Source organism: Streptomyces sp. NPDC006552 (assembly GCF_040611655.1).
In the GTDB taxonomy this organism is placed as follows: Bacteria; Actinomycetota; Actinomycetes; order Streptomycetales; family Streptomycetaceae; genus Streptomyces.
Window position 1 is genome coordinate 1 of record NZ_JBEXOS010000063.1, and the last position, 49,590, is coordinate 49,590.

Sequence of the window (49,590 nt, forward strand, 5' to 3'; positions counted from 1 at the left end):
CGGCGCCGGCGCCGACGTGCGGTGGCGCGACGACGCCCCCGAGGGGCTCCTCCACTTCGAGCGGCCCGGCTTCGCCTGCACCGTCAACACCACCGGCAGCCCCGCCCGCCTTCCCGCGCCCGGCCGGGTGCTGCTCTCCTCCGGTCCGGTCGCGGTCGAGGACGGCTCCGTCGAACTGCCCGCCGACACCACCGTGTGGTGGGAGACGGCCTGAGGCGCCGGCGCGCGCTGAGGGGGGCCGGTCCGGGACCGGCCCCCTCAGCCCGGTCACCCGGCCCGGAACGCGCGGCGTCGCGCCAATGTGGTGTACATGTCGCATGTGTTCGCTAACCTGACGCCACTGCACGAAGATCCGATCAGGGACGGCTGAGCGCCGGGGGCTGAGGGGCCTGTGGGGGACGATCTCGGATTCGACACGCTGCTCGGGCACGACGGCCTGGTCGCCAGGCTCGTCGGACGGACGCGGACCGGACGCAACAGGGAACCGCTGTTCGGCCCCGACCTGCCCGTGGTGCTGCTCGTCGGCGGGCCCGGCATGGGCAAGGGACGGCTGCTCGCCTGCGTCCAGCGACACTTCAAGCCGCGGGTCCCCGTCGCGTACGTGGACTGCGCCGCCGCGGACCTGCGCGTCCCGCCCGACGCACCCCTGCGCACCCGTTCGGAGATGACCGAGGTCCTGCGCAAAGTGGCCCTCGACTACCACGACTGGGACGGCGACGGCGGGCCGGTCCCGGTCCCGCGGCTGTACGCCGGCCTCGCCGCCGTGACCGCGAGCGACGCCCGGGCCGCCGCGAACGACCTCGTGCGCGAGGTGCGCCGGCTCGACGAACTGCTGCCCCCGGCGGCGTTCTGGCGCGGAGTGCTGCGCGGCACGGTGCGGAACTACGCCGGCTTCCTCGCGGGCCTGGTCACCGCCCCGGTGCTCGGCCCGTTCGTCAACGCCCTGATCGACGGGCTGCTGGCCCGCGCCTCCGCCGACGGCCGGAAGACCCTCACCGAGTTCTACGGGACGTACCCCGGCGCCGGCGGCCAGCCCAGATCGGGGCTGCGCGGCCTCGCCGCCGACTTCCAGCGGGGCGGGGAGTCCCGGCGGGTCGCGGAGGGCTTTCTGTTCCGGGCCCTGCGCGCCGACATCGAGGCCGCGCACCGCTCGGTGCGCGGCCGGGTCGCTCGCTCCGGCCGCCCCGTGCTCCTGATCGACCACGCCGACACGGAACTCGGCCGCCACCTGCTCGGACCGGTCCTGGAGGACCGGGAGCGGCAACGCCACGACCGCCTCGTCATCCTGGCGACGGCCCGGCGCGAGGACGGCGGCCGCTTCCTCTACCACGCCGGCCGCGAACCGGCCGCCCCCGCGGTGTGGAACGCCGCCACCGGCGGCCTCCCGCAGTGGGAGCGCCCCGCGGGCACCGACCCCGAGGGGGCGCCGCTGTGGCGCGGCGTGCTGCTGGTGCGGATGCCCCGGCTGACCCGCGACGAACAGCGCACCGCGAACGAGGAGAGGCACGGCGGCCTCGTCGGCCTCGGCCACGCCGCCCGCTCCCGGATCAACACCGGCATCCACCGGCTCAGCGCCGGCCGGCCGCTGGTCGTGACCCGGCTCGGCGAGGCCACCGCGGCCCTGCCCGCGCAGGAGTGGGAGGTGTGCACCGACTGGTCCCTCCTGGACGGCCGGCTGCCCGCCACCGAACACACCCAGGACCGGCCGGTGGCCGACGTGCTCCTGGACGAACTCGTCGTCCGGCAGCACCCGGAGGAACTGCCGCCCGCCCACCGCGGGCACTGGCTCGACCTGCTCAGCCACCTCTCGGTCGCCCACGACGCCGAGTGCGCCCAGGCCGTGCTCCGGGTCGCGCAGGAGGGCCGCGCGCACCCGCTGACGGCGTACCGCGCCGCCGAACTCCTGGAGGACAGCGGCTGGCCGCCCTGCCCCCGGCACTTCATCGGCGACCTCGGACTGCGCCGGCTGCTGATGCGCCGCCTGTACCGCCTGCGGCCGGACGGCGGCGCCTGGCACACCGCCCACGCCGTCCTGCAAGGCCACTACCGCGACCTCGGCGACGACCACCCGGACGCCCGGTTCGGCACCGCCGCCGCCCACCGCATGCACCATCTGCTCGCCTCCGACGGCACCGAACACGTCACGCGCTACCTCTCGGACGCCTTCCTGACCCGCCCCGCGCGCGCGTGGTGCGAGGAGCTGCTCGCCATCGCCGACGCGCCGCTGCTCGGCCGGGACGACCGGCGCCTGGACCACGCGCACGGCGAGATCCACGTGCCGGGCGACGCTCAGCGCCGCAGGATCCACCGGCTGCTGAACGCGGCCTGGCTGAGCGGCGAGCGGACCTGGCCGCTCGCCGACACCGTGCCCGGCGTGCTCCGGGACGAACTGGGCGGCCTCAGTGAACGGCTGGCCCACCTCGCGGACGAGGCCCTGGCGGGCCTGGGCCCCTACGGGGTGGACGCCGACAAGGCGGCCGAGGGCGCTGAACAGCTCGCCCGGGTGGCCCGTGAATGGGGCGACCGGGCCGACGCACGGCAGCCGCTGAAGCGCTGCGCGTGCACCCAGCACATCGGATTCGGCTGACCGGACCGGACCGGACGCGACGAGGAGGGGTGGGCCAAGGTGTGGGACTCGTTGTACGTCGTCTTCTGGGCGACGCTGTGGAGGCGGAGCCTGACAGTGTGCGGGATCGCCCTGGTGACCGTCGCCGCCGTCCTGCTCTGGCCCGGTCCGAAGGGGCCGGAGAGCTGCGCCACGGGGGTCGAGAAGAGCGCGGGTGAATGCATCGGCGCCAACGGCACCGGCTACGACTTCGGCACCGACGAGATCACCGCCGTGGCCCGGGCGATCGGCAAGGAGAACGAGACGTTCGTCGGGGACAAACCCCATGTGACCGTTGCCATGGTGCTGCCCCTGCACCCCGGACTGGACGCCGAGCGCGCGCAGCTGCGCAGCGAGATCCAGGGCGCCTACCTCGCCCAGTACCGTGCGAACCGCACCGAACAGGCGCCGCTGCTGCGGCTGGTCCTCGCCAACCCCGGTCGCGACTACGGGCAACAGGCCAAGGTCGTCGACCAGTTGGAGGCCATGGCGCACGACAAGCGGGAGAACCTGCGGGCCGTCACCGGCTTCAACCTGAGCCTGAAGGAGACCAAGACGGCCATCACCCGCCTGACGAAGGAGCTGGGCATCCCGGTCCTCGCCAGCCGCATCAGCGGCGACGACCCGGCCAACCCCGAACCCGGCCAGGACCAGCAGCCCTACCCCGGCCTGGCCCGCATCATCCCGACCAACACCGACCAGGCCGCGGCCCTGGCCGACTTCCACGGCGGCCTCAAGGACGCGGAGACCGTCCTCGTCAAGGACACCCGGCCGGGCGACATCTACAACGCCTCCCTGGCCCGCGCGTTCAGCCACAAGGAGGAGGGCCCGCCCGGCCCGAAGGACCAGCCCTTCCGCTCGCCCGCCATCACCGAACTCGGCGACACCGGCAACGACTTCAGGGAGATCAGCCTCAACCTCTGCGTCTCCGGCGCGCACTACGTGTACTTCGCCGGCCGCCCGGTGCACCTGCGCCTGTTCGCCCTGAAGCTCGCCGAGACCTCCTGCCACGGGAAGAAGTACACGATCGTCAGCGGTTCCGGCTCCGCCACCCTCAACCGCTACCTGTCGGACGAGGACTGGCGGACCCTGCGCGGCGGCAGCGGCGCCGGTGAGCCCACCGTGACCGTCCAGTACACGGCCCCCGGCCACCCCGGTGCCTGGGACGCGGCGCTGCGCGCGTGGGACCGCAAGCACCACGACCCCAGAACGCGCCCCGCCTACCTCACGGAACCCCAGAGCGAACTGACCGACCTGCGCCGGCTGATCCAGCGCAGGTCCGCGGGCGAGATCGGCCCCGTGCGGCTCGACGACTCCCGCACCATGCTGGTCCACGACGGCGTCAGCACCATCGCCGCGGCCGTCTTCCTCGCCAATGCGCAGACCGAGGGGACCATCCCGCCGCTGCGCCGGATCACCGCGCAGTGGCCGCGCCTGGAGGCCCGCCACCGCGTCGTGGGGACCAGCGGCTGGATCTGCCTCACCAACGCGGGCAACGCCTATGACAAGCCCGTCGCCGTGGTGGAGCTCGACCCCCGCACCCGCCAGGTCGACTTCGTCGGCCTCGGCTGGCCCAGGGGCCACGCACAGCCGGTCGAATGCGTGGTGCCGAGCGGCGAGGGCTGAACCGCCCGGGGCGGCCGGGGTCCGGAACGCACCGGGTGGCAGGATCGGAGCGTCCACGATCCAGGGGGGCGGAGTGAACCGAGGACGCCGACGGCAGGGAGCACGGCGCGCCGGGAAGGCACGAAGACGCCTGACGCACCTGCTGCTGCCGTGCGCGGTGCTCGCCGCCGTGCTCTGCGCGAGCGGCGGCGCGTACGCCTACTGGCAGCACACCAGGGAACTCGCCGTCGCCCGCTGCGTACGGGCGGGGGAGCGGCCCGGCGACGGCGCGGGCGGGGCGCTGACCGGCGCCGCGCCGGGGGTGCTGCCGGTGGTCGGGCCCGGCACCTTCGCCGTGGCGCGCGGCGGCGGCGCCGTGGCCGGCACGGGGCACCGGCTGCGGCGCTACAAGGTGCTGGTCGAGGACGGCATCGGGATCCGGGCCGACGACGCCGCGCGGGAGATAGCGGGCATCCTGGGCGACCCGCGCGGCTGGAGCCACGACGGCGCCGACTCCTTCCAGCTCGTCGGCTCGGGCCCCCGGGACTTCGTCGTCAAGATCGCGACCCCGCACACGGTGGACTGCCTCTGCGGCTCCGCGGGCCTGGACACCGGCGGCGAGGTCAACTGCAGCGTCGGGCAGTCGGTCGTCGTCAACCTGCGGCGCTGGGTGGCCGGCTCACCGGAGTTCGACGGGCCGATCGGGGAGTACCGCGCCCTGATCGTCAACCACGAGGTGGGCCACCGCATCGGACACGGGCACGAGACGTGCCCGGGAGCCGGCCGGCCCGCTCCCGCGATGATGCAGCAGATCAAGGGCCTGCACGGCTGCACCGCCAACGCCTGGCCCTACGACCGCGCGGGCAGCTACCTCGGCGGCCCGCACGTGGCCTGACCCCGGGCCGCCCACCTGGTCCGTTGGCCCTCCACCGGCCGTCCGGAGACCGCGTCCACCGGGCCAATGGCTCAGCCTTTCCGTCCCCAGTTGAACCACCAGCCTCACAGGTGTTGTGATGGCCGGGTCGATGGCGTCGCGGATCCCCTGGGATCTCCGTGGCGCCTTACTCATGTCGGGACTCATACCGCGACGCCGGTCGCGGTGCACCTGAGGTGCGGGAGGGGTGGGACACCGTGCTGAAGAGGGCCTTCGTGGCGCCGGACCCGGGCCGGGCGCGACTGCGGTTCGCGAGCCGGGCGGTCCTCGGGATCGCGGGCGCCGTGGCGGTGTGCGGCGTGGCCGGACACGGGCTGACGGCCGCCGTCACGGGCGGCCTGGCCGCGCTGCTCGCCCTGTTCACCGTGACCGACGCGACGGTCCGCGGCCAAGCGGTGACGACGGCGCTGCTGCCGGTCGCCGGCCTCCCGGTGCTGGCGCTCGCGGCCTTGCTGCACGCCGAGCCCCTCGCCCGCGACCTGGTCTTCCTCGCCGTCGTCGGAGCGGGCGTGTATGCGCGGCGCTGGGGGCCGCGCGGCCATGCGCTGGGCGTGTTCGCCTTCATGACCTACTTCGCCGCACAGTTCCTGCACACCACCCCCGGACAGCTGCCGCAGCTGTACGCGGCGGTGCTGCTGTCGCTCGCCACCGCCGCCGCCGTGCGGTTCGGGGCGTGGTGCTACGAGCGCGGCGCCCCGCCGCCCGCCGCCGTGCCCCAGCCCGCCGCCGCCCGGGGCCTCGCCCGCATCACGACCCGGCAGGCCGTGCAGGCGACCGCGGGCGCGGGCTTCGCGCTCGCCGCCGGACAGCTCCTGTCCGACCAGCGCTGGTACTGGGCGGTCGGCGCCACCTGGTGGGTCTTCGTCAACACCACCTCGCGCGGGGAGACCCTGGTCCGCGGCTTCCGGCGGCTCCTGGGCACCCTGCTCGGCATCGTGCTCGGCTTCCTGGTCGCCGTGCCGCTGCACGACGAGCCCGTCGCCGCCGCCCTGGTGATCGCGGCCGGTGTCTTCGGCATCTTCTACACCGCCGCCGTCTCCTACACCTGGATGATGCTCTCCGTCACCCTCATGGCGAGCATGCTGTACGGGCTCCTGGGCGTCCTCGATCCCGCGCTGCTGGCCCTGCGGGTGGCGGAGACGGCCGTCGGAGCGCTGGGCGCCGTCCTCGCCGTGCTCCTCGTCCTGCCCGTCACCACGCACTCCGTCACCGACGCCTGGGTCGAACGCGCCCTGCGGTGCGTGCACGCCTGCACCGCCGAGGCCGCCGCCCGGCTCGCGGGGGACGCCGGCGCCGACCCCGCCCCGCGCGTCGCCGAACTGGAGGCCCTGCTCGGCCGCGTACGCCTGTCCCTGGCCCCGCTCGTGCACCCGCTCACTCCGCTGCGGGCCCGCAAGGGCCGGGCCCGGCAGGTGCTCGCCCTGCTCGACGACTGCGCGCGCGAGGTGCGCGGGCTCGCCTCGGTCGCCGCAGACCCGGAGGCTTCGCACGACGCCCGGCTCGCCGCCGCCTGCTGGCGCGTGGAGAGCGCCGTCGAAGCGCTGACCGCCCCCGCCCCGTACTCGCGCGTGGACGCCGCGCCCCGCACGGCCGAGGCCGAACCCGTCCTGGCCCACCTGCACGCCCTGGAACAGGCCCTCGTCGAGCTCGCCGTACCGCTGCGCGGAGACCGGCGCGCGAGCCTCGGCGCGTAGCTCCTCCCCGGGTGGCCCGCCCTGACACGGTCCGGTGCGGACCCACTGCTACGGTCGGCGCGCGGGCACCGGCCCGCAGGCCGAAAGGGGAAGCAGTGACCGGCAGACAGTCAGGGCGCGCCTACATCGGATCGTTCACCGCGGCGGGCGGACCCGGCATCACCACGGCGTCCGTGGACGCCGTGGACGGTTCGCTGACGCTCCTCGCCGCCACGGACACCACACCCGACCCCTCGTACCTGGCGCTCGCGGGTGACCTGCTCTACGCGGTCAGCGAGACCGCGGAGGGATCGGTCACCGCCTTCCGCACGGACACCACACCCGTGACGCCGGCCGGCAAGCCCGCCCCCGTCGACGGCGAGGGGCCCACGCATCTGTCCCGGTGGGGCGGGCACGTGCTCACCGCCAACTACGGCTCCGGCAGCGTCACCGCGCTCCCGCTGCGCGCCGACGGCACCTTGGACCCGGTCGGCCGCGACGTGCTGCGGCACACCGGCTCGGGCCCGCACCCGCAGCGACAGCAGGGCCCGCACGCCCACCAGGTCCTGCCGGATCCGAGCGGCGCCTGGCTGGTCAGTGTCGACCTCGGCACCGACTCGGTCCGCGTCTGCTCCCTCACCGACGGCCGGCTCACCGTCCACCACGAGACCGCCCTGCGCCCCGGTTCGGGCCCGCGCCACCTGGCCTTCCACCCGTCCGGCAGCCACGCGTACGTCCTGAACGAACTCGCCCCCACCCTCACGGTCTGCGCGTGGGACGCCACGGCCGGGCTGCTCAAGCCGCTCACGGAGCTGCCGGTCCTGGCCGACGCCCCGCGCGGGGACGCCTTCCCCTCGGAGGTAGTCGTCGCCCCCGACGGCCGCTTCCTGTGGACCGCGACCCGCGGCGAGGACGTCATCTCCCACTTCGCCCTGGACGCCACCGGCGGCCGCCCGACCCTCGTCTCGACGACCCCCTGCGGCGGCCACTGGCCCCGCGACCTGGCCCTGCACCCCTCGGGCCGGCACCTCTACGCGGCGAACGAGCGCTCCGGCGACATCACCTGGTTCTCCCTGGACCCGCAGTCAGGCACCCCCACGAGAACCGCCTCCCTGCGCACCCCGGCCCCGTCCTGCATCGTCTTCAGCTAACGCCTCCCAGCACTCCCACCCGGCCCGCCGAATCTCCTGTCCCGCCCGCCGATGCTTCCCACCCCGCGGGCGACACTCTCAGCCCGCCGGGCGACACTCCCAGCCCGTTCGCTGACACTTCCCATCCCGCGCTGGCCAAGCTTCCCAGCCACGTCCGCCGAAACTCCCAGCCCGTCCGCCGAAACTCCCAGCCACGTCCGCCGAAACTCCCAGCCCGTCCGGCGATTGAGGACAATCTTTCAGGGCGCGCTGACAACCAGGGCCGAACGACAGCGGGCCCGGGACACCAAGTCCCGGGCCCGCCGCAGCACGGCTCAACCGCCGGAGGCAACCGGCTGGGGCGTGATCCCCAGCGCCGCCGTGTACTTCCCCAGCGCCAGCTTCCCCATCGCCGGATACGCCCCGAGCGGCTCCGCGGCAGCGCACCCCGCGTCCTTGGCGGCGGCCTCCCACACGCTCGGGTCCAGCTCGGGCCCGATGAGGTACGGCGCGAGCGCCAGCTGCTGGGAGCCGGAGCCCCGCAGCTGCTCCGCGGTCGCGGCGATGGCCCCCTCCTCGTCCAGCGCGGCGGCGATCACCGGCACAGCGAGCCGCGCGGCGAGCAGCATCCCGGTGATCCCGGCGGCCTGCGCGGCCTCCTCGCCGCCCACCGAGGCGAGGATGATGCCGTCCGCGGCGGTCGCCACGGTGAAGAGGCGGGCCCGGTCGGCACGGGCCAGACCGGCCTCCGACAGCCGCACGTGCAGCGCCTCCGCCAGCAGCGGGTGCGGGCCGAGGACGTCCGTCAGCTCCGCGGCGACGCGGCTGTCGGCGAGGGACTGGCGGATCTGGCGCAGCAGCGCGCTGTCCGGGCCCGCGAGCAGCGGCACGACGACCGCGACGGGGCCCTGGGGCGCCGTGGCCTCGACTCCCGCGGCGACGGCCCGCTCGAAGCGGTCGGTGCGCTCCTTCGCGGCGTGCGCGAGCACGGAGGCGAGGGAGGGGAACTCGGCGGAGACCGGGAAGTCGGTCGTCTCCCCGTCGACGAAGCCGACGCGCGCGTCCAGGCCGGGCAGCTCGGACCTGGCGATGCTCACGACCTCGTCGGCGAGCATGCGCGTCGCGGCGCTGGGCGTGCCGGGCACGGCCAGCACGAGGGCCGGTGCGCCCTCGGGAGCGGCCACGGGTTCCGGACGACGGTGGCGTCCGGGCTGGCGAGGTCGCGGCATTCGTACAGGCAGGCCGGAAGCGGGCCCGTTGGGGGAGCTCATGCGGCCGCATGCTACTGGCTCGCCGCGCCCCGCTGCTCGGTCAGGGGCCAGCTGAGCGGTATCCGTCCGCGATTGTCCGTTCAGTCACGGATGGCACAAGTGTCCTGGTCCGCAGGGGTGCGGGGCCCTACGGGACGTACAGCAGCCGCCCCTCGCACGGTAGCCGCAGGCCGCCCGAGGCGAGTGCCCCGGCGAGGACGAGGGAGCCGTGGAGCGGGTCGCCCGCGGCGGTGCGCGCGGTGGCACCGGGGAGCAGTGCGGCCAGTTCCTCGCGGAGCGGAGCGAGCAGCGGCTCGCCGATCTTGAACAGACCGCCCGTGAGAGCGACGTCCCCGCCGCCCGCCGGGCAGACCGCTGCCGCCGCCTCGGCGATGTGCCGCGCCCCGGCGCGCAGGATCCCGGCGGCGACCGGGTCGTGCGCCGCGCAGCCGGCCACATCCGGGGCGAACGAGGCCAGCGCGGCGGGCCGGTCGGTACGCGGGTAGATCCGGCCGGGCAGTTCACCCGCGGGCCCGAACCGCTCCTCGGCGCGGGCGAGCAGCGCCGCGCTGCCCCCGCGCCGCCCGTCGAAGGCCCGCATCGCCGCGTCGAGACCGGCCCGGCCGAGCCACGCGCCGCCCCCGCTGTCGCCGAGCAGATGCCCCCAGCCGTCGGCCCGGCGCCAGGTGGCGAGGTCGGTGCCGAGGGCGATCAGGCCGGTGCCCGCGGCGACGACCGCACCGGGCCGCTGGCCCAGCGCGCCCGCGTACGCGGTGACGGCGTCCCCGGCCAACGCGAGCCGGGACACCCCCAGTTCACGCCGGAGGGCCTCTGGCAGCGCGGCCCGCAGACCGTCGCCGAGGGTCGCCATCCCGGCGGCGCCGACCGCGACGGCGGCGGGCGCCGATACGCCCGCCGCGTCCAGCAACTCCCGCGCCATCGGCAGCAGTTGCTCCAGCAGATGCGCCGGGTCGATGCCGGCGGTCACGGTGCGGACCGGCTCACGGGAGGCGGTGCGCGCGGCCTCGCCCAGGCGGTCGGCGGGTGCGAGCGCGACCCGCAGCCCGGAGCCGCCCGAGTCGACGCCGAGCACCCAGCTCGCCGCGTCCGCCGCCGTCCCGGCAGCCGGCCGCTCGTTCACCGGACGCACCCGACACCCCTTCTTCCCGTCTGCTCCTGCCCTTGCCGTCTCGTGCGCAGGGCGGACGAGGAGGAAGACTAGCGCCGTCCGGCCCCCGCGCGTCCAGGGGCGGTCCCCGTCGGGGGGACGGCCGCCGCGGGGCAGTAGAGTGACGCGTCGTGGCAGCACGACCTCTGAACGAACTTGTCGAAGCGGGCTGGGCGAAGGCCCTGGAGCCCGTGGCCGAACGCATCGCGACCATGGGGGACTTCCTGCGGTCCGAGATCGCCGCCGGCCGTACCTACCTGCCGGCCGGGGCGAACGTACTGCGCGCTTTCCAGCAGCCCTTCGACGACGTCCGGGTGCTGATCGTCGGTCAGGACCCGTATCCCACACCGGGAATGGCGATCGGACTGAGCTTCGCGGTCGCGCCCGAGGTGCGCTCGCTCCCCGGCAGCCTGGAGAACATCTTCCGGGAGATGCACGCCGACCTCGGCCTGCCCCGCCCCTCCAACGGCGACCTCACACCCTGGACGCGCCAGGGCGTGCTGCTGCTCAACCGGGCGCTGACGACGGCCCCGCGCTCGCCCGGCGCCCACCGCGGCAAGGGCTGGGAAGAGGTCACCGAGCAGGCGATCCGCGCCCTGGTCGCCCGGGGCCGGCCGCTCGTCTCGGTGCTGTGGGGCCGGGACGCGCGCAATCTGCGTCCCCTGCTCGGCGAACTGCCCGCGATCGAGTCCGCGCACCCCTCGCCGATGTCGGCGGACCGCGGCTTCTTCGGCTCCCGCCCCTTCAGCCGCACCAACGACCTGCTGACCGGTCTGGGCGCCGAACCCGTCGACTGGCGCCTGCCCTAGAGGAGACGCGGCCTCACCCCACGGCGGCGGCGCGCACGCACAGCACGTCCGGCAGGTGGGACGCCACCTGCCGCCAGCTGTCGCCGTCGTCGTGCGAGGCGTACACCTCGCCGTTGCGGTTGCCGAAGTACACACCCGCCGGGTCCGCGTCGTCCGTGCACAGCGCGTCCCGCAGGACCGTGCCGTAGTGAGCGCCCGCAGGCAGCCCCGCGGTGAGCGGCTCCCAGCTCCGTCCGGCGTCCTGGGTGCGATAGACCCGGCAGCGGCGGCCGGCCGGGACCCGGTCCGAGTCCGCGGTGATCGGGAAGACGTACGCCGTGCCGCCGCGGTGCGGATGCGCGGCGACACCGAAGCCGAACGTCGAGGGCAGTCCCGCGCCGATGTCGGTCCACCTGCCGCCCGCGTCGTCGCTGCGGTACACCCCCCAGTGGTTCTGCAGGTACAGCCGGTCCGGGTCGGCCGCGTCCCGCGCCACCTTGTGCACGCACTGCCCGAACTCCGGATCCGGATCGGGCAGGAACACGGCGGAGACCCCGGAGTTCGCCGGGGCCCAGCTCGCGCCGCCGTCCGCCGAGCGGAACACCCCGGCCGTGGAGACCGCCACCGTCAGGGCGCGCGGGTCCCGCGCGTCGGTGAGGACCGTGTGCAGCCCCTCACCGCCGCCGCCCGGCACCCACCGGGAGCGCGTCGGATGCTCCCACAGCGGGCGGCACAGTTCGAACGACTCGCCCCGGTCCGCCGAGCGGTACAGCGCCGCGGGCTCGGTGCCCGCGTACACCACGTCCGGCTCGGCCGCCGCCGGGTGCAGCTGCCAGACCCGCTCCAGGGAGGCCCCGGTGTCCTTGGGGAATCTGACGGCGGGCGAGGCCGGCTCGGTCCAGGTGCGGCCGAGGTCGTCCGAGTGGAAGACGGACGGCCCCCAGTGCGCGCTGTCCCCGCCGACGAGCAGCCGGGGCGTCGGCGCCCGGGTGTCGAGCGCGACGGAGTAGACCGCCTGCGCGTTGAAGTACGGACTCTCGTCGAATTCCCAGGGCCCGTGGGCCCGCCTGCGCCCCAGGAAGAGCCCTTTGCGGGTACCCACCGCCAGCAGTACGTCCGTCATGCCGCACACCTCCGAAACGCCGTTGTCTCCAGGTGTCCGTCAGTCTGCACCCCGCCTCTGACAATGGCCGCTTCATGCGGTTGTGTCGCAGCTCAGGCCGGCACCGCGACCCCCAGCGGGAAGTGGCACGCCACCTGGTGGTCCGGGGCGCCGGGGCGCGAGACCGGCGGCTCGGCCGTCGCGCAGACCTCCTGGGCGATCGGGCACCGGGTGCGGAACCGGCAGCCGGACGGAGGCCGTGCCGCCGACGGGGTCTCGCCCGCCAGCGGTGTGCCGCCGGCGTCCGCCTCGGGGTCCGGGACGTTCACCGTGTCGAGCAGCCCGCGCGTGTACGGGTGCAGCGGCGCGGCGTAGACCCGCTCCGCGGGGCCCGCCTCGACCAGCTTGCCGAGGTACATGACCCCGACCGTGTCGGCGAGGTAGCGGACCACGGCCAGGTCGTGCGAGATGAACAGATAGGTCAGGCCGCGTTCGCGTTGCAGCTCCCGCATCAGGTTGAGGATCTGAGCCTGCACCGACACGTCGAGCGCGGAGACCGGCTCGTCCGCCACCACCAGGTCCGGGGAGAGGGCCAGCGCCCGGGCCAGACCGAGACGCTGGCGCTGGCCGCCGGAGAACTCGTGCGGATAGCGCTGCACCGCCCCGCGCGGCAGCCCGACGGCGTCCAGCAGCTCACCGATCAGCCGCTCCTGCTCCTCGCGGCTGCCGACGCCCTGGATGACGAGCGGCTCGCGCAGGATCGCGCCGACCCGCATGCGCGGGTCCATCGCCGCCGTCGAGTCCTGGAACATCAGCTGGACGCGCCTGCGGTGCGCGCGGCGCTCGGCCCGGGAGAGCCCCGCGCGGTCGCGCCCCTCGAAGCGGACGGTCCCGGCGGTCGGCTCCTCGAGGCCCGCCACGATCCGGCCGAGCGTCGTCTTGCCGCAGCCGGACTCGCCGACCACGCCGAACGTCTCCCCCCTGCGCACCGTGAGGGACACCCCGCCGACCGCGCTGACCGTCCCCCTGGAGCGCGTGAACGGACCGCCCTTGAGCGGGAACTCCTTGACCAGGCCGGCCACTTCGACCAGGACGTCGTCGCCGGCCGTGCGCGGGGCGGGCAGCGGCGCGGGCGCCACCACCTCGTCCGGCGCCGCCGCGGGCACCTCGGGCACGGGGTGGAAGCACGCGAACCGGTGCCCCGCGCCCCGCACCTCGTCCTCGGCGAGCGCCGGCTCGCGCGTGCGGCACTCGTCCGTCGCGAACAGGCAGCGCGGCGCGAAACGGCACCCCGTCGGGCGCACCGTCAGGCTCGGCGGCAGGCCCGCGATGGTGTGCAGTTCGGTGGCGTGGTCGGCGGCCCGCTCGGGCAGCGCCGCGAACAGCGCCTCCGTGTAGCGGTGCCGGGGCCGTGCGAACAGGTCGCGTACGCCGGACTCCTCGGCGACCTTGCCCGCGTACATCACCGCCACCCGGTCGACGCGGCTGGCGATGACGCCGAGGTCGTGTGTGACCAGGATCATCGCCATGCCGAGCCGGGCGCGCAGGTCGTCGACGAGTTCCAGGATCTGGGCCTGCGTGGTCACGTCCAGGGCGGTCGTCGGTTCGTCCGCGATCAGCAGCTTCGGCTCGCAGACCAGCGCCATGGCGATGGCGACGCGCTGGCGCATGCCGCCGGACAGCTGGTGCGGGTAGGCCGTCATCCGCTCGGCCGGCTGCGGCATGCCGACCAGGCGCAGGGTCTCCTCGGCCCGCGCCCACGCCTGTTTCTTCGTGACGTCCCGGTGCAGCAGGAGCGGTTCGGCGACCTGGGCGCCGATCGTCATCGTCGGGTTCAGGGACGTCAGGGGGTCCTGGAAGACCATGCCGATGGTGTTGCCGCGGACGTCCTGGAGGACGGGGGCGGGCGCGGCGGCCAGATCGTGCCCGTCGAAGAGGATCCGGCCGCCGGTCACGGCGCCGCCGGGCGGCAGCAGGCCCAGCACGCTCAGCGCCGTCATCGTCTTGCCGCAGCCGGACTCGCCGACGATGCCGAGTGCCTCGCCGGGCGCGAGCTCCAGTGAGATGCCGTCGAGGGCGTGGACGGTGCGCTCGCGCGTGGCGATGTCGACCCGCAGGTCGTCGATCCTGAGCAGAGGCTCGGTCATGTCAGCTTCCCTAGATCCCGTGCGAATCCTGTGGTCCGGTGCGGTCGCAGACCGGCTCTCACCTGCGCAGCCGCACTTCGAAGGCGTCCCGCAGCCCGTCGCCGACGAAGTTGAACGCGGCGACGACGAGGACGATCGCGAATCCCGGCGGGAAGATCAGCCACCAGTAGCCGTTCTGCGTGTAGGTGATGCCGGCGGAGAGCATCGAGCCCCAGTCGGCGGACGGCGGCGGGATGGACAGGCCGAGGAAGGCGAGATAGCTGACGTAGAGGATGGCGTCGGCGATCTGGAACGTGCAGTTGACGATGACGGTGCCGATCGCGTTGGGCACGATGTGCGTGAAGACCGCGCGCGTGCCGCCCCCGCCCATCATCCGCATCGCCTGGACGTACTCCCGGTCGCGCAGCGACAGCGCCTCGCCGCGCACCAGGCGGGCGGGGGAGAGCCAGGCGACGCCCGCGATGATCAGGATGAGGACGCCCTTGCTGGGCGTGATGATCGCGGCGACCACGACGAGCAGGAACATCGCGGGGATGGCGAGCGCGGCGTCCGTGACGCGCATCATCGCGGCGTCGGCCCAGCCGCCGAAGTACCCGGCGACGGCGCCGTACACGGTCCCGAAGAGCGTGGCGAGCAGCCCGGCCGCGAGACCGATCTCCAGCGAGGTCCGCCCCGCGATCATCAGCCGGCCGACCATGTCGTACCCGAGGTCGGTGGTGCCGAGGAGGTGCCCCGCGCTGCCCGGCGCGAGGTTGGCCTGCGCCAGGTCGGTGTGGACCTGCTCGGTGGGGTGCACCAGCGGGCCCAGGTAGCAGAAGGCGAGCAGGAGGACGAGCAGGACGACACCGCTCAGTGCCAGTCTGTTGCCGGTGAACACGCGCAGGGTGCGGCGGGCGAGGGAGGGCGTGGCCTGCGCGGCCTCCTCCGGCCCCGGCGTCGGGGAAGTCACCGCGGTACTCATGCCACGCTCCGGATCCGGGGGTCGAGGACGGCGTACAGGATGTCGGTGAGCAGCGAGCCGAGGACGGTCGCGACGCCGACGACGAGGGTCACGCCGAGCAGGACGGGGAAGTCCGAGCCCTGCGCCGCGTTCCAGAACAGCAGCCCCATCCCCGGGTAGTTGAACATCGACTCGACGACGAGGGCGCCGCTGAACAGGGTCGGCAGGTAGAGGCCGAGGAGGGTGGCGAGCGGGATCAGCGCGTTGCGCAGCACGTGCCTGACCATGATCCGGCGGTTCGACTGGCCCTTCGCCATCGCCGTGCGCACGTAGTCCTCGGTGAGGTTGTCCAGGACCGCGGAGCGCATGTAGCGGCTGAACATGGCGACGATGCCGAACGCCATCGTCACGACCGGCAGGACCAACCCTGAGAAGTCGCCCAGCAGTTGACCGATGGTCTCGCCCTGTGGCGCCTCCGCCGGGAAGACCGGCAGCACCTGCGCGAACAGGATGATCATGATGAGGCCGAGGAAGAACACCGGTGTCGCGTACAGCAGGAAAGCGAGACCCGTCAGGGCGTAGTCGGACGCCTTGCCGCGCCGCACCGCCTGGAGCAGCCCGAGCGGGACCGCGATGACGACCGCGAGCACCGTCGACAGGACGGTGAGGAGCAGCGTCTTGGGCAGCCGCTGCTTCAGCAGGTCGAAGACGGGCGAGTTCAGCTTGTACGAGTCGCCGAGGTCGCCGGTGCACAGCCGCTTCAGGTACATGAAGTACTGCGTCGGCAGCGAACGGTCGTACCCCTGCTGGTGGTTGAAGTGCGTGATCTGCTGCGGGGTGCCCTTCGGGCCGAGGATGGCGCGGGCCGGTCCGCCCGGCAGCAGGTGCAGCAGGGTGAAGACGATGACCGAGACGAGGAACAGGACGACGAGCGCCTGGAGGAAGCGTTTGACCAGAAAGCCGGTCACTTCGCGGCCCCCTTCTCTGCGTGGTTGCCGTGCTTGCCGTTCTTGACGAAGTACCAGTGCTGCGGCGCGAACGTGACCGTCGGGTTCTGTTCGATGCCCCGCAGGTCGTTGCGGACGACGGAGACCTGGTAGGCGGGGTTGGGCATCCACATCACCGGGAGCTGCTCGGCGAGATACTCGCCGTACGCGTGGATCGCCGTCATGTCGGGCGCGTACTGCACGGCCCGGATGAGCCGGTCGGCCTTCTTGTCGCTGTAGTTGCCGAAGTTGGCGGACGCGCCGGTCGAGAAGAGCTGCTCGCCGCTCGGGTTGAGCGGGTAGTACCAGCTGCCGGCGGTGCCGAAGAACGACATGTCCCAGTCGCAGCCGGAGTCCTTCGCCGTGCAGGGCACCGAATTACCGAGCACCGAGTTGAGCGGCTGCTGACGCACGGTCAGGTCGATGCCCGCCTTGCTGAGCGAGGACTTCAGCTCCTGCATCATGTTGGTCGTCTCGGTCGAGCCGGACTGCGAGAGCAGGGTCAGCTCCAGCGGGTCGTTCCTCTCGATGCCCCGGCCGCACGCGTCGGCGCCGGTGCCGGGCCGCACGCAGCGTGCCGTCCCGTCGACCGTCTTCCAGCCGTGCGCGGACAGCAGCGCTCTGGCTTTGCCGACGGAGAACGGGTACTGGTTGTGCTCCATCTCCTTCGACAGGTACTGGCTCTTGGGCGTGACCGGCACCGGGCCCAGGGTCGGCGTCGCGCTGCCCTGCCAGATGACCTTGCTCATCGCGTCCTGGTCGACGAGGTGCTGCATCGCCTGCCGGACATACAGCCGGCTCATCGCCGGGCCCGCGTGCCGGGAGTTGAAGTTGTAGACGATGTAGGTCGCCGCCCAGCCCTCCCACGGGTCGACGCGGTACCCCTTGGCCTGGAACTTCTCCTTCTGCGCCAGCACCGACGGCGGGATGTAGCCGTAGTCGACGCCGCCGGAGCGCAGCACGTTGTACTCCGAGTCGGCGGTGGTGAACGGCTTGAAGACGACCTTGTCGAGGTGCGGGCGCTCGGACTGCGGTCCGGTGTACTTCTCGTTCGGGACGATCGTCACCTGCCCGGTGTCCCGCCAGCCCGCCAGCTTCCAGGGCCCGTTGACGGTCTTCCACAGCGGGTCGCTGCCGTAGGAGCCGAGGCTCTTCGCGTGCCGCTGGAGCCGGGCGAAGACCGCCTTGGCGCCCTGCGTCGTCCGGTCGAAGTCGCCGGTCCTCCCGCCGTCCTCGGTGGCGTCCCAGGCGTGCTGCGGCAGTGCGCGCAGCAGGTACAGCTGGTTCGCGGTGAACCAGTCCGGGTTGTAGGCGCGGTCGAGGCGGAGGCGGACCGTGTGGTCGTCGACGACCTCGAACTTCTTCACGTTGTCCGGCATCGTGCCGACCGAGTAGTTGCCCCACTCGGCCTTGTTCGCCTTGACGAGGTTGAACCAGAACTCCAGGTCGCGGGCGGTCACTTCCGTCCCGTCGGACCACCTGACCCCGGAGCGCAGCGGCACGGTGACGGTCCTGTTCCCGTCGCTGTACGCCGGCTTCAGGCCGAGGGTGCCGGGCCCGGTGGTGGTCAGCTCGCCCTTCTCCTGCACCGCGTCATAGACCGGCAGGTACAGAAGTGTCTGGATCGCGTAGTTGTAGGAGCCGCCGTATCCGGGGGCGCCGATCGGGAAGATCCAGTTGGGCGTGGCCGCGGGCGGCAGCGCCATGGTGGCCGTGCCGCCCTCGACCGGGGTGCCGCCGGTGGGTCCCATCGCGATCCGGCCGCCCTCGTGCGTGCAGCCGGTGAGCGCCACCAGCGACGCCGCGAGGGCGAGCGCGGCGGACGCCGTTGACCTGAGGGAACGCATGCCGAAGGGCCTCCAAGGGAACAGGAGCCTGCTCCGTGCCACAGATCGACGGAGGGCGCCCGCAACGTAAGGCGGCCGTTCGAATCAAGTCAATAGGTTCATTCGGAAAGTGCGGCAATCCGCCGGAGACCCTGGTCAACTTGGTTCGGCCACGGCTACTGTTCCGTCCGGTACCGAAGCAACTCATCGAACCAAGCGACCGAACGCACGGAAGCAAGGCGACCAGGGGGCGGCATGGCCGACACAGCGCACGACGGCGAACCGGGTTCGGCGCAGCACATACTCGGGCTCGTCCTGTCCGGCGCCGCGTCCTCCCGGGCCGATCTCGTACGGGAGCTGGGGCTCGCCCCCTCGACCGTCTCGCTGCGCGTGCAGGAGCTGGTCGCGGCCGGCGTGCTCACCGAGTCCGGCGAGGGCGCCTCGCGCGGCGGCCGCCGGCCCCGGCTCCTGCGGGCCAAGGCGCAGGGCGGCGTCGCGCTCGCCGCCGACCTCGGCAGCCACCACGCCCGGCTGGGCGCCGTCGACCTCGGCGCCGCCGTCCACGACGCCGTCGACCTGCCGCACGACATCACCGCGGGCCCCGAGTCCGCCGTCGACTGGCTCTGCGCGCAGGTGGCCCGGCTCGCGGCGGGACAGCGCGAGGCGGGGCGCACGGTCCGGGCCCTCGGCGTGGCCTTCCCCGGCCCGGTGGCGCCCGCCGACGGCCGGGTCCTGAGCCCCTCGCGCATGCCGGGCTGGCACCGCTTCCCGCTGCGCGACGTCCTCACCGAGCGGCTCGGCATGCCGGTCACCGTCGCCAACGACGCGACGATGATGGCCGTCGGCGAACACCGCACCACCCGGCCCGACCTGGACCACATGGTCGTCGTCAAGGCGGGGCGCGGCATCGGCAGCGGCATCGTCGTCGCGGGCCGGCCGCACGACGGCGCGACCGGCAGCGCCGGCGACATCAGCCACGTACGGGTCGAGGCGGCGGGCGAGCGGCCGTGCAGCTGCGGCAACATCGGCTGCCTGGAGACCGTCGCCAGCGGCGCCGCCCTCATCCGTGAACTCGCCGCGCGCGGGACCGAGGTGGCGGACACCGGCGCGCTCCTCCAGCTCGTCGCCGACGGCGACCCCGTCGCCACCACCCTCGTACGGACCGCGGGACGCCACATCGGCACCGTCCTGTCGGTCGTCGTGAACTTCTTCAACCCGCAGGCCGTCGCCCTCGGCGGCGTCCTCGCCACCGCCGAACCCCTGGTCGCCGCCGTCCGCGGCGTGCTCTACGAGCGCTGCCTGCCGCTCGCCACCGCCGACCTGGAGATCACCACCACGACCGCGGGCCCCGACGCGGGCCTGCTCGGAGCGGGCCTGACGGCGCTGCACCAGAATCTCTCGGCCACCGCCCCCGCGCTCCGGCCCACCCCGCCGCGGAGCCCCGCACCGCGGACCACCGCACCTCAGGAAGAGAGCGCCCCCGCATGACCGGCACCACCCCCGCACCCCGGCGCCGCCTGCGTATCGGCATCGGCGGCATCGGCATCGAGTCCTCCACGTTCTGCCCGCACCGCTCCACCGCCGACGACTTCCGCCAGACCCGCGGCCAGGAGCTGCTCGACCGCTACACGTGGACCCGGCCGGAGAGCGACCTCGCCGCCCTCGTGGAATGGGTGCCGCTGCTGCACGCGACCTCGCTGCCCGGCGGCCCGGTCGAAGCCGCGTCGTACCTGACGCTCAAGGACGAACTGGTCACCCGGATCCGGCGAGCGGGCCCGCTGGACGGGCTCGTGTACGACATCCACGGCGCCATGAGCGTCGTCGGCCTCACCGACGCCGAGGGCGACCTGACCGAGGCCGTGCGCGCCGCGCTCGACCACGCCGGCACCCCAGGCGGCGGCCGACCTCTGCTCTCCGCCGCCATGGACCTGCACGGCAACGTCTCACGCCGGTTCGCCGAACCGGTCGACCTGCTCACGGCCCACCGCCTCGCCCCGCACGAGGACGCCTGGGAGACCCGCGTGCGCGCCGCCCGCAACCTCGTGCGCTGTCTGCGCGAAGGCGTGCGCCCGCACCGCGCCTGGGTCCAGGTCCCGGTCCTGCTCCCCGGCGAGAAGACCAGCACCCGCCTGGAACCCGCCAAGTCCCTGTACGCCGCGCTCGCCGAGATCGAGAAGAAGGACGGCATCCTCGACGCCGCGATGTGGGTCGGCTACGCCTGGGCCGACGAGCCGCGCTGCAAAGCCGCCATCGTCGTGACCGGTGAGGACGCCGAACTGGCCGCACGGGAAGCCGAGTCGCTGGCCCGGCGCTACTGGGAGGCCCGCAAGGACTTCGTCTTCGTCGGCCCGACCGGCAGCGCCGAGGAGTGCATCGAGCAGGCCGTCGCCTCCGACAAGCGGCCCTTCCTCATCAGCGACTCCGGCGACAACCCGACGGCCGGTGGCGCGGGTGACCTCGCGTACATGCTGGACAAGCTCCTCGCCCACGACGCGATCCGCGGCGGCCGGGTCACCGCCGTCCACCCGGGCATCACCGACCCGGCCGCCGTCGCCGCCTGCTTCGCCGCCGGCGTCGGCGCGCGCGTCACGCTCTCCGTCGGCGGCAAGGTCGACAAGAACCACGGCGGCCCCTACGAACTCACCGGCACCGTCGAGGCGTTGCAGCGCGCCACCGACCAGAAGGACCGGGCCGAGGGCGGCGCCTACGACCGCGGCGTCGACATGGCGGCCGTCCGCGCCGGCGGCCTCACCGTGATCCTGGTCGAACGCCGCAAGCCCTTCCACACCCTCGCCGACTTCACCGGCCCCGCCGACGGCGGCCTCGGCATCGACCCGCGCACGTACGACCTCGTCGTCGTCAAGATCGGCTACCTGGAGCCGGAGCTGTACGACATGGCCGCCGACTGGCTGCTCGCGCTCACCCCGGGCGGCGTCGACCAGGACCTGCCGCGCCTGGGCCACCACCGGGTCGAGCGGCCGCTCTACCCCTTCGACGAGGACGCGTACGACACCGGCGACGGCCCCGACCTCACGCCGGTCCTGCTCTAGACGATCCGCTGTGCCGGTCCCGCCCGGAACGCCCCGGGCGTCTCGCCCTCCCGCAGCCGGAAGAACTTGGTGAAGTCGCTCGGATCGGCGAAGCCGAGCCGCGCCGCCACCTCGCGGGCCGGCAGGCCGCTGTGCCACAGCAGCCGCTTCGCCTCCAGCAGCACCCGGTCGTCGATGTACTGCTTCGCGGTGCGGCCGGTCGCGGCGAGGGTCGCCCGGGTCAGCGTCCGCGGGCTGTAGCCGAGCGCCGCCGCGTACTCCTCCACCCGCCGGGTCACCGCGTGATCCCGTTCGACGGCCGCGTGGAACCGGCGGAACGTGCCGGAGACCGCCGTCCTGTCCGGCGCCGGGTCGCGGACCGCCGCCAGCCGCACCACCAGCACCGACAGCAGGGCGCGCAGCACCTCGGTGTGGGCCCGCAGCGGCAGCGCGGCCAGCGCCCCGTACTCGTGGCGCAGGTGGTCGAGGGCCCGGTCCACCGCCTCGGCGTCGGGCCCGCGCGGCGTCAGCGGACGCTGCTCGTAGGGCGGATCCAGGTGCGCGGCCGAGACGGTCGCGGGCGGCAGGAAACCCGGCTGGAAGAGCACGATCACCCCGTCCGCCGCCGCCAGTCCCGGGCCGAACCGCTGCACCTGCCCCGGCCGGATCCACAGCCACGACCCGGGCCGCAGCTCCTGCTCGACGAAGTCCACCCACATCCGCACCGGCCGGTCCCGGGCGCCGATCAGCTGGTGGAAGGCGGGGCGCGAGGGGACATAGGGGTCGTTCCCGTGCCGCCGGGCCCGCTCGTACAGACCGGCGAGTTCGACCAGCTCGACGCCGGAGGGCGCGCCGACATTCGGCGTGTACGCCAGCTCCCTGACGTCCGCGCCCGGACCGGTCCGCGCTTTCTGTCCGTTTCTCCCCATGCCGAGTCCCGAGCGTACCGCTGCCCCGGCCGTCCCGCGCCCTAGCGTGAAAGCACAGGTCAGCGACGGGTGAGGAGAGGTTCTGTGCGATTGGTCGTCGGCATGACGGGGGCGACGGGAGCACCGTTCGGTGTCCGGCTCCTGGAGAATCTGCGCGAGCTGCCGGACGTGGAGACCCATCTGGTCCTCTCCCGGTGGGCGCGCACCACGATCGAGCTGGAGACCGGCCGGTCCGCAGCCGAGGTCACCGCGCTCGCGGACGTCACGCACCACCCGGACGACCAGGGCGCCACCATCTCCTCGGGCTCGTTCCGCACCGACGGCATGGTCATCGTGCCGTGCTCCATGAAGACCCTCGCGGGCATCAGTACCGGCTACGCCGAAGGGCTCGTGGCGCGCGCCGCCGACGTCGTCCTCAAGGAGCGCCGCAAGCTCGTGCTCGTCCCGCGCGAAACGCCGCTGAGCGAGATCCATCTGCGGAACATGCTCGAACTCGCGCGGATGGGCGTGCAGTTGGTGCCGCCCATGCCCGCCTTCTACAACCACCCGCGCAGCGTCGACGACATCGTCGACCACGTCACGGCACGCATCCTCGACCAGTTCGAGCTGCCCGCGCCCGCCGCCCGGCGCTGGGCCGGCATGCGCGCGGCCCGCGCCGCCTCCTGTGACGCCGCCTGAACTCCCGTACCGCACAAAGGAACGCACCATGGCCCATGACGATCTGCGCAGCTTCCTCGCCACCCTGGACCAGGAAGGCCAGCTGCTGCACATCACCGACGAGGTCCTGCCCGAACCGGACCTCGCGGCCGCCGCCAACGCGACGGGCCGCATCGGCGAGAACGCCCCCGCCCTCTACTTCGACAACGTCACGGGCTTCACCGACGCCCGCATCGCGCTGAACGTGCACGGCTCCTGGGCCAACCACGCGCTCGCCCTCGGCCTGCCCAGGAACACGCCGGTCAAGGACCAGGTCGAGGAGTTCGCCCGCCGCTGGGACGCCTTCCCCGTCGCGCCCGAACGCCGCGAGGACGCGCCCTGGCGCGAGAACACCCAGCAGGGCGCGGACGTCGACCTCTTCACCGTCCTGCCGCTGTTCCGCCTCAACGACGGCGACGGCGGCTTCTACCTCGACAAGGCCGCGGTCGTCTCCCGCGACCCCGAGGACCCGGAGAACTTCGGCAAGCAGAACGTAGGCACCTACCGCATCCAGGTCATCGGCCGCGACCGGCTCGCCCTCCAGCCCGTCCCCATGCACGACGTCGCCCAGCACCTGCGCAAGGCCGAGGAGGTGGGCGAGGACCTGCCCATCGCCATCACCCTCGGCAACGACCCCGTGATGGCGATCGTCGCCGGGATGCCGATGGCGTACGACCAGAGCGAGTACGAGATGGCCGGCGCGCTGCGCGGGGCGCCCGCGCCGATCGCCACCGCGCCGCTCACCGGCTTCGACGTGCCCTGGGGCAGCGAGGTCGTCATCGAGGGCGTCATCGAGTCCCGCACCCGTCAGATAGAGGGCCCCTTCGGCGAGTTCACCGGCCACTACTCCGGCGGGCGCCGGATGCCGGTCATCCGCGTGGACCGCGTCTCGTACCGGACGAACCCCGTCTTCGAGTCGCTCTACCTCGGTATGCCGTGGACCGAGGTGGACTACCTCGTCGGGCCCAACACCTGCGTCCCGCTGCTCAAGCAGCTGCGCGCCGAGTTCCCCGAGGTGCAGGCCGTCAACGCCATGTACACCCACGGGCTGATGGTGGTGATCTCCACCGCCAAGCGGTACGGCGGTTTCGCCAAGGCTGTCGGCATGCGCGCGATGACGACACCGCACGGGCTCGGCTACGTCGCCCAGGTGATCGTCGTCGACGAGGACGTGGACCCCTTCAACCTGCCGCAGGTCATGTGGGCGATGTCCGCGAAGGTCAACCCGAAGGACGACGTCGTGGTCATCCCGAACCTCTCGGTCCTCGAACTCGCGCCCGCCGCCCAGCCCGCCGGCATCACCAGCAAGATGATCATCGACGCCACCACCCCGGTCGCGCCCGACGTCCGCGGCAACTTCTCCACCCCCGCCAAGGACCTGCCCGAGACCGCCGAGTGGGCGGCCCGCCTGCAACGGCTCATCGCCGCCCGCCGCTGAGCCCGCCTCACCCGTCTCCAGAAAGGCCCGACTCCCGTGACCGACCAGCCCCTTGACTGCCCCCGCTGCGCCTTCGAAGCGGTCTCGCAGCTCGCCACCTCGCCCGTGCCCGGCGTCTGGGACGTGCTCCAGTGCGACCGGTGCCTCTACACCTGGCGCACCAGCGAGCCCGCCCGGCGCACCCGGCGCGACGCCTACCCGGACCTCTTCAAGCTGACCCAGGACGACCTCGACAGCGCCATCGAGGTGCCCGCCGTGCCGCCGCTGCGGGCCGACGCCTGAAGGGGGTGCCCGGCCGGGCACCCCCTTCAGGAACGGACTCCGCTCAGACGGACCGGTGGTACTGCTCCGGCACGTGGACGTCGGCGCCCAGCTCCCGCGCCGCGTGCCGGGCGAACGAGGGGTCGCGCAGCAGCTCACGGCCGAGCAGCACCGCGTCGGCCTCGCCGTCCGCGAGGATCTTCTCGGCCTGCTGCGGGTCGGTGATCAGGCCGACGGCGGCGGTCGGCACCCCGGCCTCGCTCCGCACCCGCGCCGCGAACGGCACCTGGTATCCGGGGCCGACCGGGATCCGCACACCAGCGGCGTTGCCGCCCGTGGACACGTCGATCAGGTCCACACCGTGCGCCTGGAGCTCCGCTGCGAAGCGCACCGTGTCGTCCCCGGTCCAGCCGTTCTCCTCCAGCCAGTCGGTGGCGGAGATACGGAAGAACAGCGGCAGCCCGTCGGGCCACACCGCGCGCACCGCGTCGACGACCTCGAGGGCGAACCGGGTCCGGTTCTCGTACGAGCCGCCGTAGGCGTCGGTGCGCCGGTTGCTGTGCGGGGAGAGGAACTCGCCGATCAGATAGCCGTGCGCGCCATGGATCTCGGCAACCTCGAACCCGGCGTCCAGCGCCCGCCGTGCCGCGTCCGCGAACTGCTCGACGATCTCCGCGATGCCCTCGGTGGTCAGCTCGGCCGGCACCGGGTGCCGGTCGTCGAAGGGCACGGGGCTCGGCGCCACGGCCTGCCACCCGTGCTCCTCGGGGGCGACGGGCGCGCCGCCCTTCCAGGGGCGGTCGGTCGAGGCCTTGCGGCCCGCGTGGCCGAGCTGGATGCCGGCCACCGTGTTCTGGGACCGCAGGAACGCGGTGATCCGGCGGAACGCGTCCACCTGCGCGTCGTTCCAGATACCGAGGTCGTACGGGGAGATCCGGCCCTCGGGGCTGACCGCCGTCGCCTCGACGATGATCAGCCCGGTGCCGCCGGCCGCCCGCGCGCCGTAGTGCTGGAAGTGCCAGTCCGTGGGGGCGCCGGTCAGCGGGCCCTCGGGGGCGGCGCTGTACTGGCACATCGGCGGCATCCAGACGCGGTTCGGGACGGTCAGCGACCGCAGGGTGTAAGGATCGAACAGCGCGCTCACGACGGACTCCATTCGTACGGGTTCCAGGGCCTCCCTCGTACGATAGACGTCGTAGTACGGTGACTGTCAAACTACGAGAATTCTCGTACAATGGCGGCCGGACGCGGGACGCCGGGACGCGGGAGCCGCCGCGCACACTTCAAGGGGAGCCGCCATGACGACCGCCGCAGCGCAGACCACCGGCAGCCGGGCCCTCGCGCACCCCGAACGCGCTCAGATCCGCCTCGAAGCGGTGCTGCACGCGCTCTCCGACCCGATGCGCCTCGCGGTCGTGCGCGAGATGGCGACCGCGCAGGGGACCGACTCACCGGGCCTGTCCTGTTCGCACTTCGACCTGCCCGTGACCAAGTCGACCTCCACGCACCACTTCCGGGTGCTGCGCGAGAGCGGGGTGATCGAGCAGGTCTACCGGGGGACCGCGAAGCTGAACGGGCTGCGCCGGGCCGATCTGGACGCGCTCTTCCCCGGCCTGCTCGACAGCGTCCTCGCCGCGGCGGCCCGTCAGGCGGACCGGCTCGGCGAGCTCTGACGCCCCGGCCCGTGCTCAGCCTGTCGCCTCATGGGCGTCCCGGGCCGCGTCCAGCAGTCCCGCCCAGTCGGCGATCTTGACGGAGCCGCGTCCCAGCGACCCTCCGAGCGCCGCCTCGGCCCGCTCGATCGCCTGCCAGCCGGCCCACTCCACGGGCCGCGCCCCGGCGGCGATCAGCCCGGCCAGCGGGTCCGGCCGGCCGGGGGCCGGGTCCGGGCCGGGCGTCAGCGCGCCCAGGTCCGTCAGCAGGGAGGTCACGGTCTCCTTGGCGCAGGGCCGGTTGGTGCCGATGACCCCGGTCGGCCCGCGCTTGATCCACCCCGCCACGTACTCGCCCGGCGAGACGCGCCCCTCCCGCAGCACCCGGCCCGCCGCCTGCGGAACCGTCCCGGAGACCGCGTCGAACGGCAGCCCCGCCAGCGGCACCCCGCGGTACCCCACCGAGCGCAGCACCAGCTGCGCCCCGATCTCCTCGTACCTGCCCGTGCCGCCGACGCCCCCGAGCCCGTCCGGCGCGGTCCGCTCGAAGCGCACCCCCGCGACCCGGCCGCCGCCCTCGACGATCGCCACGGGCCGCAGGAAGAACCGCAGGTGGATGCGGTGGGCGCCTCCCCGGTGCGGCCGGTCCGCCCAGGAGCGCAGCACCGCCACGTTCCGCCGGACGGCGCCGGGCAGCGCGGCGGGGTCGCGGTACCCCGCGTCGAGGGCCAGCTCGGCCTCGTCGACCACGATGTCCGTGTCCGGCAGCGAGCCGAGTTCGCGCAGCTCCTTGGTGGTGAAGCGAGCCTGGGCGGGACCGCGCCGGCCCACCATGTACACGTCGCGCACCTCACTCGCCGCCAGGACGCCGAGCGCCGCCTGCGGCATGTCGGTGCGGGTGAGTTCGGCGGCGCCGCGGACCAGCATGCGGACCACGTCGACCGCGACGTTCCCGACGCCGATCGCGACGGCCGTGCGCACACCGCGGACGAAACCGTCGTCACGGGCGTCCGGATGCGCGCTGTACCAGGCCACGAAGTCGGTCGCGGACCAGCTGCCGGGCAGATCCTCGCCGGGCACGCCGAGCCGCCGGTCGGCCGCGGCACCCACGCAGTAGACGACCGCGTCGTACAGCTCCAGGAGCGTCGAAGGGGGCAGGGCCGGGCCGACCTCGACGCCGCCGAGGAAACGGACGCGCTCGTCCTGGAGCACCGCCCGCAGGGTGCCCTGCAACGACTTGATCTTCTCGTGGTCGGGCGCGACCCCGTAGCGCACCAGCCCGTACGGGCACGGCAGCCGGTCGAGCACGTCGACCCGGACGTCCGGGAGGAGGGTCTGCTGAACGAGACTCTGCGCGGTGTAGACCCCGCCGGGGCCCGATCCGACGACGGCGATGTGCGGCACAGGCGGCTCCTTCCGCAGGTGCGCTGCTCCTCCCAGCATGGCACCGCCACCCGCGTCCGGGGAGCCCCGGGCGGGGCGGCCGTTCAGGACATGTCGCGCATCCGGCTGATCTCCGTCGTCTGCTGCGCGATCACGTCGTCGGCCATCTCCTCCACCTGCACGTCGTTGCCCTCGCTCTTCACCTCCGTCGCCATCGTCACGGCGCCCTGGTGGTGGGTGATCATCAGTTTCAGGAACAGCGTGTCGAACGCCGCGCCCCGCGCGGCCCGCAGGCTCTTCAGCTGAGCCGCGCTCGCCATCCCCGGCATCGCCGCATGCGCGTCGTGCCCCTCGGGGCTCGCGACGCGGTGGTGCTGTTTCAGCCAGCCGCGCATCACCGCGATCTCGGGCTTCTGCGCGGCCGAGATCCGCTCGGCCAACCGCTTCAGCTGCCCCGACTTGGCTTGTTCCGGCGCCAGTTCGGTCATCTTCAGGGCCTGCTGGTGGTGCTCGATCATCATCTGCGCGTAGCGTACGTCGGCCGAGTTGGGCTGGTCGTCGGCGCCGCGCCGCCGCGCGTCTTGGGCCGACAGGGTCTCCGCCGCCTCCCCCGGCCGGCCCGGCGCGATGACCGAAGGGCCGTTCGAAGCAGGGGAGTTGGCCTGATCCGATCCCCCCGAGTCGCACGCCGTCGCCCCCAGCGCGAGCGCCGCGAGCAGCGCGGGAACAGCAACTTTCATGACGAGTCCGTTGCCATCTGTTGATCTGAGCATGATGAAGACGATACTCGGGGGATCCGTGAACCGTTCACGTATCAATGACGTCATCGTCAGTCAGGGAGACAACAGTGACCCTGTTGCAGGACTCCACCCGAACGCGCCGCAGACGCCTGGGAGTCGGGGCGGCCGCGGCCGGACTGCTCGCGGCGCTCCTGGCCGCGGGACCGGTCTCGGCGACGCCCGATCCGGGCGACCGCTCGGCGGCGCCCAAGGGCGTCTCGAAGAGCGTCGAGACCGAGGCCGGGGCGGCGATCGCCGCCGGCGAGATACCCGGCCAGGACGAGATCGTCCACTCGGCCAACATCGAGCACCTCACCAACATCCCCAAGGACGCGCTCCCGAACTACAACACGGACCTCGCCTTCCAGGGCAGGTACGCGTTCGCCGGGAACTACGACGGTTTCCGCATCTACGACATCAGCAACCCCAAGGCGCCCCGGACCGTCTCCCAGGTGCTCTGCCCGGGCTCGCAGAACGACATCTCCGTCTCCGGGAACCTGCTCTTCCTCTCCACGGACAGCTCGCGCAGCGACAACTCCTGCGCCTCCACCACTCAGCCGGCGACCGAGAAGTCGTCCTGGGAGGGCATGAAGGTCTTCGACATCAGCGACAAGCGGAACCCGAAGTACGTCGCCGCCGTCGAGACCGCGTGCGGCTCGCACACGCACACGCTGGTGCCGGAGAAGAAGGACGTCTACATCTACGTCTCCTCGTACTCGCCCAGCGCGACCTTCCCCGACTGCCAGCCGCCGCACGACGGCATCTCGGTCATCAAGGTGCCGCGCAAGGCCCCGCAGAAGGCGGCCGTGGTCAACTTCCCCGTGCTGTTCCCCGGTGAGGGCGCGGACGGCGGCGGCAACCCGGGCGGGCCCGTCAACCCCGGCGTCTCCAAGACCACCGGCTGCCACGACATCACGGTGCTGCCCTCCCAGGACCTGGCCGCCGGGGCCTGCATGGGCGACGGCATCCTGTTCTCCATCAAGGACCCGGCCCGTCCCAAGGTCATCGACCAGGTCCAGGACAACGTGAACTTCGCGTTCTGGCACTCGGCGACCTTCAACCAGAAGGCGAACAAGGTCGTCTTCACCGACGAGCTGGGTGGCGGCGGTGCGGCCACCTGCAACGCCGCGACCGGCCCCGACCGCGGCGCGGACGGCATCTACGACATCACCGGCAAGGGCGACAAGCGCAAGCTCGTCTTCCGCAGCTACTTCAAGATCCCGCGCCACCAGGCCGACACCGAGAACTGCGTCGCCCACAACGGCTCGCTCATCCCGGTCAAGGGCAAGGACCTCATGGTCCAGGCCTGGTACCAGGGCGGTGTCTCCGTCTGGGACTTCACGGACTCCACCCGGCCCAAGGAGATCGGCTACTTCGAGCGCGGCCCGCTGACCACCGACACACTGACCCTCGGCGGCTCCTGGTCGGCGTACTACTACAACGGCTACATCTACTCGAACGACATCCAGAAGGGCTTCGACGTCCTGAAGGTCAAGGACCGGCGGACGGACCCGGCGCAGCGGGTCCGCATGGGCGAGCTGAACGTCCAGACGCAGCCCGACTACTTCGGCTGACGCGGCTCCGTGGCCCGGCCGTCCTCGTCGGCGGCCGGGCGCGGCCGCTCGAAGTAGCGGGAGAAGTCTGCCGTCCGGCCGTGCGCCGCGCTCGCGCCGGGCGGCTCGTCGTCACCGTCGCCCGGCGGGAAGCCCCGCTCCCACTCCAGCCCGTACCGCTCGAACAACTCGGTGCGCAGCGTCACCAGCGGCATCGGTGCGCCCGGCACGAGCATCGCGAAGACCGCGCCCATCAGCACGGCGCGCAGCAGCGGATAGTCCCGGTCGACGTCGAGCGTCCCGTGCCGTACGACGGTGTCGCGCAGCAGCGCCGCGAGCCGCTGCTGCTCCGGGCACTGCACGAACCCCTCGGCCTGCAGGATGCCCGCCATGTGCGTGCGCATCAGCACGGGTTGGTCCCGGGCGAGCCCCAGGATCGCGTCGACGGCCCGGGCGAGGCGCTCGTCCCCGTCCTGCGTCGACGGCTCGCACTCCAGGGCCTCTTCGAGGGTCCGGTGCATCAGCCGGTGCACGGCGGACTGCAACAACTGCCGCTTCCCGGGGAAGTAGTACGAGACCAGACCGCGTGCGGAGCCCGCCCGGTCCGCGATGTCGCCGAGCGTCGTCGCGTCGTACCCGCGCTCCCCGACGAGTTCGAGTGTCGCCTGCAGGAGCCGCTCCCGGGAACGCCGGCGCAACTCCTCATTGACCGATGCGCTTCGGGGGGACATCCTTGACTCCTGCGTTGACTGGCTCTCAGCCAACTATACTCAACGCGTCCCGGCCGCCGGCCTCCTGGGTGCGGTGTGCACGGGTGGGCCGGCCGTATTCGGGCGACGCGGGGGATCGTCCGAATACGGCCGCGCCACGGCCCTGCCGGCCTCCGGACGGTGCCGGTGCGGCCTGAGGGGAAACCGCAGTGCCGACCAGCGCGCTCAGCGGGTCGATTGCGTACGCCCTGCTTCGCCGAGTACCCGTTCTGACTCAGGGCGGCCCGGCCGCGGCTCGTCCGCCCGTCCCACCTCGCCGGCACACATGTCTTTGACGCGCCTCGCGCGCAGGCCGGGACGATCCGGCCCGCTCCGCCACCCGAGCTGGGACATGCCCCATGAGGCTGTCGTACCTCATGCGTGATGAACTGTGGCCCGGTTTCGAGGCGTTGATCTCGTCTCGGACAAGAGAGTGGGAGCGACCGTGGTCCTTGGTGGGGGGACGTGGCAGCGGCTGACCGCCGTGCTGCTCGTCATGGTGGTGGCGGCCGGGTGTACGGCGCGGGGCGCAGACGCGGGCGGTGGAAACGACGAGGACCTGCTGCGGAACCACGACTGGACGCAGCTGCCGGGCACCACCGAGCGGAACGACGTCCTGCGGGTCAGTGCACTGGATCGGCGCATCGTGGAGCAGGACTCCTCCGGCGGCCGGCCCAACCCCCCGCTGAACCTGGCCGGCCCGCATCTCAGGTCGGACGGCGATTTCACCGTCACCGCGCGCATGTCCGGTGTGGGTGACGATGACGGCGGGTCATGGCTGCGGCTGTACGGACGGGTACCGGTCATCTATGACGAGTGGCGGCAGGAGCGTCCCTCACTCCGCGTCGGCGTGACCGCCGGCGGACACGTGAGGGTACAGATATGGGACGGCGAGGGCGATGAGCCGGCCACCTCCGAGGATTTCGACTGCGCCTGCCGCGGGACGGTGACGCTCGCCGTGTCGAGCATCGGCGACACCTTCCGCGTAACAGCCGACGGGCGGCGACTGGGAACCGTGCGGGACCCGGGGGTGTTCGCCGAGGGCACTGTCTGGTTCGGTCTTGAGGCGGACGCGGGCGAGGACGAGCACCGCGAGGGATGGCGCCTGACGCAACTGACCGCGCGGGCGGAGAGCGGTGACTCGCTCCGCGTGATCAAGGCGCCGCGGCTACGCCAGGAGCAGTCCGACGACTCGCTGCGTGCGCGGGCCGCGGACGTGGGGCGGCCGTTCGACATCGGCGCCGCCCTGGCCGAGAACCCGCTGCTGACCGACGCACGCTACCGGGCGCTCGCAGGGAGCCAGTTCTCCATGCTCACTCCGGAGAACGCGTTCAAGCCACAGTTCCTCCACCCGCGCCGCGGCGTCTACGACTTCCGCGACGCGGACCTCCTCGTACGCTTCGCCCGCGCGAACGGCATGAAGGTGCACGCGCACACCCTCGTCTGGCACGAGGCTCTGCCCCGCTGGATGCGGGAGAACGACGACCCCGAGGAGGTGCGCCGGACCATGCTCCGGCACATCGCCGTGGTCGCCGGGCACTTCAAAGGAAAGGTCGCGGAATGGGATGTGGTCAACGAGCCCATGTCCGACGACGACAGGAGCTACACCGACGGAGATCTCGGTCTGCGCTCCGAACAGAGCCCCTGGTTCGAGGCCATGGGAGAGGAGTACATCGACGAGGCGTTCAGGGCCGCCCACCGGGCCGATCCGACGGCACGGCTGTTCCTCAACGAATACGGGGTCGAGGAGGAAGGTGAGCGATGGGACGCCCTTTACGATCTGGTCAAGCGGCTCAAGGGACGTGGCGTACCGATCGACGGCGTGGGTTTCCAGAACCATGAGTACGCACCTGGCGACCGCACCGACCCCGAGACCTTCCGCAGCCATGTGCGGGATCTGGCAGAGGTCGGGGTTCAGGCGCGGGTGTCGGAGATGGACGTCCCCATAGGCGAGGACGAGGAGGACGGGCGGCAGACCCAGGCTGACGAGATGGCGGGCAAGCTGCGGGTCTGCCTGGAGGAGCCGAACTGCACATCGTTCTCCACCTGGGGATTCACCGACCGGTACGGTTCCACCGCCGACACCGGGACCTACCCGGCGCGCACGGCCGATTCCCTGCCGTGGGACGCGGCCCTGCGGCCGAAGGCGGCGTACGAGCGCCTGCTGGCGGCCTTTGACGCGGCGTGAGAATCGAGGTGCGCTTCCTCGGATCGCGTCGGTGCAGTCATTCCGGGCCCGTTCGCCCGCAACTGGCGGCCGGAGACAGCCCCGAGCCCGCCCGGCCGGGGAGCCGGCCCGCTCAGACCGCCTTCAGCACCCCGCGCAACCCGTCCGGCCGCCCCTCGACCGGCAGATGGTCCACGAAGTGCACCGCGCAGCCCAGCGCCGCGGCCCCGCCGTCGGCCCGGCGGTCGTCGCCGACCATCAGGGTGTCGCCCGGGGCCACGCCAAGCGCCTCGCACGCGGCCCGGAACAGGCGCGGGTCCGGCTTCGTGACGCCGTACCGGTAGGACAGGACGTACGCGTCGACGTACCGGTCCAGACCGTGCGCCACGAAGACGGGGCGCGGGTCCCAGCCGATGTTGCTGACGACGGCCACCGGCAGGCCGCGCTCGCGCAGTGCCGTCAGCACGTCGAGCGCGTCGGGGTAGGGGTGCCACGCGGCGGGGAGCATGTGGCGGTCGTACAGCGCGTCGTAGAGCCGGTCGTCGGGGAGCGGCACCTCGCGGGCCAGGCCGGTGTACGCGGCGCGGTGCCGGGTCGCGTCCACATCGCGCACCGCCATCAGCTCCGCGAGGTGGCCGGGGACCGGGCCGGGGCCGGTCGTGCCCCCGGGCAGTGCCCCGGCCTCCCGCAACGCTCGCGCCGCCTGCGTGAACTCGGCGTCGGAGAGCGTCACCCCCGTCGCGTCGAGCGCCGCGCGCAGCCAGGAGGCGGTGGACTCGACGCGAAAGAGCGTCCCGGAGAAGTCGAAGAGCACCGCTTTGATGGTCATGCGTCCGATCCTGCGGTCCCGCGCAGCCGTGGAGCAAGGGCGGCTTCCGGGCCACGCCACTTCTCGTACGCCGTCGTGGACAGCAGTACCGTCAGCGCCCCGAGCAGCCAGCCGCCCAGCACGTCCGAGGGCCAGTGCACCCCGAGCCAGAGCCGGGTCACGCCCACGCCGAGCACCGACACCACCGAGACGGCGAGCGCCGCGCCCCAGAGGGCGGACCCGGCCCCGTACCGGCGCAGCAGCCACAGCGCGAGCCCGCAGACGACCGTCGCGGTCATGGCGTGGCCCGAGGGGAACGCGGCGAAGTGCGCCGAGTCCACCGGATCGCTCCAGACCGGCCGGTCCCGGTCGACGGCCGCCTTCAGCACCTGCTGGACGAGGGTGCCCAGCGCGCAGGTCGCCACCAGCCACGCCGCGAGCACCCGGTCTCGCCGCCGCCACACCACGAGGACGACGAGCACCGCGCACCCGGCCCGCATCGTCCAGGGGTCCCACACCCAGTCGGAGAGAATGCGGACGGCGTGGGTGAGGTCGGGTTCCTCCACGGCTCTGCGGTGCAGGGACCGCACGAGCGAGGTGTCCAGGTCCAGCAGGGGCCGCCAGCCGGCCGCCACGAGGACCAGCAGGAGGAGGCAGGCGGTCGCGAGCGCCGCGGTGAGCGGGGCGCGCGACCGGGGCGGGGAGTCGGTTCGCGCCGGGTGCATGCAGGAGATCCTCACCCGAAACGGGCGGCGCACACTATCCCAACGCGCGCAGTCCCGGTACGAAGGCCACCAGCAGCGGAGCCAGCGGGACCAGGGCGGCCGCTGCGGTGAGCCGCAGACGGCGGGCCGGGGTCAGCCGCGAGGGCGGGGTGAGCAGCCGGTGCACCCGCTGCGGGACGTGCGTGTGCGGCGTCGGGCAGGGGCCGAAGACGCCCCGGTCCTCGTTGAGTTCGACCAGCGCCAGCGCGATGGTGAGCCGGCCGAAGCGGCGCGAGGCCACGTCGTCGGCGGCCAGCTCGACCAGTCGGTGCATCTGGTCGCGGAACGCGGCGAAGACCGGCACCTGCGGGAAGCCGGTGGCCAGCGCGCCCGAGCAGTGCAGCAGCCAGTCGTGCCGCCACCGGGCGTGCCCCCTCTCGTGCGCGAGCACCGCGTCCAGCTGCCGCCCCTTCAGGCGGCGCAACGCGGCGGTGGTGATGACCAGTTGGGGCCGCTGTCCGGGCAGCCACCACGCGTCGGGCCGCTCGCCCTCCAGGACCACGAGCCGGTCCGGGCCCGGTTCCTCGCCCGGCAACAGCGGCGCGCGCACCAGCAGTTCGGCCCGCCGTGTGCCGCGCCGCGTCCGCGCCCGGCGCACCTCGCGGATCAGCATGGCGGCGGTCCACACCCCGCCGAGCGCGAGCGCCACGGCGACGGTTGCCGCCCACGGCCCGGTGGTGCGCAGCGCATACGCGTCCACCACGGCGTGCGGCGCCGGAGCGAACAGGTGGCCGCGCACCGCCTGCCACGCCGAGGCCGCGCTCAGCGCCATCGACAGGGTGCAGCAGAGCAGGACGCCCGCCACCACGCACTGCCAGACCCACAGCGCGACGACCGGCTCCCGCTCGGGCCAGTCGGCGCGCGCCAGAAGGCGCGGGGCGACCAGGGCGAGAAGGGCGCCGAGCAGCAACAGCGCTACGGGGACCGTCATGGCCGTCAGCCTATGAGGCGGGGCGGCACGGCGATATGATCTCGCGCGCCAAGTGACCTACGACACGGTTTGGTTCGGGGCGCGACGGGGCCACGCGAGGCGGCTTCCCGCCGGACTACATCGTCAGCAGCATCGCCAGCGTCCCGATCCCCATCGAGAGCCGGCAGGCCCGCGCCAGTTCGGGCCGGTCGCCCCAGCCGGCGAAGGCCGAGCCGGTCGAGCCGGCCGGGCCCGCCGGAGCGGCGGGGACGAGGCGGGCCCCCGCCCACAGGACGTACACCGCGAAGTACCCGAGCAGCACCCCGGTGAGCACCGGGGTGCCCGCCGCGCCGTGGTGGGCGTGCGCCGCCGGGCGGGCCGCCATCCCGGCGGCCATGTACGCCATGGCCAGGGTGCCCATCAGATGGTGCAGGTGGTGCGCCCCGCGCCGGGCCGCCCACAGGGCCCGCAGGGCGGCGGCCCCGAACACGGCCGCGTAGAGCAGCCAGGCCCAGGGCGGTGGTGCGAGGACGGCGGCCGGCACCGCCATCAGCGCCATCCCGAACCCCATGAAAGCCTCGTCGCCCGCCGCACGGCGCTGCTCCTCGACCCCGCTGCGCAGCCGCAGCAGGCAGTACGCGCCGCTCGCCGCGCACAGGGCGACGAGCAGCCAGGCGGCCGACAGCGGTCCGTGCACCCCGGGTCCCCCCTCAGTCTCTGCGGCTCAGGGGGAGATGCCCCGGCATACGGGGGCTTATGGCGGCGCAGGGAAGCACGCGCGGTCGCGCGGCGGCGCCCCCGGTCCCGGGGGAGTGGCCCACGTCGCATATTTTACAGGTAAAACACCTGCTAAGGTTCTGGGTATGAGCAGTACACCGCCCGCTTCTCCCTCCCCGCGCACCTCCGTCCGCCGGCCTCGGCTCCCGCTGGCGGGAGTGCTGCGTGCGAACAAGCCCTCGGACATCTGGTTCAAACCCGCGACGAGCGTCGTCGCCTCCGCCGCGCTGCCGAACCTGACGCTGCTCGCCCTCGGCCGGCTCGACCTGATGATGTACACGATGGCCGGCAGCTTCTGCGCCCTGTACGGGCACAACCTGCCCTACGCGGCCCGCGCCAGGGCCCTGGCCGGCGTGGTCGCCGGGATGGTCGCGAGCGTCGCCGTCGCCCTCGTCGCCGCGTCGTTCGTCTCCTCCGCGGCGGCCCTCGTCGCGATCGGCGCCCTGCTCGCCGCCGCGCAGAAGACCCTCTGCGACGCGACCCGGATCGGTCCGCCCGGACATCTGATCTTCACCTTCATCAGCTCCGCGTCGCTCTTCGCGCCGCAGACCATCGGCCAGGTGCCGGGGCACCTCGCCCTCACCCTCGGGGCCGGCGCCGTCGCCTGGCTCGTCGGCATGGCCCCCGTGCTCGTCCGCCCCCACGGCCCGGAGCGGCGCGCCACCGCCCGCGCCCTGAACGCGGCCGCGGCCCACGCGGAGCGGCCCGGCCACGCGTCCGCCCGCGGCGCCGCCGCCGCTGCCGTGCACGCGGCCTGGCAGTCCCTGCTGGCCACCGGCGCCCGCAGCGCCACGCGGCGCGCCCTGGAACGGCTGGTGGTACGGGCGGAGGTGGCCCTCGCCGCGCCGGGCGACGCGGACGCCGCACAGCTGCGCGCCTGGGCCGCCGGGCTGCGCGGCACCGGCGCCGTACCGCGACCCGCCCGGATCGCCGGGACCGACGACGAACTGCTCGGCGCGGAGGTCGAACGGGCGAGCGAGGCGCCGTGGTGGCGGCGGCTCGGCCCCGGCTCGCCGCTGCTCCCGGTCGCCCTGCGCACCGCCCTCGGCTGCGCCCTGGCCGGATACGCCTCGCTCGCCCTCGGCATCGGCCGCCCCTACTGGGCCCTGGTCACCGCCGCCTCGCTCTACCAGGCCAACGTGACGCTGACCTGGAACCGCGGCGTCCAGCGCGTCGTCGGCAACCTAGCCGGGGTGCTCGTCTTCGCCGCCGTCGTCCCGCTCGCCCACCTCAGCCCCCTCGCGCTGGTGCTGTGCTGCATGGCCTTCAGCTTCGGGGCCGAGGCGCTCATCACCCGCAACTACTGGCTCGGCAGCCTCTGCGTGACGCCGATGGCGCTGCTCGTCACCGAGTTCGCCCGGTTCCAGGAACCCACCGAACTGATCACCGACCGGGTGATCGACACGCTGGTCGGCGCCCTCCTCGGCGTCGTCGCCGCCGTCGCCGTGACCAACCGGCGCGCCGGCGACCACATCGAGGCGGCCCTCACCCGCGTCGCCGCCGCCCACGCCGCCGCCGAGCGGACGCTCGCGGCGCCCGCGCCCGCGCCCGCCGCCCTGGAATCGGCCCGCCGCTCGCTCGCCGCGGCCCTGGTGGAGCTGCGTGCCGCCGCCGACACGGCGGCCGGTGAGTGGTGGCAGCGGGCGCTGCCGCAGGAGCGGGTGGTCGAGGCCGAGCGCGCCGGACACCGTACGCTCGCGGCGACGGTCCGCAGGCAGCCGCCCGGACCGGCCGCCGTCGGGGAGACTGGACGGACGGCGGGCGACCCGAGCGGCGCCCGCGGATAGCGGTATCGGTCGAGGAAGGTCCGGGCAGGCAGCATGAGCAGGGAAGCCGAGACGGCGGCGGCGCGGCCGCCCGACACCGTCTCCTCGGTCGTACAGCAGTGGCAGGCCGTGCGCCCGGACGTCGACACCGCCCCGATGGAGATCATCGGCCGGATCAACCGGTGCGCGGCCCTGCTCCAGCAGGCCGAGGACGCGCCGCTGCGGCACGCGGGGCTGACCCGGGCCGAGTTCGACCTCCTCGGCACGTTGCGCCGCACCGGCCGGGAGCTGACCCCCGGCGATCTGGCGCGCGAGACGTTCTCCTCGGGCGCCGCCGTCACGAAGCGGCTCAAGCAGTTGCAGGAGCGGGGCCTGGTGGCCCGCCGCGGGGACACCCGCGACCGGCGGGTCTCCCATCTGAGCCTCACCGACGAGGGACGCGCCCTCGTCGACGAGGTACTGCCCCGCCAGCTGGCGTACGAGGCGACCGTGCTCGGCGGGCTCGACGGCGGTCGCGACACGGAACTCAGCGCGCTGCTCGGGGAGTTGCTCTCCCAGCTCGAAGGCCGCCTGGGCGGCCCCCGGGCCTGACCCGCCGCGGCGGGTTCAGTTGATCGGCAGCTCCGGCTTCTGCGGGGCCATCGACCGCCCCGCGACCTGCGCGGCCAGCACCTTGCGGATCTCCTCCGGCGACAGGTACGCGTCCGTCATCTCGAAGTCCTTGAGCGTCGCGGGCCGGTTGCGCTGGAAGCCCGTCCGCACGAAGTCGTCGCCCGCCAGCGCGTTCAGCCCCCAGTTCGCCGCCGTACGGAAGCGCGCCGTGAGGGTCCGCAGCGCCCCCAGGTGGTAGCCGCGCGCCACCACCTGCGCGGGCAGCCCGGTGAGCTGGACGCCCATCGGCTTCGACACCGCCTGGATGCCGCCGAGGTCGACGACGAGCCCGAGGTCCTTGTGCCGGTACGGCGTCATCGGCGTCCCGCGGACGGCCGCGAGCACATTGCGCGCCGCCGCCCAGCCCTGCCGCATCGCGTGCTGCGCGGTCGGCGGGCAGATCGCGTCACCGCCCTTGACGAGGTCGGGCACGGCCGCGGCGTCGCCGAGCGCGAAGACACCGTCGAGCCCCGGCACGGTCAGCTCGGGGGTGACGACGAGCCGTCCCTTGAGCGTCTCCGCCTCCAGCGTCGCCACCAGCGGGCTCGGCGCGACCCCCGCCGTCCAGATCAGGGTGTGGCAGGGCAGCTCACGCCCGTCGGTCAGCGTCACCCGGTCCTCGGTGACCTTCGCGACCGACACCCCGAGCGAGACGTGCAGACCGCGCTGCTGGAGGATCGCCATCGCCTTGTCGCCGAGGCGCGGGCCCAGCTCCGGCATCAGCTTGGGAGCCACGTCGATCAGGTGCCACTTGATGTCGCGCGGGTCGAGACCGGGGTAGCGCTTCACCGCCGACGTGGTCAGCCGCTGCAGATACGCGGCCGTCTCGGTGCCGGCGTAGCCGCCGCCCACCACCACGAACTGCAGCCGCGCCTCCCGCTCGGCCGGGTCGGAACTGGCCGCCGCGAGGTCCAGCTGCGAGATGACGTGGTCCCGGATCCAGGCGGCCTCGGCGAGCGTCTTGACGCCGACCGCGTGCTCCTCGATCCCGGGAATGTCGAACTGCCGCGTCACACTGCCCGGCGTCAGCACCAGATGGTCGTAGTGCTCCACCACGCACTCGCCGTTGATCTTGCGGACGACGACGGCCTTGGCCTTCGGGTCCACGCCGATGGCGCCGCCGGGGATGATGGAGGTGCGCCGCAGCATCCGGCGCAGCGGCACCGCGACCGACTGGGGGGTCAGCACACCGGACGCCACATGGGGCAGCAACGGCAGATACAGCTGATGGTCCATCGGACTGACGAGCTTCAGCACGGCTTCTCCGGGCTTCAGCTCCTTCTCCAGCTTGTGGGCGCACTCCATGCCGGCGAACCCACCGCCGATGATCAGGATCCGGGGCACGGTCGAGGTACGGGGAGCGGTCATGGTTCGGATCTCTCCTGAGCTGGACGGTGTACGGACAGGCGAGGAGCGCTCCCGGTCATGTATCCGGATCGGCGCCGCCGAATCCCCTGACACCACGCCATCCTGCGACGGGCCGCGGGTCACCGCACGTCAGATGCCCGGCCGGAAGCGGATCGGATGCTCCTCGGGGACCTCCACCACACAGATCCGGGTGCCGTCCGGATCGGCGATCCACATCTCCACCAGGCCCCACGGCTCCGTCAGCGGCTCACGCAGCACCGGCACGCCCCGCGCCACCAGCTCCTCGTGCGCCGCGTGCACGTCCGGCACCTGCAACCACAGCCGCAACGCCGGTTCCACGGGGGGTTCGGCGCGGCCCGACACCTCCAGGAAGCCGCCGCCGAGGAAGTACACCGTGCCCCGCTCGGGCCCGGTGCCGAACTCCCGGTAGACGGCGAGGCCCAGCGCCTCGCCGTAGAACGCCCGCGACCGCTCGGGGTCGCCGGGCCGGATGAGAACCCTGCTGCTCAGTACGTGAACCATGACGATGCACAGTAGTGCGACCGGGTTAACCTCGACGGCGCCGACAGGCACCGGACCCGTACGCGATCGGAGAGCCGCCCATGACCGCCGCCCCGCACCCCGCCACCGACGGCCTGAGCTTCCGCGAGGCCACCGCGGCCGACGTCGGCGCGCTCGTCGCGCTCATCGAGTCGGCCTACCGCGGGGACGACAGCCGGGCAGGCTGGACCACGGAGGCGGACATCCTTCAGGGGCAGCGGACCGACCCGCAGGGCGTGCTCGACGTCGTCGAGGCGGCGGAGAGCCGGCTGCTCACGGTCGAGCGGGACGGGGCCCTCGTCGCCTGCTGCCAGCTGGAGCACCGCGGCGACCACGCCTACTTCGGCATGTTCGCCGTCAGCCCCGCCCTCCAGGGCGCGGGTCTCGGCAAAGTGATCATCGCGGAGGCGGAGCGGACGGCGCGCGCGACCTGGGGCGTGCGCGAGATGCGCATGACGGTGATCTCCGTCCGCGAGGAGCTCATCGCCTGGTACGAGCGGCGCGGCTACCGCCGTACGGGACAGATGAGCCCCTTCCCGTACGGCGACGAGCGCTTCGGGATCCCGCAGCGTCCGGATCTGCGGTTCGAGCTGCTGGTCAAGCCGCTGGCCTGAGGGATCAGGCGGTGAAGCGGCCGGTGCGCTTGATCTCGGGGTAGTCGGTGGTCGCCCCGTCCAGGCCGAGCGCGCGCACCAGCCGCAGGTCGTCCTGGGTGTTCACCACCCAGCCGATGATCCGCAGGTCGGCCTTGCGGGCGTGCTCCACGATCTCCTGCGTCAGGCGCCGGATGTTCAGCACGAGGGCGGTGGCGCCCACGGCCCGGGCCCGCTGGACCACGTCCGTGCCGTAGCGGCTGGCGACGAGGGCGGTGCGCACCCCCGGCACGAGCCGCGCGATCTCCGCCAGGGCCTCGTCGTGGAAGGAGATCACCTCGACCCGGTGGACGAGGTCGCGGCGGAGCAGCACCTCCGCGAGGGCCCGGGCCACGGCCGTGTCCTTGATCTCCGCCTGCAGCGGGGAGGCCACCGCGTCGAGGACCTCCTCGAAGACCGGCACCCGCTCGCCGCGCCCGGCGTCCAGCGTCCGCAGCTCCGCGAGCGTCTTCTCGGCGATCGGGCCCGTGCCGTCCGTGGTGCGGTCCACGTCGGCGTCGTGCATGACGACGAGCGCGCCGTCCTTGCTCAGGTGCAGATCGAGCTCGATGAGGTCGAGTCCCGCCCGCTCGGCGGCGACGAAGGAGCGCAGGGTGTTCTCGGGTTCGACACCCATGGCTCCGCGGTGCCCGATGGTGAGGAAGTTCAAGGTGGTCTCGCTTCCGTCGCTGGCGGCTCAGCTGCCCGCGTGCTCGCCGCGCGCGGGGTGTCCGAGCCTAACGGCCCGCGTCACCGGGCGGGGTCCGCAAGGGAGTTGACGCGCCGCAGCCGGGCGGACAGATGGTGCTGCAACGGCTGCCCGACCGCGGCGAGGTCGTGCGTGAACTCCAGGGTGTCGGCGTCGGCCAGCGTGTAGCGGCGCCGGGTCCCCTCGACCTCCTTGGCCGTGGGCGTGAGCGCCACGCTGTCGGTCGTGAGGTCGACCGCGGCCCCGGACGCGTGACCGACCGCGATCTCCGCGATGCCGGTGGGCTGGGTGATGAGCGCCTCCAGACGGCCCTCGGGTCGCAGCCGCCACCAGCCGCTCTCCCGCGCGGCCGGCCGCAGCGGAGCCCCGTCGCCGTCGAGCAGCCAGGCCCGGGCCTCGTACCGCAGGAAGGGCCGCCCGTCGTGCTGGAAGGTGACCTCCTGCGCGTACGCGAACTCCCCGTCGATCGTGGGATACCCGCCGCGCCCCCGGCCGCGCCAGCTCCCCAGCAGCCCGAGCACGGGCGCGAGCAGCGGGTGCGGCGCGGGCGCCGCGTCCGGCCGGTCGCTGTCGCGGTACGGGTACGGCGGCGGTACGGGCTCGGACACGGCGGCGCTCCTGACGTTCGGGGACGGGGGCTCAGCCTAGTTCCGGCACCCGGCCCAAGGATCTTCGCCGGTCCTGGCGGGCCCGGGTGGATGTGGCGGACATCATCGTTTCACAGCCAGGAAACAGGAAAAACGGCGGTGGAGCAGGGGGTCGCGCAGGATAATTTCCCGAGGCCCCCCTTGTCTCGGAGAAGCCCGGACGCATACGGTGTCCTGACGCGAGGTTCTCCCGTGGAGGATGGGTCATGACGGAAATTCTTGTGCAGGCGGGTACGGAGGAAACCGTTCCTTCGGCTCGACAGGTCGGCGACAGGGTGGTGGACCACCCGGCGTGGCCCGTGCTCAAGGGTGCCGTGGAGGAGATCAGGACCTGGCAGGACAAGGACGGGTCGATCGACTTCGACGCCGAGGGCGCCCCCGAGCGGTCCGCCGCCGGGCTGGCCGTGGACCGCGTCATATCCGCGGTCGCCGAGCTGGCCCCGCTGCTGCCGCACGACGCGGCGTACCACGAGGCGCTCCTGCGCGACCTGCGCCGCTGGGCCGACGACGGCTACCGGGTCCCGGACTTCCTCGACTCGCTCCTCGCCTTCCAGCCCGCCGCGCAGCGCCGGGACGGCCTCCAGCACCTGGTCCTCTTCCCGATGTACACGCAGAACGGGAACCCGGACCGCAATCTGGAAGCCGTCGTGCTGCGCATGGTCTGGCCCGAGTGGCTCGCCGAGCTGGAGGCCACGCGCTACGACAACCCGCTCTTCTGCGGCATCACCTTCGAGGACTTCACCTCGGGCTACGACACGAACTCGGCGGTGCTCTTCCCCGAGACGATCGCCGTGCGCGAGGCCCCCGAGCGCTTCTCCTGGGGCGGCATCTTCTGCGACCGCGAGGCGGCCCGCTTCCGCCGTGTCACCGAGGCCGCCGTGGACATCCTCGGGGTCGAACTGCCCGCGGACATCGCGGAGATGGTCGGCGACCAGGACCGCTGCCAGCAGGCGTTCGTGCTGTGGGACATGGTCCACGACCGCACGCACAGCCACGGCGACCTGCCCTTCGACCCGTTCATGATCAAGCAGCGCCAGCCGTTCTGGATGTACGGCCTGGAGGAGCTGCGCTGCGACCTCACCGCCTTCAAGGAGGCCGTGAAGCTGGAGGCCGACGGCGTCCCGCAGGGCCGTGACGTCCAGTACGCGGTGCTGTTCGACCGGATGTTCCGCTTCCCCGTCACGGGCGAGCGGGTGCGCAACTACGACGGGCTCGGCGGCCAGCTGCTCTTCGCCTACCTGCACAAGCACGACGTCGTCCGCTGGACCGACAACAAGCTGCACATCGACTGGCAGCGCGCCCCCGAGGTCACCAACCAGCTCTGCGGCGAGATCGAGACGCTCTACCGCGACGGCATCAACCGCCCCAAGCTCGTGCACTGGTTCGCCGCCTACGACCTCGTGTCGGCCTATCTCGCCCCGCACCCCGGCTCCCGCTGGGCCAAGGGCCCCGACGCCCTGGACACCAGCCTGCCCCCGCGCAAGCTCGTGGACGAGGTGCTGCCGGACGAGTTTCCGCTCAGCATGTTCTATGAGGCCCTGTCCAAGAAGCTGAAGAGCGTCATCGCGTCGACCAAGGGGATCCGCGCCACGGACGGCGAGCGGGTCGCCGCATGAGCAAGCCCGCACAGGAGGCGACCGCCATGACCGAGACCCACCTCACCGGCGCCGCCGGAGACCCGCTGGACGGCGCCGTGATCGCGGTCGCCGGCGCCGCCGGGCCCGCCGGACGCGCCACGCTCAAGCGGCTCGCGGAGGCCGGGGCCACGGTCGTCGGCTCCGACGCCGACCCCGAGCGGCTGGCCGAGGCCGTCGACGCGGCGCGGTACGCGCACGGCGGCGCCACCGTCATCGGCGACACCGTCGACCTGCTCGACCTGGCGGCCACCCGCGAGTGGGCCGCCCGCGTCGAGAAGGACTTCGGCCGCGTCGACGGCCTGGTCCACCTCGTGGGCGGCTGGCGCGGCAGCAAGAACTTCGCCGAGACCGACCTTGCCGACTGGGACCTGCTGGAGAAGCTCCTGATCCGCACGGTGCAGCACACCTCGCTCGCCTTCCAGGAGGGCCTCGGCCGCTCCGACCGCGGCCGCTACCTGCTGATCAGCGCCGCGGGCGCGAGCAAGCCGACCGCGGGCAACGCCGCGTATGCCGCCTCCAAGGCCGCGGCCGAGGCGTGGACGCTCGCCCTCGGGGACGCCTTCCGCAAGGCGGGGGGCGATGCCGGACCCCGCCAGGCGGCTGCGATCCTGGTGGTGAAGGCACTGGTGCACGACGCGATGCGCGCCGAGCGCCCCCATGCGAAGTTCGCGGGCTTCACCGACGTCGAGGAGCTGGCCGAGGCCGTCGCCGACGTCTGGAACCGGCCCGCCGCCGAAGTGAACGGGACCCGTCTGTGGCTGACCGAGAAGCCGTGAACCCTCCGAAGACCGATGCCCGCCGGCACCACGACCCCACGGTCCGGGGCTTCGCCAGCGACAACTACGCGGGGGCCCACCCCGAGATCATGGCCGCGCTGGCCCTGGCCAACGGCGGGCACCAGGTCGCGTACGGCGAGGACGACTACACGGACCACCTCCAGCAGGTCGTCCGCAGCCACTTCGGGCCGAGCGCCGAGGCGTTCCCGGTCTTCAACGGCACCGGGGCCAACGTCGTCGCGCTCCAGGCGGTCACCGACCGCTGGGGCGCGGTGATCTGCGCCGAGTCCGCGCACATCCACGTCGACGAGGGCGGCGCCCCCGAGCGGATGGGCGGCCTCAAGCTCCTCACCGTCCCGACCCCCGACGGCAAGCTGACCCCCGACCTCATCGACCGCCAGGCCTACGGCTGGGACGACGAGCACCGGGCGATGCCGCAGGTCGTCTCGATCACGCAATCCACCGAGCTGGGCACGCTCTACACGCCGGACGAGATCCGGGCGATCTGCGACCACGCCCACGAGCGCGGCATGAAGGTGCACCTCGACGGCTCCCGGATAGCCAACGCGGCCGCCTCCCTGGACGTCCCGATGCGGACCTTCACGAACGCGGCCGGCGTCGACCTGCTCTCCCTCGGCGGCACGAAGAACGGCGCGCTGTTCGGCGAGGCCGTCGTCGTCCTCGACCACGGCGCCGTCCGGCACATGAAGCACCTGCGCAAGCTCTCCATGCAGCTCGCCTCCAAGATGCGCTTCGTCTCCGTACAGCTGGAGGCGCTGCTCGCCAAGGACCTGTGGCTGCGCAACGCGCGCCACGCCAACGAGATGGCCCAGCGCCTCGCCGAGGGCGTCCGCGCCGTCGACGGCGTCGAGATCCTCCACCCCGTCCAGGCCAACGGCGTCTTCGCCCGCCTCCCGCACGACGTCTCCGAGCGGCTGATGAAGCGCTACCGGTTCTACTTCTGGGACGAGACGGCCGGCGACGTCCGCTGGATGTGCGCCTTCGACACCCGCGAGGAGGACGTCGACGGGTTCGTCGCGGCGCTCAAGGAGGAGATGGCCCGGTAACCACCGGACCCCGATGGCTGCATAGATATGCGACTGGCCGTAAAACCATTGACGGTGGCCGGTCGCGTTTCTATGCTCCCGTGCCATGCTCTTGATCCAGCAGAACCCCGATCTTTCGGCCTATACGGCCGCGGACGACGCCATCGACCACCACCATCCGCTGGTGCGGGAGACCGCCGCGCGCCTCGCGCGCGATGCCGCCGACTCATATGCATACGCGCGCGCCGCCTACGAGTTCGTCCGTGACACCGTCGTGCACTCGGCCGACAGCGGTGACCCGCGCGTCACCTGGCGGGCCTCCGACGCCTTGGAGCAGCGCACCGGGATCTGTCACGCCAAGGCCCACGCCCTGGCCGCGCTCCTGCGCGCCGAGGACATCCCCACGGCCCTGTGCTACCAGCGGCTCACCCATGACGCGGGGACGGGCTGGTGCCTCCACGGCCTGGTCGCCGTGCGGTTCCACGGCGCCTGGCACCGGCAGGACCCGCGGGGCAACAAACCGGGCGTCGATGCCCAGTTCTCGCTGCACGGGGAGCGGCTGGCCTGGGTGCCCGACGGCGAGTCCAATGAGATGGACTATCCGGTACTCTTCGATGCACCGCATCCGGCTGTGCTCGACGTCCTGCGCCGCTCACCGGACCGGCCCTACCTCTGGGAACACCTCCCCGACTCGCTCGACCCGTAAGGCAGGCCATGCCGCTCCAGCTCACCGTCTGCGACGACGTCCGCCAGATCGCCCCGGACTTCCACCACCTCGCCATCGAGGCGTACGGACTCACCAACGCGCCCAGTACCCCGCAGACGGCGGCCCTCCTCGACGACGCGGCGCGCCGCCTGGCCGGGCGGCTCGACGGGCGCGCCCCGCACGAGGATCCGCACATGGTGGCCTGGCGCGCGGCGTACACCGCCTTCGGTGCCAAGCCCAACCGCACGCGCAACTCCGCGGAGGCGCTCGCCAAGCGGGCCCTCGCCGACGGCGGCCTGCCGCGCATCAATGCGCTCGTGGACGTCTACAACGCCGTGAGCGTCGCCCATCTGATCCCGGTCGGCGGCGAGGACCTCGGCCGCATCCGGGGCGGGATGCGGCTCCTGCGGGCCACCGGCGCCGAGGGCTTCGTGACCGTCGCCGCCGGTGAGCAGGTCGTCGAGCACCCGGAGCCGGGCGAGGTCGTCTGGTGCGACGACGAGGGCGTCACCTGCCGCCGCTGGAACTGGCGCCAGGGCACCCGCACCCGGCTCACCGACACCTCCGTCGACGCCCTGTTCCTGCTGGAGGGGATGGGCGGGCACGCGGGCCTGGAGGCGGCCGGCGCCGAACTGGCCGACCTCCTGGGCAAGGTCAGCCCCGGCGCGCGGCTCACCGTCCGTCCGGCGATCTGAGCCGGGCGGTCTCAGCCGGCCTCGGCGGCCCTGACCTGCTCGGGGGTCGGAGCCGTCCCGCCGAGGTGCGCGGGCATCCACCACGTGTCGTCCGGCCCCTTGGGGCGCACGGGGTAGGCGCGCTGCGCCGCTTCGAGGAGCTCCTGCACCCGCTCGCGCAGCCGGCGGGTGATCGCCCCGGCGTACTGGTCGCGCGGCGCCTCCAGGGCCTCGCCCACCCGGATCGTCACCGGGATGTGCTGCCGCTTGAAGTTGCGCGGGCGCCCCTTGGTCCACACGCGCTGGGTGCCCCACAGCGCCATCGGGATCAGCGGGACCCCGGCCTCCTGCGCGAGGCGCACGGCGCCCGTCTTGAAGCTCTTGAGCGTGAACGACTCGGAGATCGTCGCCTCCGGGAACACGCCGATGACCTCGCCCGAGCGCAGCGAGCGCAGAGCGTGCTGGTACGCGTGCTCGCCCTGGGTCCGGTCCACCGGAATGTGTTTCATGCTGCGCATCAGCGGTCCGGAGATCTTGTGCCGGAACACCGACTCCTTCGCCATGAAGCGGACGAGCCGCTTCTGGGGCAGGGCTGCGAGGCCGTCGAAGATGAAGTCCAGGTAGCTGATGTGATTGCTGACCAGGACGGCTCCGCCCGAACGCGGAATGTTCTCCGAGCCCTTGCAGTCGATCTTCAGGTCGAGCGCCTTGAACATCGTTCTGGCGGCGCCGATGACCGGACGGTAGACGAGCTCTGCCATGGAGGGGGTGGACCCTTCTTAGTGCCGAGGGGAGTTTCCACCGGAGGATTCCGGAGAGAGGGGCTCCCAGCGGTAAGTTACGCAGCCGTAGGTTTTCCGGCTTGCGCAGATCGTGCCCCAAGAACGGCCGAGTGACCAGCTTTGGTTCCGGCCGTGCGCGAGATCCTCGTCACGTGTTCGGGAATACGCCGGGACGGCCTGGCGCTGCCGGGGGAGCGGTGAATTCAGGAGGCGTGAGATGGCGGCAGGTGAAATGACGTTCGACGCCGAGCAGTTGGGCGGCGAGCTGGGGGAGCGGGCCACGCTCGTCCAGTTCTCCAGCGCGTTCTGCGCCCCCTGCCGGGCCACGCGCCGCGTCCTCGCGGAAGTCGCCGCCCTGGTCCCCGGCGTGTCCCACATCGAGATCGACGCCGAGGCCCGGCTCGACCTCGTCCGCAGCACCGGCGTCGTGCGGACCCCGACCGTCCTCGTCCTGGCGGCGGACGGCCGCGAGGTGCGCCGCGCCAGCGGACAGCCGCGCAAGGCGGATGTCATCGCCGCCCTGGGGCAAGCGGTCTGAGAGCGGCGGACCCACCAGGAGGAGCGGCGGCGTGACGGTTTCCGGAGAGGCGGGGCGGTTTCCGGATGACGGAACGCGCTTGACTGCACGCGCCACGTATCGTCAGGCTGACCGTATGCCTCATGAGCTCCTTCTCCGCCGGCGGGTCCACGTCGACCTGGCCCGCTGTTCGAGCGCGCGCTGTCCTGCCTCCTGACGCAGCCACGGACCCCGCTCGAACCCTCCGGCAGAAGGACAGCTCCATGACGGCCACGCCCGGCCTGCGCACCGCCCGGCCCGCCACCCCCGACCTCCTCCGCTCGGTCTTCCGCCGGCACGCCGCCGGCGTCGCGGTGATCACGGCGGCCGGCGGCGCCCCCGTGGGCTTCACCGCCACCTCCCTCACCTCTGTCTCCGCCGAACCCCCGGTGATCTCGTTCGGCATCGGGCTCGGCGCCTCCAGCTGGCCCACCGTCGCCGAGGCCGGCCATGTCGGCGTGCACATACTCGGCGAGCACCAGGCCGACCTCGCCGGCACGTTCGCCCGCAGCGGAGCCGACCGCTTCGCCGCCCCCACCCGCTGGCACGAAGGCCCCGAAGGGGTTCCCGTCCTCGACGGCGTCCTCGCCTGGCTCGTCTGCAAGGTCATCGCCCGGGTGCCCGCGGGGGACCACCGGATCGTGCTCGCGGAGGCGGTCTGCGGAGATCCGGCGGGAGACGGCCGCCCGCTCCTCTACCACCAGGGCCGCTTCAACGCGCTGCGCGACTGAGCGGCACGCCCGGAAGTTCCTGCTCCACATGGTTACGCAGCGTTGGGAAGGTCACAGTTCAAAGCGCTTGCTCAGTGGGCAGGAACTGGGTGTACTGACGAGTAATATTTCGTTCGGAGCGCGGGCCGCCCCGACCGGAGGAGTCCGCTTCAGGCGCCTATGCTGCCTGCAAGAAGGTGCTGTCAGCCGCAGCAGCAAAGCCGCGAAGTACAAGACGATTGCAGTAGGAGAGCCGGCGTGAGCTTGAGGATCGTTGTCACTGTGAAGTACGTGCCCGACGCCACTGGCGACCGGCACTTCGCCGATGACCTGACCGTCGA

The 49,590-nt window shown here is 73.0% G+C and carries 46 protein-coding genes and 1 pseudogene; 26 read left to right on the top strand and 21 right to left on the bottom strand.

Annotation, left to right across the window (positions count from 1 at the left end):
• From ABZY33_RS28570 to ABZY33_RS28595, 6 genes are all read left to right on the top strand, one after another.
• Positions 1-214 (top strand): DUF3459 domain-containing protein (locus tag ABZY33_RS28570; RefSeq protein ID WP_356494568.1); only part of this gene is annotated, 214 nt, incomplete at its 5' end.
• 177 nt (positions 215-391) lie between these two features.
• Complete coding sequence (locus ABZY33_RS28575; protein WP_356494569.1) at positions 392-2,587, top strand: hypothetical protein; 2,196 nt, start codon at positions 392-394, stop codon at positions 2,585-2,587.
• Between the two features lie 39 nt (positions 2,588-2,626).
• Positions 2,627-4,231, top strand: coding sequence for an amino acid ABC transporter substrate-binding protein (locus ABZY33_RS28580; protein WP_356494570.1), 1,605 nt, complete (start codon positions 2,627-2,629; stop codon positions 4,229-4,231).
• 73 nt (positions 4,232-4,304) lie between these two features.
• Positions 4,305-5,105 (top strand): DUF3152 domain-containing protein, encoded by an 801-nt coding sequence (locus ABZY33_RS28585; protein WP_356494571.1) that lies wholly within the window; start codon positions 4,305-4,307, stop codon positions 5,103-5,105.
• 236 nt (positions 5,106-5,341) lie between these two features.
• Positions 5,342-6,838: an FUSC family protein gene (locus ABZY33_RS28590; RefSeq protein WP_356494572.1), complete on the top strand. Its 1,497-nt coding sequence runs from the start codon at positions 5,342-5,344 to the stop codon at positions 6,836-6,838.
• A gap of 95 nt (positions 6,839-6,933) precedes the next feature.
• A complete protein-coding gene (locus ABZY33_RS28595) occupies positions 6,934-7,968 on the top strand; it encodes a lactonase family protein (RefSeq protein WP_356494573.1) in 1,035 nt (344 codons plus the stop codon).
• A gap of 314 nt (positions 7,969-8,282) precedes the next feature.
• Here the strand turns inward: ABZY33_RS28595 and ABZY33_RS28600 are convergent, their stop codons facing one another.
• Together ABZY33_RS28600 and ABZY33_RS28605 are read right to left on the bottom strand one after the other, a co-directional pair.
• Positions 8,283-9,218, bottom strand: coding sequence for a hypothetical protein (locus ABZY33_RS28600; protein ID WP_356494574.1), 936 nt, complete (start codon positions 9,216-9,218; stop codon positions 8,283-8,285).
• 127 nt (positions 9,219-9,345) lie between these two features.
• On the bottom strand, positions 9,346-10,338 hold the full coding sequence (locus ABZY33_RS28605; protein ID WP_356494575.1) for a BadF/BadG/BcrA/BcrD ATPase family protein: 993 nt from the start codon (positions 10,336-10,338) through the stop codon (positions 9,346-9,348).
• Positions 10,339-10,496: 158 nt separating this feature from the next.
• On the opposite strand from ABZY33_RS28605, the gene ABZY33_RS28610 reads away from it, so the two are divergent.
• Positions 10,497-11,174, top strand: a complete 678-nt coding sequence (locus tag ABZY33_RS28610; protein ID WP_356494576.1) for a uracil-DNA glycosylase — start codon at positions 10,497-10,499, stop codon at positions 11,172-11,174.
• 13 nt (positions 11,175-11,187) lie between these two features.
• Here ABZY33_RS28610 and ABZY33_RS28615 read toward each other — a convergent pair whose 3' ends face one another.
• The 5 genes from ABZY33_RS28615 to ABZY33_RS28635 all read right to left on the bottom strand — a co-directional run bounded on the left by ABZY33_RS28615 (position 11,188) and on the right by ABZY33_RS28635 (position 18,175).
• Positions 11,188-12,276 (bottom strand): exo-alpha-sialidase, encoded by a 1,089-nt coding sequence (locus tag ABZY33_RS28615; RefSeq protein ID WP_356494577.1) that lies wholly within the window; start codon positions 12,274-12,276, stop codon positions 11,188-11,190.
• A gap of 92 nt (positions 12,277-12,368) precedes the next feature.
• Entirely contained in the window at positions 12,369-14,402 is a 2,034-nt protein-coding gene (locus ABZY33_RS28620; RefSeq protein ID WP_356494578.1) for an ABC transporter ATP-binding protein, read from the bottom strand.
• A 58-nt stretch (positions 14,403-14,460) separates the two neighbouring features.
• A complete protein-coding gene (locus ABZY33_RS28625) occupies positions 14,461-15,363 on the bottom strand; it encodes an ABC transporter permease (protein WP_356494579.1) in 903 nt (300 codons plus the stop codon).
• Positions 15,360-16,310, bottom strand: a complete 951-nt coding sequence (locus ABZY33_RS28630; protein ID WP_356494580.1) for an ABC transporter permease — start codon at positions 16,308-16,310, stop codon at positions 15,360-15,362. Before ABZY33_RS28630 ends, ABZY33_RS28625 begins: the two co-directional genes overlap by 4 nt.
• Complete coding sequence (locus tag ABZY33_RS28635; RefSeq protein ID WP_356494581.1) at positions 16,307-18,175, bottom strand: peptide ABC transporter substrate-binding protein; 1,869 nt, start codon at positions 18,173-18,175, stop codon at positions 16,307-16,309. The genes ABZY33_RS28630 and ABZY33_RS28635 overlap by 4 nt, the downstream gene beginning before the upstream one ends.
• 234 nt (positions 18,176-18,409) lie before the next feature.
• On the opposite strand from ABZY33_RS28635, the gene ABZY33_RS28640 reads away from it, so the two are divergent.
• Positions 18,410-19,642 carry an ROK family transcriptional regulator gene (locus tag ABZY33_RS28640; protein ID WP_356494582.1) on the top strand — a complete coding sequence of 411 codons (1,233 nt, stop codon included), beginning with the start codon at positions 18,410-18,412 and terminating at the stop codon, positions 19,640-19,642.
• Positions 19,639-21,204, top strand: a complete 1,566-nt coding sequence (locus ABZY33_RS28645; protein WP_356494583.1) for a M81 family metallopeptidase — start codon at positions 19,639-19,641, stop codon at positions 21,202-21,204. The genes ABZY33_RS28640 and ABZY33_RS28645 overlap by 4 nt, the downstream gene beginning before the upstream one ends.
• On the opposite strand, the gene ABZY33_RS28650 is transcribed toward ABZY33_RS28645, so the two are convergent.
• A complete protein-coding gene (locus ABZY33_RS28650) occupies positions 21,201-22,112 on the bottom strand; it encodes a helix-turn-helix transcriptional regulator (protein ID WP_356494584.1) in 912 nt (303 codons plus the stop codon). The two genes, ABZY33_RS28645 and ABZY33_RS28650, sit on opposite strands and share 4 nt — an antisense overlap.
• A gap of 84 nt (positions 22,113-22,196) precedes the next feature.
• On the opposite strand from ABZY33_RS28650, the gene ABZY33_RS28655 reads away from it, so the two are divergent.
• The 3 genes from ABZY33_RS28655 to ABZY33_RS28665 are packed head-to-tail and all read left to right on the top strand — an operon-like array spanning position 22,197 to position 24,528.
• Complete coding sequence (locus ABZY33_RS28655) at positions 22,197-22,790, top strand: non-oxidative hydroxyarylic acid decarboxylases subunit B (protein WP_356494585.1); 594 nt, start codon at positions 22,197-22,199, stop codon at positions 22,788-22,790.
• A 28-nt stretch (positions 22,791-22,818) separates the two neighbouring features.
• On the top strand, positions 22,819-24,246 hold the full coding sequence (locus ABZY33_RS28660; protein ID WP_356494586.1) for a non-oxidative hydroxyarylic acid decarboxylases subunit C: 1,428 nt from the start codon (positions 22,819-22,821) through the stop codon (positions 24,244-24,246).
• Positions 24,247-24,282: 36 nt separating this feature from the next.
• Complete coding sequence (locus ABZY33_RS28665; RefSeq protein WP_356494587.1) at positions 24,283-24,528, top strand: non-oxidative hydroxyarylic acid decarboxylases subunit D; 246 nt, start codon at positions 24,283-24,285, stop codon at positions 24,526-24,528.
• 43 nt (positions 24,529-24,571) lie between these two features.
• On the opposite strand, the gene ABZY33_RS28670 is transcribed toward ABZY33_RS28665, so the two are convergent.
• Positions 24,572-25,651 (bottom strand): NADH:flavin oxidoreductase/NADH oxidase, encoded by a 1,080-nt coding sequence (locus ABZY33_RS28670; RefSeq protein ID WP_356494588.1) that lies wholly within the window; start codon positions 25,649-25,651, stop codon positions 24,572-24,574.
• 154 nt (positions 25,652-25,805) lie between these two features.
• Here ABZY33_RS28670 and ABZY33_RS28675 point away from each other — a divergent pair, with 154 nt between their 5' ends.
• Positions 25,806-26,180 carry a helix-turn-helix transcriptional regulator gene (locus tag ABZY33_RS28675; RefSeq protein ID WP_356494589.1) on the top strand — a complete coding sequence of 125 codons (375 nt, stop codon included), beginning with the start codon at positions 25,806-25,808 and terminating at the stop codon, positions 26,178-26,180.
• Positions 26,181-26,195: 15 nt separating this feature from the next.
• On the opposite strand, the gene ABZY33_RS28680 is transcribed toward ABZY33_RS28675, so the two are convergent.
• Both ABZY33_RS28680 and ABZY33_RS28685 read right to left on the bottom strand, forming a co-directional pair.
• Positions 26,196-27,563: an NADP oxidoreductase gene (locus tag ABZY33_RS28680; RefSeq protein WP_356494590.1), complete on the bottom strand. Its 1,368-nt coding sequence runs from the start codon at positions 27,561-27,563 to the stop codon at positions 26,196-26,198.
• A gap of 83 nt (positions 27,564-27,646) precedes the next feature.
• Positions 27,647-28,282, bottom strand: a complete 636-nt coding sequence (locus ABZY33_RS28685; protein WP_356494612.1) for a DUF305 domain-containing protein — start codon at positions 28,280-28,282, stop codon at positions 27,647-27,649.
• A 107-nt stretch (positions 28,283-28,389) separates the two neighbouring features.
• Here ABZY33_RS28685 and ABZY33_RS28690 point away from each other — a divergent pair, with 107 nt between their 5' ends.
• On the top strand, positions 28,390-29,895 hold the full coding sequence (locus tag ABZY33_RS28690; protein WP_356494591.1) for a hypothetical protein: 1,506 nt from the start codon (positions 28,390-28,392) through the stop codon (positions 29,893-29,895).
• Here ABZY33_RS28690 and ABZY33_RS28695 read toward each other — a convergent pair.
• Positions 29,883-30,605 carry a helix-turn-helix domain-containing protein gene (locus ABZY33_RS28695; RefSeq protein ID WP_356494592.1) on the bottom strand — a complete coding sequence of 241 codons (723 nt, stop codon included), beginning with the start codon at positions 30,603-30,605 and terminating at the stop codon, positions 29,883-29,885. The genes ABZY33_RS28690 and ABZY33_RS28695 overlap by 13 nt on opposite strands.
• A 463-nt stretch (positions 30,606-31,068) precedes the next feature.
• Here ABZY33_RS28695 and ABZY33_RS28700 point away from each other — a divergent pair, with 463 nt between their 5' ends.
• Positions 31,069-32,811 carry an endo-1,4-beta-xylanase gene (locus ABZY33_RS28700; protein ID WP_356494593.1) on the top strand — a complete coding sequence of 581 codons (1,743 nt, stop codon included), beginning with the start codon at positions 31,069-31,071 and terminating at the stop codon, positions 32,809-32,811.
• A gap of 112 nt (positions 32,812-32,923) precedes the next feature.
• On the opposite strand, the gene ABZY33_RS28705 is transcribed toward ABZY33_RS28700, so the two are convergent.
• The 4 genes from ABZY33_RS28705 to ABZY33_RS28720 all read right to left on the bottom strand — a co-directional run bounded on the left by ABZY33_RS28705 (position 32,924) and on the right by ABZY33_RS28720 (position 35,969).
• Positions 32,924-33,619, bottom strand: coding sequence for an HAD-IA family hydrolase (locus tag ABZY33_RS28705; RefSeq protein ID WP_356494594.1), 696 nt, complete (start codon positions 33,617-33,619; stop codon positions 32,924-32,926).
• Positions 33,616-34,323: a phosphatase PAP2 family protein gene (locus ABZY33_RS28710; RefSeq protein WP_356494595.1), complete on the bottom strand. Its 708-nt coding sequence runs from the start codon at positions 34,321-34,323 to the stop codon at positions 33,616-33,618. The genes ABZY33_RS28705 and ABZY33_RS28710 overlap by 4 nt, the downstream gene beginning before the upstream one ends.
• A 34-nt stretch (positions 34,324-34,357) precedes the next feature.
• A complete protein-coding gene (locus tag ABZY33_RS28715; RefSeq protein WP_356494596.1) occupies positions 34,358-35,293 on the bottom strand; it encodes a M56 family metallopeptidase in 936 nt (311 codons plus the stop codon).
• A 115-nt stretch (positions 35,294-35,408) separates the two neighbouring features.
• A complete protein-coding gene (locus tag ABZY33_RS28720; RefSeq protein WP_356494597.1) occupies positions 35,409-35,969 on the bottom strand; it encodes a DUF5134 domain-containing protein in 561 nt (186 codons plus the stop codon).
• 166 nt (positions 35,970-36,135) lie between these two features.
• Here ABZY33_RS28720 and ABZY33_RS28725 point away from each other — a divergent pair, with 166 nt between their 5' ends.
• Together ABZY33_RS28725 and ABZY33_RS28730 are read left to right on the top strand one after the other, a co-directional pair.
• Entirely contained in the window at positions 36,136-37,836 is a 1,701-nt protein-coding gene (locus ABZY33_RS28725; protein ID WP_356494598.1) for an FUSC family protein, read from the top strand.
• A 33-nt stretch (positions 37,837-37,869) separates the two neighbouring features.
• Positions 37,870-38,406 (top strand): MarR family transcriptional regulator, encoded by a 537-nt coding sequence (locus ABZY33_RS28730; protein ID WP_356494599.1) that lies wholly within the window; start codon positions 37,870-37,872, stop codon positions 38,404-38,406.
• 15 nt (positions 38,407-38,421) lie between these two features.
• Here the strand turns inward: ABZY33_RS28730 and ABZY33_RS28735 are convergent, their stop codons facing one another.
• Together ABZY33_RS28735 and ABZY33_RS28740 are read right to left on the bottom strand one after the other, a co-directional pair.
• Positions 38,422-39,834 (bottom strand): NAD(P)/FAD-dependent oxidoreductase, encoded by a 1,413-nt coding sequence (locus ABZY33_RS28735; RefSeq protein ID WP_356494600.1) that lies wholly within the window; start codon positions 39,832-39,834, stop codon positions 38,422-38,424.
• A 129-nt stretch (positions 39,835-39,963) separates the two neighbouring features.
• Positions 39,964-40,356 carry a VOC family protein gene (locus ABZY33_RS28740; RefSeq protein ID WP_356494601.1) on the bottom strand — a complete coding sequence of 131 codons (393 nt, stop codon included), beginning with the start codon at positions 40,354-40,356 and terminating at the stop codon, positions 39,964-39,966.
• Between the two features lie 80 nt (positions 40,357-40,436).
• On the opposite strand from ABZY33_RS28740, the gene ABZY33_RS28745 reads away from it, so the two are divergent.
• Positions 40,437-40,988, top strand: a complete 552-nt coding sequence (locus ABZY33_RS28745; RefSeq protein ID WP_356494602.1) for an N-acetyltransferase — start codon at positions 40,437-40,439, stop codon at positions 40,986-40,988.
• A 4-nt stretch (positions 40,989-40,992) separates the two neighbouring features.
• Here the strand turns inward: ABZY33_RS28745 and ABZY33_RS28750 are convergent, their stop codons facing one another.
• Both ABZY33_RS28750 and ABZY33_RS28755 read right to left on the bottom strand, forming a co-directional pair.
• Positions 40,993-41,676 carry a glycerophosphodiester phosphodiesterase family protein gene (locus tag ABZY33_RS28750; RefSeq protein ID WP_356494603.1) on the bottom strand — a complete coding sequence of 228 codons (684 nt, stop codon included), beginning with the start codon at positions 41,674-41,676 and terminating at the stop codon, positions 40,993-40,995.
• Positions 41,677-41,756: 80 nt separating this feature from the next.
• Positions 41,757-42,323, bottom strand: a complete 567-nt coding sequence (locus ABZY33_RS28755; protein WP_356494604.1) for an FABP family protein — start codon at positions 42,321-42,323, stop codon at positions 41,757-41,759.
• 245 nt (positions 42,324-42,568) lie between these two features.
• On the opposite strand from ABZY33_RS28755, the gene ABZY33_RS28760 reads away from it, so the two are divergent.
• The 5 genes from ABZY33_RS28760 (at position 42,569) to ABZY33_RS28780 (ending at position 47,222) form a co-directional block, all read left to right on the top strand.
• Entirely contained in the window at positions 42,569-43,978 is a 1,410-nt protein-coding gene (locus tag ABZY33_RS28760; protein WP_356494605.1) for a DUF6421 family protein, read from the top strand.
• Positions 43,979-44,004: 26 nt separating this feature from the next.
• The gene (locus ABZY33_RS28765) at positions 44,005-44,775 is read left to right on the top strand and encodes an SDR family NAD(P)-dependent oxidoreductase (protein WP_356494613.1); all 771 of its coding nucleotides are present in this window, start codon (positions 44,005-44,007) and stop codon (positions 44,773-44,775) included.
• Complete coding sequence (locus ABZY33_RS28770) at positions 44,772-45,842, top strand: low specificity L-threonine aldolase (protein WP_356494606.1); 1,071 nt, start codon at positions 44,772-44,774, stop codon at positions 45,840-45,842. The genes ABZY33_RS28765 and ABZY33_RS28770 overlap by 4 nt, the downstream gene beginning before the upstream one ends.
• Before the next feature lie 85 nt (positions 45,843-45,927).
• Entirely contained in the window at positions 45,928-46,527 is a 600-nt protein-coding gene (locus tag ABZY33_RS28775) for a transglutaminase domain-containing protein (protein WP_356494607.1), read from the top strand.
• A gap of 8 nt (positions 46,528-46,535) precedes the next feature.
• Complete coding sequence (locus tag ABZY33_RS28780; RefSeq protein ID WP_356494608.1) at positions 46,536-47,222, top strand: phenylalanine--tRNA ligase beta subunit-related protein; 687 nt, start codon at positions 46,536-46,538, stop codon at positions 47,220-47,222.
• An 11-nt stretch (positions 47,223-47,233) separates the two neighbouring features.
• Here ABZY33_RS28780 and ABZY33_RS28785 read toward each other — a convergent pair whose 3' ends face one another.
• Complete coding sequence (locus tag ABZY33_RS28785) at positions 47,234-47,962, bottom strand: lysophospholipid acyltransferase family protein (RefSeq protein ID WP_356494609.1); 729 nt, start codon at positions 47,960-47,962, stop codon at positions 47,234-47,236.
• 238 nt (positions 47,963-48,200) lie between these two features.
• On the opposite strand from ABZY33_RS28785, the gene ABZY33_RS28790 reads away from it, so the two are divergent.
• The 3 genes and pseudogenes from ABZY33_RS28790 to ABZY33_RS28800 form a co-directional block, all read left to right on the top strand.
• The gene (locus tag ABZY33_RS28790; RefSeq protein ID WP_356494610.1) at positions 48,201-48,521 is read left to right on the top strand and encodes a thioredoxin family protein; all 321 of its coding nucleotides are present in this window, start codon (positions 48,201-48,203) and stop codon (positions 48,519-48,521) included.
• A gap of 242 nt (positions 48,522-48,763) precedes the next feature.
• A complete protein-coding gene (locus tag ABZY33_RS28795; protein WP_356494611.1) occupies positions 48,764-49,270 on the top strand; it encodes a flavin reductase family protein in 507 nt (168 codons plus the stop codon).
• Between the two features lie 237 nt (positions 49,271-49,507).
• Positions 49,508-49,590 (top strand): annotated as a pseudogene (locus tag ABZY33_RS28800) (electron transfer flavoprotein subunit beta); the annotation flags it as partial.

Excerpts from the sequence above, each read along its gene's own strand:
- ABZY33_RS28785 (WP_356494609.1), bottom strand. The coding sequence starts at position 47,962 with ATGGCAGAGCTCGTCTACCGTCCGGTCATCGGCGCCGCCAGAACGATG.
- ABZY33_RS28780 (WP_356494608.1), top strand. The coding sequence starts at position 46,536 with ATGCCGCTCCAGCTCACCGTCTGCGACGACGTCCGCCAGATCGCCCCG.
- ABZY33_RS28675 (WP_356494589.1), top strand. The coding sequence starts at position 25,806 with ATGACGACCGCCGCAGCGCAGACCACCGGCAGCCGGGCCCTCGCGCAC.
- ABZY33_RS28740 (WP_356494601.1), bottom strand. The coding sequence starts at position 40,356 with ATGGTTCACGTACTGAGCAGCAGGGTTCTCATCCGGCCCGGCGACCCC.
- ABZY33_RS28710 (WP_356494595.1), bottom strand. The coding sequence starts at position 34,323 with ATGCACCCGGCGCGAACCGACTCCCCGCCCCGGTCGCGCGCCCCGCTC.
- ABZY33_RS28775 (WP_356494607.1), top strand. The coding sequence starts at position 45,928 with ATGCTCTTGATCCAGCAGAACCCCGATCTTTCGGCCTATACGGCCGCG.
- ABZY33_RS28600 (WP_356494574.1), bottom strand. The coding sequence starts at position 9,218 with ATGAGCTCCCCCAACGGGCCCGCTTCCGGCCTGCCTGTACGAATGCCG.
- ABZY33_RS28645 (WP_356494583.1), top strand. The coding sequence starts at position 19,639 with ATGACCGGCACCACCCCCGCACCCCGGCGCCGCCTGCGTATCGGCATC.
- ABZY33_RS28760 (WP_356494605.1), top strand. The coding sequence starts at position 42,569 with ATGACGGAAATTCTTGTGCAGGCGGGTACGGAGGAAACCGTTCCTTCG.
- ABZY33_RS28650 (WP_356494584.1), bottom strand. The coding sequence starts at position 22,112 with ATGGGGAGAAACGGACAGAAAGCGCGGACCGGTCCGGGCGCGGACGTC.
- ABZY33_RS28635 (WP_356494581.1), bottom strand. The coding sequence starts at position 18,175 with ATGCGTTCCCTCAGGTCAACGGCGTCCGCCGCGCTCGCCCTCGCGGCG.
- ABZY33_RS28615 (WP_356494577.1), bottom strand. The coding sequence starts at position 12,276 with ATGACGGACGTACTGCTGGCGGTGGGTACCCGCAAAGGGCTCTTCCTG.
- ABZY33_RS28705 (WP_356494594.1), bottom strand. The coding sequence starts at position 33,619 with ATGACCATCAAAGCGGTGCTCTTCGACTTCTCCGGGACGCTCTTTCGC.
- ABZY33_RS28745 (WP_356494602.1), top strand. The coding sequence starts at position 40,437 with ATGACCGCCGCCCCGCACCCCGCCACCGACGGCCTGAGCTTCCGCGAG.
- ABZY33_RS28730 (WP_356494599.1), top strand. The coding sequence starts at position 37,870 with ATGAGCAGGGAAGCCGAGACGGCGGCGGCGCGGCCGCCCGACACCGTC.
- ABZY33_RS28735 (WP_356494600.1), bottom strand. The coding sequence starts at position 39,834 with ATGACCGCTCCCCGTACCTCGACCGTGCCCCGGATCCTGATCATCGGC.
- ABZY33_RS28685 (WP_356494612.1), bottom strand. The coding sequence starts at position 28,282 with ATGAAAGTTGCTGTTCCCGCGCTGCTCGCGGCGCTCGCGCTGGGGGCG.
- ABZY33_RS28790 (WP_356494610.1), top strand. The coding sequence starts at position 48,201 with ATGGCGGCAGGTGAAATGACGTTCGACGCCGAGCAGTTGGGCGGCGAG.
- ABZY33_RS28725 (WP_356494598.1), top strand. The coding sequence starts at position 36,136 with ATGAGCAGTACACCGCCCGCTTCTCCCTCCCCGCGCACCTCCGTCCGC.
- ABZY33_RS28695 (WP_356494592.1), bottom strand. The coding sequence starts at position 30,605 with ATGTCCCCCCGAAGCGCATCGGTCAATGAGGAGTTGCGCCGGCGTTCC.
- ABZY33_RS28625 (WP_356494579.1), bottom strand. The coding sequence starts at position 15,363 with ATGAGTACCGCGGTGACTTCCCCGACGCCGGGGCCGGAGGAGGCCGCG.
- ABZY33_RS28765 (WP_356494613.1), top strand. The coding sequence starts at position 44,005 with ATGACCGAGACCCACCTCACCGGCGCCGCCGGAGACCCGCTGGACGGC.
- ABZY33_RS28715 (WP_356494596.1), bottom strand. The coding sequence starts at position 35,293 with ATGACGGTCCCCGTAGCGCTGTTGCTGCTCGGCGCCCTTCTCGCCCTG.
- ABZY33_RS28640 (WP_356494582.1), top strand. The coding sequence starts at position 18,410 with ATGGCCGACACAGCGCACGACGGCGAACCGGGTTCGGCGCAGCACATA.
- ABZY33_RS28620 (WP_356494578.1), bottom strand. The coding sequence starts at position 14,402 with ATGACCGAGCCTCTGCTCAGGATCGACGACCTGCGGGTCGACATCGCC.
- ABZY33_RS28660 (WP_356494586.1), top strand. The coding sequence starts at position 22,819 with ATGGCCCATGACGATCTGCGCAGCTTCCTCGCCACCCTGGACCAGGAA.
- ABZY33_RS28795 (WP_356494611.1), top strand. The coding sequence starts at position 48,764 with ATGACGGCCACGCCCGGCCTGCGCACCGCCCGGCCCGCCACCCCCGAC.